Here is a 56,984-nt window from a genome sequence, read left to right as displayed (position 1 = left end):
AACGTCCGTGGATGGGGTGGGGCGTGGGCAGTTTTGCTGCCGTGTTTCTCGAACGCGCGGGGCCATTGGGGCTGGGCAGCATTTCGCATCCGCACAACGAACTGGTGCTGTGGTTGGTGGAGGGCGGTCTGGTTGGGCTGGCAGGGGCGCTCTGTTTTATAGCGGATGGTTTATGGCTCTGGCTGCACGGTAATTGCTGGCGTCGCGCCTGCCTGGTGGCGGCACTGCCGGTGGTTATTCATATGTTGACGGAATACCCCGTTAGGCAGTCAACGCCACACTGGCTGCTGTTGATCCTGTTGCTTCGATGTGCAGACAGCGCGCGAACGGGAATACGCCTGGCGCTTACGTCGACGTCGCTGATTCGCGCGGCAGGGTTTATCTCGTTACTGACCGTCGCGCCATTGCTGCTTCTCACGCTGCACACGCAACAGCAATTGACGCTGGCGGAGAGGCAGTCAACGCAGTGGCATCTTGCCGAACCGCTCCCTGTAGGAGGCTGGCTTCTTACAAGTCGCTATCGGTTTGATGTCCAGATGGGATATCTACAACGGTATCAGCGTACCCGGGACGCACGTTGGCTGGAAGCGGTTCGCCGCTGGGCACCTGATTATGTGCGCGTTCACCCAGACCCTAATGTCTCCTTCACGCAAATCTTACTGGCGTTGCAACAGCGCGACCTGGTCGAGGCGCATCGTCTGGCGACGCGCTTTTGCCTGATATACCCAAACGATCGCCGTATCCCGTGGCTGCAGGATGCACGACGTCCTTTTAATAAAATAATGGAATGATATGAACAGTTTCAGCGAACAGGCCCGTTATGTGCCAGAACTTCCCCGCAACGCCGAGCTGCTGCGGATCACCGGGATCCGTTTGCAGCGCATTCATTTTTTTGATGACGCATCGCTGGATGTCTGTGAGGTGTTAAGTCAGGTACGCACACCGCTCCCACTGGATTTGTTTTTCAAGCACCTTTCCATCACGGCAAAACAGCAGCTTTTTCTATGGCAAATGCAGCGGGTGCTGGCCCTCTCTGGAAGCTATTCGCTGAATTTATCCGTCAGGATGCTGACCAGTCTGTCATGGATCACACGTCTCACAAAGCAGGTGCATCAGGGGAGGATTGTTATTGAAATTCAGGATCCGGGCTCCATGATGCGCCTGGATAAGGCAGAGCAGCAGGCCGTATGCATTGCCGTAAAAACGCTGGTGCGTCACGGGTTTCGCGTGTGGCTGGATGATGTTTCGCCTGAGCTATTTTTTGTCTGGCGGCTGTCGGGCATCCGTTTCGATGCCATCAAAATTGAAAGTGGAATGTTTCATCAGTTCAGAACATCGGAGTGGCAGTTGAGGGTTCTGGTCAATCAATTTCGTGGGCTGGGTGAGCGGGTTGTCATTGAGGGAGTAGAAACGCCACAGGATTATGCCATTTGCCGTATGAGCGGCGCAGATGCTGTACAGGGCTTTCTGTTTGAGCAGGAAATTTTACCGAAAAGCCTGAATCATTGCTGACTCAGGCTCTGACAATTACTCGCTCAGCGTCTGTGCGATATCTTTTTGCACCTGCTGGCGCTGTTCTGGGGTCAGCACTTTGTTCAGGTCAAAATAGTATTTTACGCGATAATAACGCGCCTGCTGTTCGATGTTGCTGAACGCAGAAAGCTGTTTCTGAACGGCAGCTTCATCCCATTTCCCGGACTTGATGACGTCAATCAACGCGCCGTCTTTAACATCTTTCACCGAAATCTGGCTTACGTTGGTTTCAAGCTGCTGGTGCAGTTTTTTAATCTGCGCCACCTGGTCGTTGGTCAGCTTAAGATGCTGAACGACCGGGTCCTGAGCTGGAGCAGGAACATTGGATACGTTTGCTGCAAGCGTACTAAAAGAAGCGCCCGCTAAGGTAGCCGCCAGCAAAGTCATGCGTAAGAAGTTCTTCATTATTGAAATCCTGATAAGGAAATTATCGACATTGTCTGCCACTCGCTGGTTACGAGTGATTATCCTTTGCAGAATACGATGCTCACCGCATGTCGCCACGCGAATTTGTTTTGCGGTTGGTTACGGAGTGAAACAATCCCGCCACAAGAAACGTAGTGCAGCGGGAGTGAAGGCGATAGTTATAGCGTGAACGGGTCGGCGTCCTGCCAGGCGGGAAACTTCTCGCGATACTCGCGCAGCGCTGAGAGTGACAGCTCGGCGTCAATGCGTGTGGCCTGATGCGGCTCGGCGGTGGCAATAATCTCACCCTGCGGATTAATCACCCGGCTGTCACCGCGATAATGATGCCCGTTACCGTCTGTGCCCACGCGGTTACATCCTGCTACATAAGCCTGGTTCTCAATCGCCCGTGCGGCAAGCAGAAGCTGCCAGTGCAGCGAACGCGGCGCAGGCCAATTGGCAACATACAACGCCAGGTCGTAATCGTTGCGATTACGCGACCATACCGGAAAACGCAGGTCATAACAGACCAACGGCAGAATGCGCCAGCCGCGCCATTCAACAATAACGCGCGCGTCACCTGCATGGTAATGCTGATGCTCGTCCGCCATGCGGAACAGATGGCGCTTGTCGTAGAAATGCACATTACCTTCGGGCTCAACCAGAAAAAAGCGGTTTACCGGGCCGCGTTCAGACTGGATAGCAGCGCTGCCCGCGATCAGGGCGTTGGTCTGTTGCGCCTTGGCGCGCATCCAGCTTACGACTTCTTCTTGCGGCAACGATTTATTTGCCGCTTCCATGGCAAATCCGCTGGTAAACATCTCGGGCAACACGATGACATCACGTCCGGCGACGGTTTCCAGTTGTCGGTCAAAATGGCGCAGGTTGGCCGGGCCATCCATCCAGATCAAGGGTTGTTGCAGCAGAGTAATTTTCAAACCAGGCACGATCGAGGCTCCTCGTTGAACAACATTTTGACACTGTAGCATGAGCATTAATGAAAATGTGGCAATAAAAAGCCCCGCATTAAGCGGGGCTAAACGTTGTGCGTATATCGTTATGCGGCTTCGACTTTACGCACTTTCTCTGGCAGCTTTACCGGCTGAGTCGCCAGCTCCTCGGGTTCAAAGTCATCCACGTTGATACTGCGCAGGCGGCTCGCTTCGGCTTTCACCAGAATCGCGGCTTCATCTTTATCAATCAGCCCTTTCGCCAGCGCATTGTGCGCCAGTTCGTCGAGGCGGGTAAATGGCAGGTTTTTACCCAACTCTTTACAGATCCGCTGGTGGATAGGGTCGGCTGCAATGACATCCAGCAGAGCCTCTTCCAGCAAACCAACCGGGTTATGCTCGCTTGGCGTCAGATATTGACCGCGACCAATACGAGAACGAGTAGCACTCGGAACCTGCAAAATCTTCGCGACTTTATGGTCCAGCTTGTCAGAAGGTGCGTCGTAGTGGCGACCGGTCGGGAAGATAACCACGTTCAGCAAGCCCGCGACCAGACGGTTCGGGAAGTTTTTCAGCAGATCGTCCATCGCCTGTTCCGCTTTGTACAGCGCATCCTGAACGCCCCAGTGAACCAACGGCAGGTCCGCTTCATTACGGCCTTCATCGTCATAACGTTTCAGTACCGCAGAGGCCAGATACAGCTGGCTTAACACATCGCCCAGACGCGCGGAGATACGTTCGCGGCGCTTCAGGCTACCGCCCAGTACGGCCATGGACACATCTGAAAGCAGGGCCAGGTTGGCGCTCAAGCGGTTCAGGTGCTGATAGTAACGTTTGGTCGCATCACCGGTTGGCGTGCTGCTGGTTAAGCCACGCGTCAGACCAAGCCAGAAGCTGCGCACTTTGTTACTGCCAACGTGACCGATGTGTTTGAACAGCAGCTTGTCGAACGCATTCACATCGTTACTCTGTGCCGCAGCCATCTCTTCCAGAACATACGGATGGCAGCGAATAGCACCCTGACCGAAGATCATCATGCTACGGGTCAGAATGTTGGCACCTTCAACGGTAATGGCGATTGGCGCACCTTGATAAGCGCGGGCGAGGAAGTTGCTTTCGCCAAGCATAATGCCTTTACCGCCAGTGATATCCATCGCATCGATGATTGACTGCTGCCCGCGGTGGGTACAGTGATATTTCACGATAGCCGACAGCACCGCCGGTTTTTCACCCAGCATAATGCCGTAGGTAATCAGTGATGCCGCAGCGTCCATCACGTAGGCGTTACCGGCAATACGTGCCAACGGCTCTTCAATACCTTCCATCTTGCCGATGGAGATTTTGAACTGGCGACGAATGTGCGCATACGCGCCGGTGGCCATTGCGACCGATTTCACGCCGCCCGTCGAGTTAGACGGCAGGGTAATGCCACGTCCCACAGACAGACATTCCACCAGCATGCGCCAGCCCTGACCGGCCATTTTCGGACCACCGATGATGTAATCAATCGGTACAAACACATCTTTACCGAGGGTCGGACCGTTCTGGAACGGCACGTTCAGCGGGAAGTGACGAAGCCCAATTTGTACACCCGGCGTTGAGGTTGGGATCAGCGCACAGGTAATACCGAGATCTTCTTCACCACCCAGCAATTTTTCCGGATCAGAGAGTTTAAATGCCAGACCCAGTACCGTGGCGATAGGCGCCAGCGTAATATAACGTTTGTTCCAGGTCAGGCGCATACCCAGCACCTGCTGGCCCTGCCAGTCGCCCATACAAACCACACCGGTATCAGGGATCGCCCCTGCGTCGGAGCCTGCTTCCGGGCTGGTCAGAGCAAAGCATGGGATCTCCTGACCGCGAGCCAGACGCGGCAGGTAATGATTTTTCTGCTCTTCGGTGCCGTAATGTTGCAGCAGCTCGCCTGGGCCTAATGAGTTAGGTACGCCAACGGTGATCGCCAGGATCCCGGAAACGCCGGAGAGTTTCTGCAGAACGCGAGCCTGAGCATATGCTGAGAATTCCAGCCCGCCGTACTCTTTCTTAATGATCATCGCGAAGAAGCGGTGTTCTTTCAGATATGCCCACAGTTCCGGCGGCAGATCCGCGAGTTCGTGAGTGATCTGGAAGTCGTTCGCCATGCGGCACGCTTCTTCCACTGGACCATCAATAAACGCTTGTTCTTCAGCGGTCAGATGCGGTTGAGGATAGTTATGCAGTTTTTTCCAGTCAGGCTTGCCCTGGAACAGGTCACCTTCCCACCAGGTTGTACCCGCATCAATCGCTTCTTTCTCAGTACGCGACATCGGTGGCATGACTTTACGGAAGCCGCGGAACACCGGCGCAGAGATCATGGATTTGCGCATCGGCGTAAAGTTAAACGGCACGAGGATAATGGCCAGAGGAACCAGCAGCCAGACTGACCACAGGCCAGCCACGCCAAGCGCAGCCGTCCAGGCGAGCAAAATTAAACTGCTGAGGAATAAGCTCACGCGGTGATAAAACAGAACGCTGAGCAAAACAACCGTAGCGATAATACTCAAAATCATCATAACGAAAAGCTCCCTTGCTTGTAGGAGGTCTGACCACTTGTGATGATATGGTTGTAGTGGATGTAAATTCTTTTAGCAATGTGTTTACAAAATAATTACAACAAAGCTCACATTGTTGCTGTTTTAACCGGCACAAAAAATCAAAAGCCGTAGCCATTCCTGTCTGGCTAATTTTCTGTAGTAGGAAATATCAACATGCGTTGTTAAGGTAATGAACGTGTTAATTCTGAGAAATTGTTCCGTTCACTTTGCGTTTATCGCCACTCTGCAGCACCAATATTTGTGAACGTGTTAAGGGTGCTATCGCTGCACCCTTAACAATCCCGGCTCCTGGCGGGAAAATTGTTGCTGCGCAATACCCTCCGCTTATTCCTTCAGGCTACCGGGCCGGGCGCGAGGTAGCGTCCCTGCAAAACGCGCCCTGAGCCAGCATCCATGCTGGCTCTCCCGGCCTTACGGAAACACGTCGGCAATTTTCAGCCGGACCAGCCCACACCTGATCATCGCCGCCGTTTTTTCAAACAGCGAAACAGAAACACCTGAAATTAAGAGAGTTGAAGCGATACCCTCGGTCCGGCTGAAAATTGATGAGGCGTTGACGGCTGACCGGGGTCGTCCGCAGGGATGCGGACGGAGGGGATGGCCTGCAGGGATGCAGGCTCGGCCCCGACCCGAAAGGCAGACGGAATAAGACGAATGAATCGCATAGCGACGATTTTCCCGCCGGGAGCCCGGGTTGCAAGGGTGGTGGCGGTGAGCCACCCTTGCACGTTCACGTAAATAGCGATATCAGAGTAGCGATGAACATAAGGTGAACGTAACCCTGTTCAAAGATAAAATATTCTCCTTGCATGATTCACTTGCAGTCATTATGACCATTCCTGTGGCTTGTACTTCTCGCTGGTAGCGCTATCCGGTACACTGCATCTTGTCATTTACATTCATGCTGAAGGATATCCTCATGTACCAGGATCTTATTCGTAACGAACTGAGCGAAGCGGCGGAAACGCTGGCTAATTTTCTTAAAGATGACGCCAATATTCACGCCATTCAGCGTGCGGCGGTCCTGTTGGCAGACAGCTTTAAAGCGGGCGGTAAGGTGCTTTCTTGCGGTAACGGCGGTTCCCATTGCGACGCGATGCACTTTGCCGAAGAGCTGACCGGACGCTATCGTGAAAACCGTCCTGGTTACCCTGCTATCGCTATCTCTGACGTTAGCCATATCTCCTGCGTCAGCAACGATTTTGGTTACGATTATGTGTTCTCTCGCTACGTAGAAGCCGTGGGTCGTGAAGGTGATGTCCTGTTAGGTATCTCGACTTCGGGTAATTCCGGTAACGTAATTAAAGCGATTGCCGCAGCGCGTGAGAAAGGGATGAAAGTGATCACCCTGACCGGTAAAGATGGCGGAAAAATGGCGGGCAGCGCGGATATCGAAATTCGTGTGCCGCACTTTGGCTACGCTGACCGTATTCAGGAAATTCATATCAAAGTGATCCATATCCTGATCCAACTGATCGAAAAAGAGATGGTTAAACCATAAGAAGACGATTGCCGGATGGTGGCTGAAGCCTTATCCGGCCTACATGAGCGCCACGTAGGCCTGTTAAGCGCAGCGCCATCAGGCAGTTCAAGGTTTTAAGGTAGGTGATGTATGTGCGAACTGCTCGGGATGAGCGCCAATGTGCCAACCGATATCTGCTTTAGCTTCACCGGGCTGGTTCAGCGCGGCGGAGGGACCGGGCCGCACAAAGACGGCTGGGGTATTACGTTTTATGAAGGTAAGGGCTGCCGTACGTTTAAAGATCCGCAACCCAGCTTTAATTCGCCTATCGCCAAACTGGTACAAGACTACCCCATCAAATCCTGTTCCGTGATTGCCCATATTCGTCAGGCGAACCGTGGCGAAGTGGCGTTGGAAAATACCCATCCCTTTACCCGCGAACTGTGGGGACGCAACTGGACCTATGCTCATAATGGACAGCTCAGTGGCTATAAATCGCTGGAAACCGGAAATTTCCGCCCGGTCGGGGAAACCGACAGCGAAAAAGCTTTCTGCTGGCTGCTCCACAAGCTGACGGAGCGTTATCCGCGCACGCCTGGCAATATGACGGCAGTGTTCAAATATATCGCAATGCTGGCAGGAGAGCTGCGGGAGAAGGGCGTCTTCAACATGCTGTTGTCTGACGGACGCTATGTGATGGCCTTCTGTTCGACCAACCTGTTTTGGATCACGCGTCGTGCGCCGTTTGGCGTGGCAACATTGCTGGATCAGGATGTGGAAATCGATTTTAGCTCAGAGACCACACCCAATGATGTGGTCACCGTGATTGCCACTCAACCGTTAACCGGCAATGAAACCTGGCAAAAGATTATGCCAGGCGAGTGGGCATTATTTTGTCTCGGGGAGCGTGTAGTTTGATGCCAGTTGCGGCTGAACCACTTCGTGACTCAACGGCTTGCTGACGACGTAACGACCATCGACGACGGAAACGGTCGGTGGTTTACGTGTTTGTTCAAAGTAATCGTATCCCGGCTTTAACTGGGCCCAGAAATCTTTGTAATACGAGAACTTATGGCGTTGCATGTTGGCATCGGTCATGCGGAACGGGTAAATGCTAACCTGTACGCTGGACTGCCCGAACACCAGAGCACCGGTCACAAACTGGAAAATCTCATCAATGCCGTTGTCGGTCATTGCGTAGCAGCCGACGGAAACACAGGCACCGTGGATCATCAGGTACTTACCTTCATAACCGTGTGCGCGGTCGTAGGCGTTAGGGAAACCAATGTTAATCGCTTTATAGAAGCGGCTATCCGGTTTCAGCTGTCCACGCTGTACGCTGTAAAATCCTTCCGGACTTTTGAAATCACCCTGACGCTGCTTCGGACCTAAGCCACCGGAATAATTACAGATCTTATAACTGTCGAGCAATTGATACTGTTCGCCCATCTTGACGTACAGATCCAAGGTTCGCTCTTCTTTGAAGATCTGGATATAAACGGGGGAGCCCATTAATTGCTGCTTATATTCTTTGCTGACAGGCGTAGTCGGGCTGCTGCTGCTCAGCAAACCGGCAAATGAAACGCACGGCAATAAAAGCATCGCAAGAAAAAATGCGATTTTACGCATACTGCTTATTCCTTGATAAAACGATCACACACGCCAGGACGGCAAAAAGAATCCCCAAATCGGATAAATCTGGATCTGGAGCGCTCACATTAGCACCAAGAGAGTTTTTCGCAAGTCTCTCGTGCGGCGTTTACACTTTAGTTTTTCTTTATACGGAAAATTGCGCTTAAAGGCAGTCAGACACTGGCGTATTTTGCTGGTTAGCACACTGCATTTTTTCTTATTAGTGAAGAATGTCTAATATATTGAATTTAAAAAATTAATTATTTAATAATCGAATATTAAACAGGAACGATGAGCAATAGCGGTAAACTGCGGCGAACGTGTTTGACCAGGTATTCTTCTTTTCATGTTTTTTGTCTCTGCACCCCGTTGCTTCTTACCGGGCCTGCTGTCTTTGTGTGTTGTGCTGTCTTTACCGTCTGTCGCCAAAGTTCAGACCCACTTATCTGACGCCCATTTAAGCTATGCGGCGCAATTGCGGATGCGTAACCGCGCCCGGCTGCTGAAGCAGTATCACGCACAGGAAAAAAAACAGGCAAGCTACGTGGTGGAAGGCAACGCAGAAAGTAAACGCGCGCTGCGCCAGCAGAACCGGGCGCTGATTAAACAGCACCCGGAGTGGTTCCCTGGCCCACTAAAAGCCAGCGACCATCGCTGGCAGGAACTGGCTGAGAATGATCATTTTCTCAGTAGCGATCATCTGCACAATATCACTGAAGTGGCCATCCACCGACTTGAGCAACAGCTAGGTAAACCCTATTTGTGGGGAGGTACCGATCCGGATGAAGGGTTTGATTGTAGCGGGCTGATTTTTTATGCCTACAACAAAATTCTGGCGGCAAAATTGCCGCGTACGGCGAATGAAATGTATCACTATCGGCGGGCAACCATCGTCTCTAACCGCGATCTTCGCCGTGGTGATTTAGTCTTCTTTCATATTCACAGCCGGGATATTGCCGATCATATGGGCGTCTATTTGGGGCAGGGGCAATTTATTGAATCACCGCGGACGGGAGAAACCATTCGGGTGAGCAATTTATCCGATGACTTCTGGCGGGATCATTATCTTGGCGCCCGTCGTATTCTTACGGAAAATACTATTCTGTAATCAAAAAGGCGGTGTAATGACACCGCCTCGCCAGGCGTTAACTCAACGCCCCCATGATCTTTAATTCCAGCTCGTCCGGAACTTCGTTATAAGACAATACCTGCAAACCCGGAGCGAACAGGCGCGCATAGCGCGCGAGCAGAGGACGTAGCTGCGGTGCGACCAGCAGGACCGGCTCTTTACCCGCCGCTTTCATCTGTTCTTTAATCTGCGGCATATTGGTCTGGAATTGATTGAGCATATTCGGATCGACCGGTACGCTATCGAGCACCACTTTGCCGCTTTGCTGAGCCTGATTCACCACATTTGCCAGCAGATTTTCCAGCTCATTATTCAGGGTGTACACCGCCAGCTCATCTTTGCGTACAAACGGATGGGTAATGCTGCGACGAAGCGCCAGACGCACATCTGCCGTTAACAAAATATGATCTTTGGTGACGGCGCTACTGGCGACCAGTACGGTAGCAATAGTGACGATATCGCGCAGCGGCACACCTTCGACCAGCAGCGCCCGGTAGACCTTCAGGAGCTGGCTGTAATTCAGCGCCGCGCTCAGATCTTCCGCCAGACGGGGTGCCATCGAAGAGAGGCGGTTATGCAGTTGCGTAATATCGTCGTAGTTAAACAGGTCGGGAATATAGTTGCGAATGATCTTATTCACGTGCGTTGCAATGACGCTGGCGCTATCAATGACCTGATATCCCATATTTAGCGCTTTGGCTTTTTGCGCCGGGACAATCCACGTGACCGGCATACCGTAGGCCGGATCGTGGCCTAAAACACCATCGATCTCGCCGTAGGTTTCACTGGAAGGCAGCGCCATCAGCTTATCTGAGGGAATATCGGCCTCATCAGCCTTGATCCCGTTGATAAAAATGGCGTACTGGGTCGGTTTTAGACGGAAGTTTTCGCGAATGCGAATTTCCGGTAGCAACACGCCGTTCGTGTCTGAGATAACCTGCCGCACACCGCGAATACGTTGGGTGAGCGGATTCCCTTTGGATTTGTCCACCAGCGACACCAGCTTGTAGCCCAGGCTCAGGCTGATTGGCTCAATCAAGGGAATCGTTTCCCAACTGACCTGTTGCTCAGTGGTTTCAACGATAGTTTTGGTCAGCGTCTCAAGATTTTTCTCTTCGGTCTCAGCCACCTTCGGGCGCTTGCTCATACGCCAGGCGGTGAACCCCAGCAGGGCGCTGAACACCAGGAATGGGAAATGCGGCATTCCCGGCACCACCGCCAGTACAAACATAATGCTGGTGGCGGTATAGAGCACGGAGGGGCTGGCCAGCAGCTGGCTTCGCACGTCAGTGGCAATATCACCGCTGTCGCTCACGCGAGTAACGATAATCGCCGCCGCCGTTGACAGCAGCAGAGACGGGATCTGGGCGACCAGACCGTCACCGATGGTCATCAGTACGTATTGCTGGAATGCGGCTTCGGCGCTTAAATCGTATTTGAAAATACCGATACAGACGCCGCCGATCAGGTTAATGGCCAGGATCATCATCCCGGCGATGGCATCACCGCGCACGAACTTCGACGCACCGTCCATTGCGCCATAGAAATCCGCTTCGCCCGCCACGTCTTTACGTCGCGCCTGCGCCTGGGCCTGATTAATCAGCCCCGCGTTCAGATCGGCGTCGATCGCCATCTGCTTGCCGGGCATGGCGTCGAGGGTAAAGCGGGCCGAAACTTCGGAGATACGCTCGGCGCCCTTGGTCACCACGATAAAGTTGATGATCATCAGGATGATGAACACCACAAAACCGACGACAAAGTTACCGCCGATCACCACCTGACCGAAGGATTCGATCACTTTACCGGCAGCGCCTGCGCCCATATGACCGTGCAGTAACACCACGCGCGTTGACGCCACGTTCAGCGTCAAGCGCATTAGGGTGGTGATCAGCAAAATGGTCGGGAACAGGCTGAATTCGAGCGGGCGTTTCGCGGAAACGGCCACCAACAGCACCATCACCGCCAGCACGATGTTAAAGGTGAACAGAATATCCAGCAGGGCCGGCGGTAACGGCAGGATCACCATCGCCAGAATACACAGTATTACCAGCGGAATGCCGATGTTACCGTTGCGCAGCAGCGCGAGTAATTGTTTAGTTATTTTCGGCATCCAGTTTAAGAACCTCTTTTGGAATGGAAATATGTCTGTTCAGCGAAGGGCGTGCCTGTGAACCGTCACGCCAGTGTTTCATTTGCAGTACATAGGTCAGGACGTGTGCAATCGCCCGATAAAGTTGAAATGGGATCTGTTGATTGACCTGGGTGGTGTAATAAACCGAGCGCGCCAGCTTAGGAAATTCAACAATCTCAATGTTGCTTTCTGCCGCTACCTGACGGATATACAGCGCAATTTCATCGGTGCCTTTGGCGACAACAAAAGGCGCGGCGGAGCGCGACTGGTCATACTGCAGCGCCACGGCATAGTGGGTTGGGTTGGTGATCACCACATCGGCTTTCGGCACGACCTTGCGGATTTGCCCCATCGCCATTTGCCGTTGCAGACGACGGATCCTGGCCCGTACTTCTGGTTTACCTTCCTGATTTTTATACTCTTCTTTCACTTCCTGTTTGGTCATCTTTAACCCTTTGGTGAACATTTTCTTCGCCAGAGGAACATCGATCACCGCGAAAAAGACAAACAGGATGACAAAGTTGCGCATGATGCTGCTGTACAGCGCCAGGCCATCGCTGACGGCCTGCTTGAAATACAGCTCCTGCAGCCCCAGGAAGGCGGCAACATTATTGCGCACGCTAATCCACAGCATCACCAGCAGCACAATCGCTTTGAGCGTCATCTTGCCGGTGTCCACCAGATGGTCGGTGGAAAACAGACGGCCAATTCCTTTGAGCGGGCTTAATTTGCTAAAGTCCGGCAAAATTTTCTTTGGCAGGAATAACCAGCCTCCGGGAATCAGCGAGGCAAACAGCGCGGCGACCGGCATGGGTAACAGCGTCAGGATGAACTTGGCTAAAATCAGCAGATGGTGCTCGAGGAACTGGCCGATAATGTCCGGGTCATTAATGTTCTGCGCATACTGATGCACGCTAATGAAGCTTTCGCGGACAAAATCCTCATACCAGGGGAAGCTGCTGGAAATCACCATAAACGCGGCAAACAGACTGGCGGCAAGCCCCATATCTTTTGAGCGCGGAATTTGCCCCTCTTGCCTGGCTTTGCGAAGTTTTTGCGCCGAGGGTTTTTCTGTTTTTTCTTCGCTGCTGCTATCCGCCATAGTGCCCCTTGAGCGCGTCAAGCTGCTGCAAGACGAAATTCGCCAGGTGCAGATAGTGGTCGGGCAGGTTGTAAAGCAGAGTCGCAAAGCAGATAAGACCTGCCAGCATGTTGATCGGAAAACCTAACGAGTACAGGTTGAGCGGAGGTGCAATGCGGTTAAGCAAACCAAAGCAGCCCTGGACAATCAGCATGATAAAGGTTGTCGGCAGCGCCAGCAGCGTGGCCGCGGCAAACACCCAGCCCAGCGCCAGGGAAATGGTGCGCAGAGATTGTGGATGCAGCGCATTGCCAATCGGCCAGTAGGTAAAGCCTTTGAATAAAATGCTTACCAGCAACAAGTGTCCATCCATCGCAAAGAACAGTATCACCGCGTAGATGTTGATCATCTCCGCCAGTACCGTCGTTGACGCGCCGCTGCTGGGGTCGTTCATCACCGCCATGCTCATCCCCATATTGAATGAGAGGATCTGGCCCGCCAGCTGCAGCGCCAAAAATAAAAACTGCAGCATCAGGCCAAAAAGCATACCCCACAAAAACTGCTCTGCGGTCAAAATAATGCTGTTGATCGACAGCAGGCTGTCAGGAACCGGATGGGGGATAAGCGGCGTAATGATAAAGGCCAGCGCCAGAGACAAAATAATGCGTATCCGCACCGTGAGCGCCGCGTTGTCCAGCACCGGCGCGTAGTGAATAAACGCCATAATGCGCACGAATGGAAACCACATGCCCAGTATCAGGTTACTTAACTGTGTAACGTCTGTTTCGCGCATGTCAGTGCACCAGAATGGCGGCCTGAGTGAACAGATGCACGCAGAGATCGCTCAGCTGGACGATCATCCATTTTCCGCAAATTCCCAATACGGCGAGAGTGACAATAAGTCTGGGCAAAAAGCTGAGCGTTTGTTCGTTAATTTGCGTCACGGCCTGAAAAATGCTGACCAGCATCCCTACCAGCAGGCTGGGAACGACCAACACGCAGACTAAAATGATCACGACTTTTATGCCGCTGGCGACGATATCTGCGGCTACATCAATGGTTAACATATCCGATCTCCGTTATCCCAGTCCCAGACCGCGAATGCTGGAGGTCAGCGTACCGACGGTTAGCGCCCAACCGTCAATAAGTACAAACAGCATCAGCTTAAAGGGCAGCGAAACGATCAGCGGCGACAGCATCATCATCCCCATCGCCATTAGCACGCTGGCGACGATCAGGTCGATCACCAGGAACGGGATGTAAATCATGAAGCCTATCTGGAAGGCGGTTTTCAGTTCGCTCAGCACGTACGCCGGTACGATAATGGAGAGATCCTGATCGGCTGCATTCCCTTTCGCGTTGGCGATAGTCATTATCTGCGCAATCGCTTTTTTGTTGGTCTGCGCCAGCATAAAGCGTTTCAATGGCGAGGCTGCGGTGCTCAGGGCGTCGGGGAGCGTGATCTGATCGTTTTCAAAAGGTACAACCGCGTAGTCGTAAATGTTGATCCAGACTGGACGCATCACCAGCATGGTTAACGACAGTGCAATGCCTATCAGTATGCGGTTAGGCGGCGTTTGTTGCAGCCCCAACGCCTGGCGCAGCAGGGAAAGCACAATAATAAAACGCGTAAAGCAGGTCATCATCAACACCAGCGTTGGCAGAATGCCCACCAGGGTCATCAGGATCAGGACCTGGATTTTTACGCTGTATTCCTGACTATTACCGTGCGAAATCACATTCAGCAACGGGATATCTCCCCCTTGCGCGCAGGCAAAGGGAGAAAGGATGAGTAACGAGATACCCAGTATGAGCGTGAGTGTTGGTGCGCGTTTCATGGTGCCAGGTCGTTGATTTCATGCGTGTTGAATTCAAGTACGCGCAGGCCATATTTTTCATTGACCACCACCACTTCAGCCTTGCCTAGCAGGATGTTATTGACCTTAATATCCAGCGGTTCACCGGCGAGTTTGTCCATCTCAATGACGGTGTCGTCATCAATGTTCAGTAGATCGGACAGCATCACTTCCACGGATGACACTTCCAGCGTTAGCGTGACCGGAATACGTTTCAGCAATGACATCGACTCGGAAAAACGGTCTTCTAAACGCGCTACCAGCGTCTCTGTTACCGACGGTGCGGCCGGCGTGGTTGTTTCGGGCGCTAACTCGAAACCTTGCTCTAAAATATCTTCTGGCTTACTCATAGGATTTCTCCGTCTTGCTCGTTAATTCGGACAAAAACAGTTTGTCTTTGTCCTCTACGATCAGGGCATTAAATAATTCGGATTTCCCGATATAAACAGGGAAAGTATCAGGCATGGCGATAGGTAAAATATCCCCTGGCTTAATTGTCGTTAGGTCGGCGACATTAAGGGGGATTTCTGCAATTTTGACGTTCATGGTCAGTGGCAGCGTATGAATAATTTCTTTGATCAGCGTTTTTTTACGCGTCTCAATGCTGGCTTTATCAACCTGCTTTTTCTTCTCGCCGTGTTCGCTGCGGCGGATTAAATTCAGAATGTAATCAGTATGGGAATCGTCCAGTAAGATGCGGAAACTGCAATTTTCATCATCACCTAAAACGAATGTAAGCTGATACGCCCAATGTGTTTGTACGGTACTGCTGTCTGGTTTTAGCGTCAGCGGAATACCCGATATATTTTTATTAAAAATAATATTGCTAATATCCAGCGCCAACCTGCTTCGCAGTCGGGTTTCTGTTTTGGTCGGTAAATCATCTTCTGACTTTTCGTCTGCAAGCGATGACGTCAGACCATAAAAGTTGCCCAGCAACATTAACAATAGCGCGCGATCGATATCAAAAGCCAAATGCCCAACCTGCGAGACTAATAACTCGGCACTTTTATTGATAACATCCATCTCGCATTGTATTTTTCTGAGTGTTATATTTGTGCGATGTTTTTTCAGGAAATAGTTTCCGAGATGTGATTCAATTGTATCAAAATTCCCCGTAAACATAGTCGGCAGACGATGATAAGGACGCCCAAGCCGGTTTCCTTCAAGTTTAAAGATTCCGGGCGTTTGACTATATTTCAGCATGGTACGCTTTCTCAGCTGTAATTTCTGGGGCGGATGAGTTGATATCAAATCCCGCGGTTATCAAAGAAAAAACAAATCCATTTAATTTATGGTTCATCCTTGACGCTATTCTCATATTGTTGAAATCCATTAGATATGAAATGCAGTACCTACTCTCGTCTCTGATGTAGGGCTGGATATTAGATATTTTACCTCTCTCCTCTGCAAGTTATTAATGATGTTAGGCTATAATTAAAAAATAATTAATTACGTATACGTGATGCTCACCGCTAATCATCTTACCTCCTTAAGGCATATCTGTGTGGCTGGTTTTTGTGCTAAAATTAATATAAGTTATTGTTTTTAAATGAATAATATTTTTATTATCTTTTAATTTAAGATTGTTAATGGCTTCGGTGTTAGTATTTTTTTAGGAAAAACCCTATTTGAAAATAGTCTTCGATAGGGCTGCCCTTTGAAGGGGCGGTAAAACATGAGCAAGGATGGGATTAAGACATGGCACGGGCGATATATATTATTCGATGATTGTGCTTTGGAATGATTTGTATATTTCTCGTAACGGATGTTAACTTTACTTCTAAGTGTAAAATAATCATGTTTGAACTTATTGCCGAAGCAGCCTCCAGTATCAATGTGTTTTCAATGGCAAGGCGTATTGCTGTGTTTAATGTTCCAGTCCTTATCCATGGTGAAACCGGTACTGGTAAAGAATGTGTCGCCAAATTTATCCATTCAATTGCGTTTGCGCAGGAGCCTCAGGCACCTTATATCGGGGTGAACTGTGCCGCTATCCCTGAAAATATGCTCGAAGCCACGTTGTTTGGATATGATAAAGGTGCATTCACCGGGGCAGTGGCTACCGTGCCGGGGAAAATGGAATTAGCCAATAACGGCACATTACTGTTGGATGAGATTGGCGATATGCCTTTAGCGCTACAGGCTAAAATATTGCGTGTATTGCAGGAGCAACAGGTTGAGCGCTTAGGTAGTAACCGTTTAATCAAACTGAACTTCCGTTTAATTGCCTGTACCAATAAGAATCTTGAAGAAGAGGTGGCTGCTGGACGCTTCAGAGAAGATCTCTATTATCGGTTATCAGTTATTCCGTTGACCATGCCGCCGCTTCGCGAGCGCATGGAAGACATTATTCCGCTGGCGGAGTCCTTTATCAAAAAATACTCCACGGTGCTGGTTAAAAATATCAAGCTTTCTGAATCATCGCGCCGGGCATTACTGAGCTACGAATGGCCTGGTAACGTGCGTCAACTGGAGAACGCTATACAACGGGGAATGATCCTGAATCGTGATGGCGTCATTTACCCCGATACTTTAGGTCTGCCATCCATTGAGTCTGATTCCTGGAGCGAGCCGCAATGGCAGCCAAAGCCCAGTATGCCAATAACGACCAGCGATAATCTGGGTCAGCATGGCCGTAGCGCGCAGTATCAATATATCGCTGACCTGATGCGTAAATATCAGGGCAATAAAACCAAAATTGCTGATTTATTAGGCATTACCCCACGTGCGCTTCGTTATCGTCTGGCGTCAATGCGAAAACAGGGAATTGAGATCTTTTCCTGAATCAGTCTGTGGTACCGAGAACGCTTTTTTAATTTTAAGAGTAGGTCATGAGCATAAATACGATAGCCCCAGCCAGTACCATGCAGACGCAAATGATGCAGGACATGCAGCAGATGAAAGCGGTCGCGCAGGCGCCTGTCCTTTCGCCGATGCAGATTAACGCCGTGGGCACCCAACTGGCATCTTCTCCGGTTTCGTTCGACCGCGTCATGCAGGGCGCGCTGAATCATGTTGATCAATTCCAGCAGGTCGCGGAGCAAAAACAAACGGCCATTGAGATGGGAAAAAGTGACGATCTGGCGGGGGCCATGATTGCCAGTCAGCAGGCATCGTTATCGTTTTCTGCGCTGGTACAGGTCAGAAATAAAGTCGCTTCCGGATTCAATGACCTGATGAGCATGTCAGTCTAACGCTATGAATGAATTAATAAAAAAACTCACTCAGTTTTCACCCTCGTTCTCTTTCAGACTGGATGGTAATAAACGCCTGATGCTGGTGGCGGCTGCGGCGCTTGCGGCTACCGCCATAATTGTCAGCGTGCTGTGGAACGGTAACCATGGCTATGTTTCGTTGTACGGTAGCCAGGAAAATCTCCCGGTTTCACAGATAGTCACCGTGCTGGATGGCGAAAAACTGGAATACCGTATTGACCCGCAGAGCGGGCAAATTCTGGTTCCGGAAGACGCGCTGTCGAAAACGCGGATGACGCTGGCGGCGAAAGGCGTGCAGGCCATGCTGCCCAGCGGCTACGAGCTGATGGATAAAGACGAAGTGCTGGGCGCCAGTCAGTTTGTGCAAAACGTCCGTTACAAGCGGAGTCTGGAAGGCGAACTGGCGCAGAGCATTATGACGCTGGACGCCGTCGAGAGCGCCCGCGTGCATCTGGCGCTGAATGAAGAGAGCTCATTTGTCGTCAGCGATGAGCCGCAAAACAGCGCCTCGGTCGTGGTGCGTCTGCATTACGGCAGCAAGCTGGATATGGACCAGGTCAATGCCATTGTGCATCTGGTGTCCGGCAGCGTGCCCAATCTGAATGCGTCGAAGGTTAGCGTTGTCGATCAGGCGGGGAATTTACTGTCCGACGGCATTGGTGCGGGAGAAGCCGTTTCTGCGGCGACGCGTAAACGCGACCAGATCCTCAAGGATATTCAGGATAAGACCCGTGCCAGTCTTGCAAATGTCCTCGACTCTCTGGTCGGCACTGGCAACTACCGAGTGAGCGTGATGCCGGATCTCGATCTGAGCAATATCGACGAAACCCAGGAGCATTACGGCGATACGCCGAAGGTAAATCGTGAAGAAACGGTACTCGATAGCGATACCAACCAAATCGCCATGGGGATCCCTGGCTCGCTAAGTAACCGTCCTCCGTTGGCGGCAAACCAGGTAGGAAACGGCGCCGCCGGGACAACGCCAGAAGAATCTCGCCAGCCAGCCGCGCTGTCAAAACATAGCGAGAACAAACGCGACTACTCCTGGGACCGTAGCGTTGAGCATATCCAGCATCCAGGATTCGACATCAAACGTTTAAATGTGGCCGTAGTGCTCAATCAGAGCGCGCCTGCATTAAAGAACTGGAAACCGGAACAAACCACCCAGTTGACGGCGCTGTTGAATAACGCTGCCGGAATTGATGCCAGGCGTGGCGACAACCTGTCTTTGTCGCTGCTCAACTTTGTGCCGCAGTCGATCCCTGTCGAGCCGAAACTGCCTTTATGGAAGGATGACAGCATTCTGGCCTGGGTTCGCTTAATTGGCTGCGGCCTGCTGGCTTTACTGCTGCTGCTGTTTGTCGTGCGCCCGGTGATGAAACGTTTGACCGCCGAGCGCCGCAGGACCTCTTCGCCTGAACTGGCGCTGGACGCTGTACCAATCGCAATTCCTGCGGACAAACCCCATTTTGCGGCCGCAGAAGATGAACGCAAAAATATCGAACTGCCTTCTTTCCCTGGTGACGACAGCCTGCCTTCGCAGAGCTCCGGTCTGGAAGTGAAGCTGGAGTTCCTGCAAAAACTGGCGATGAGCGACACCGATCGCGTAGCTGAAGTTCTCAGACAATGGATTACCAGCAATGAGCGAATTGACAATAAATAACGGCAGTAACAACAGCTACCTTGAGCAGGCCGCAATTTTATTGCTGTGTCTGGGCGAGGAGGCGGCAGCCACGGTGATGCAAAAGCTCAGCCGCGAAGAGGTGGTTCGTCTCAGTGAAAACATGGCGCGTCTGTCTGGCGTAAAAACCAGCATGGCGAAAAAAGTGATCAATAACTTTTTTGATGAGTTTCGCGAGCAGAGCGGCATTAACGGCGCCTCGCGTTCCATGCTGCAAGGGATCCTCAATAAAGCGCTGGGAACGGAAATCGCCAGCAGCGTGATCAACGGCATTTACGGTGATGAGATCCGCTCACGGATGGCGCGTTTGCAATGGGTGGAACCGCGCCAGCTGGCGATACTGATCTCAGAAGAGCATTTGCAATTGCAGGCCGTCTTCCTTGCCTTCCTGACGCCGGAGATCTCAGCCACGGTATTGTCTTACATGAGTGAGTCGGTGCAAAACGAGATCCTCTATCGGGTTGCCAAGCTCAACGATGTGAATCGCGACGTGGTGGATGAGCTGGATCGGTTGATCGAACGTGGGCTGTCGGTGCTGTCCGAACATGGTTCGAAAGTGAAAGGGATCAAGCAGGCCGCAGATATCGTGAACCGCTTCCAGGGTAACCAACAGGTGATCCTCGATCAGCTGCGTGAACGCGATGAAGATGTCCTCGAACAGTTGCAGGACGAAATGTACGACTTCTTCATTTTGAGCCGCCAAAGCGACGAAGTGCGCCGTCGCCTGCTCGACGAAGTACCGATGGAAGACTGGGCGGTCGCGCTGAAAGGTACCGAAGCGCTGTTGCGTCGCTCGATTTATGCCGTGATGCCTAAGCGTCAGGTACAACAGCTGGAGGCGATAACGTCGCGCCTGGGTCCGGTTCCGGTGAGCCGTATTGAGCAGATCCGCCGTGAGATCATGGGGATTGCCCGCGAGCTTGAGGAAGCGGGTGAAATTCAGCTTCAGCTGTTTGCTGAACAGACGGCGGAGTAACACATGGCGATTGAAACCATTCGTGGTCGTTACCGACTGCACCGCTTTCCTCCTCATCAGCGCCATTTGCAGGCTGAACAGCTCACGCCGGGGATCACGCCGGCGGATTATCAGCGCCAACTGATGGACGGCTTCCAGGAAGGTCTGCAAAAAGGCTTTGAACAAGGGATGACCGAAGGCCAGGAGCAGGGCTTTCAGGAAGGCCATCAGAAAGGACACGATGAAGGCCGTCGTCAGGGATACACTGAAGGCAGCCTGGCCGGGCAGCAGGAAGGGCGTAAACAGTTTGAGCGGGCAGCGCAGCCGCTGGAAGCTATCTCGGGCAAAGTGAACGATTACCTGGCGCACATTCAGCGTAAACAGCGGGAAGACCTGCTGCAACTGGTTGAAAAGGTTACGCGTCAGGTGATTCGTTGCGAGCTGGCACTGCAACCGACGCAGTTGCTATCGCTGGTTGAAGAGGCGATTTCGGCCTTTCCGGCCATGCCTGAGTCGCTACAGGTCCTGCTGAGTAATGAAGAATTTAACCGTATCAAAGATGCTGCGCCGGAGAAGGTCGCTGAATGGGGGTTGACCCCATCTCCCGAGCTACAGGCGGGCGAGTGTCGGGTGATTACCGATAAATCCGAGCTGGATATTGGCTGCGAGCATCGTCTCGACCAATGCATGTCGGCGCTGAAAGAGTCGCTGCTGCCGGAGCCGACGGGTGAGTGATCTATCCTGCTTTGACGACGCGCTGCGCTCCATTGAGTCAATCCCTTTAGCCCGGGTTGCCGGGCGACTGGTACGCGTAAACGGCATTTTGCTGGAGAGCGTGGGTTGTCCGCTGGCGACCGGCCAGTTGTGCCGCGTTGAAAGCGCCAACCATACGTTGATCGACGCGCAAGCGGTGGGGTTTAACCGCGATATCACCTACCTGATGCCCTTCAAGCACCCCGTCGGATTGATGGCGGGCGGGCGCGTATTCCCCGAAGAAAAAGCTCAGGAGATCCTGATTAGCGAAAGCTGGCTGGGGCGGGTGGTCAATGGCCTGGGCGAACCGCTGGATGCCAAAGGTCGTCTGACCGGCAATGACGTGTTGCCACCTCAGGCACCGTCTATCAACCCCCTCACGCGTCGGTCGGTGAACCAACCGCTGGATGTTGGCGTAAAAGCAATCAACGGTCTGCTCACTATCGGTAAAGGCCAGCGCGTGGGATTAATGGCCGGCAGCGGCGTGGGAAAAAGCGTGCTGTTGGGGATGATCACCCGCCAGACCAAGGCCGACATCGTGGTGGTGGGGTTAATTGGTGAGCGTGGCCGCGAGGTGAAAGAGTTTATCGATAATTCACTGGGCGCGGAAGGGTTGGCAAAATCTATTATTGTGGCGGCTCCGGCGGATGAGTCGCCGTTGATGCGTTTGAAAGCCACCGAGCTGTGCCACTCTATCGCGGCCTGGTTTCGCGATCGCGGACATCACGTTTTACTGCTGGTGGATTCGTTAACCCGTTATGCCATGGCGCAGCGTGAAATTGCGCTGTCCCTGGGGGAACCTCCGGCGACGAAAGGCTACCCGCCGTCGGCGTTCGGCATGATCCCAAAGCTTGTGGAAAGCGCGGGCAACAGTGAAAGCGAAGGGTCGATGACCGCCATTTACACGGTGCTGGCTGAAGGGGACGATCAGCAGGATCCGATCGTCGACTGCGCGCGTGCGGTGCTGGACGGGCATATCGTGCTGACGCGTAAGCTGGCGGAGGCCGGACACTATCCAGCCATTGATATTGGGCAATCGATCAGTCGATGTATGACCCAGGTAATGCCCCACGCTCACCAACAGTCGGCCCGACTACTGAAACAAAACTATGCCGCCTATATGGAAATTAAGCCGCTGATCCCGCTGGGCGGATATGTTGCAGGGGCCGATCCCAGCGTGGATAAGGCCGTCAAAGTGTTCCCCGCCATCGAGCGTTTTCTGCGCCAGGAAGTCAGTGAACCGGCCTCTCTGGAGCTGGTGCAAAGCCGCTTACAGGCCCTGTTTCCACTGGCGAAGAAAACAGAAGGTAAATAATCATGCGGCAAATTATCGATACCCTGGCGCAACTGCAGCGCCTGCGGGATAAATCGGTCAAAGACATGACGGTACAGCTGGCTAAACAGCAGCAGGTTTGTACTGGTTTTGACAATAACATCAAAGCGCTGGGCTATCTGATCCAAAAAACAGGCACCGGCGTTGAGGCACCTTCCGTTGAATCGCTCAAAAACGTGACCGGATACAAGGGCACGCTGCGCACGGTTATTGCCTGACAAGAGCAGGAGAAAACGCTGGCTAAAATCAAAGAGCAGCGTATTCAGAAAAACCTCGTCGCGGCGGCCTGCGAAGAGAAAATCGTCGCCATGACGCTCGATGATAAGCGCTACGAGTTGAGCAATGAGGCGCAGGTAAAAGAGCAAAAAGCCATAGATGAAATTGCCACGCAATGCTGGCTTAGACAGAAGACGCTGGGGCTGGTATGAAAACGATCATTACTTTCGGCACGTTTGATGTTTTTCATATCGGGCATCTGCGTATTCTGCAACGCGCCGGGCAGTTGGGTGGACGACTGATCGTCGGTATATCTTCCGATGCGCTAAATATGCAGAAAAAAGGCCGGATGCCGGTTTACAGCCAAAACGATCGCATGGGGATTGTTGCCGGCTTGAAATGTGTGGACAGCGTGTTTCTCGAAGAGTCGCTGGAGAAAAAAGCGGACTATATTCGCCAGTTTAACGCCGATACGCTGGTGATGGGCGATGACTGGGCAGGGCGCTTTGATAGTTTGTCATACCTGTGTGAAGTGGTCTATTTTCCCAGAACGCCATCAATCTCCACCACCTCGATTATTGAGGTGGTGAAGAAATTTAAATAAGAAATTATAAGCGATAGTATTTCCTGACTGAATTTTTATGAAGTAAGGAGTAGACCGTTAATCACGGTGTTTATAAGCCAAGTGATATAGTTCTGAAATGTGTTTTACTTTCATTCCAAATTTAGCGAAGAGGACATCAAGAGATTTGTTTGAATGAATGGTAATATGACCATTTCGTGGGGCTATATACCAAAAGTTCATTAGCTCAGCCAGGTGTAAGTCATTTGTGAGAGTTGAAAAGAAGTATTTCCCATTCTCTTGATCCAGAAGAGAGTCTATAATCTCCATTGTTTTGACTGGCGTTGGCGTATGCTCCATGACTTCAAATGAAGTCATAAACTCGAATCTTTCCTCTGGCATTGGTGCTGAATTATTAAATGGATCCCAGCCAACAGCATCAGTACCATATTCTCTTAGCAACTTGACCAGTTGACCGTCGCCGCAGCCAAAATCAATCATGCGAAAACTTTTGAGGTTTTTGAAAGCATTGTGCAGCAAATTGAAGTTATGGGTAGACCTTTTAGAGATAAAATTGGGATCATGTTTAGTATACTCTGCATTGTATATATGCTGGGAATAATCATCATCAGACCATGTATCAAAAGCGTGGGTATATATTAAACCGCAGTTTTTGCATTTATAATAATAGATAGCATGGCCGCTCAGAGGATAGTTGTATCTATGCACATTGTTGCCATAGCAAGATACATTAAAGTCAGTCACTCCATAGAGTTCTGGTGATGAATCGCAAATTTTGCATTGGGGGGATGGTGTCGAATGTAATTTCATGAATCGTCTCAATAATCTCAATGTATTTTTAGGGCAGGAAGTGACTTTTCTTCATTTATGGCTTTTTTTACTATCGATCCATGAATCCAGTTGTTGCTGTAGATGATGAAAGTTATCAGCTAATACCTGCGCCATATCCGCTGAGAAAAAATGCGTGATATGAGGATGGGCCCCACCCATACGCTGTCGGTCCACCTTTTTGAGATCGAGGTATGGAGTACCTGACTTACTATCTTTTAATAATGTTAAAATATCTAACTGGTTTGCCGGATCGGTTTTCCATAGAAACATCTTGAATTTACTATCTACTTTCATCAAATGAAAATATTCATTGGTGATAGCATAACCTTTTTTTAAGGGGCTTCCCTGGTGTTGGTTTTTTTGTTGTGCAAATAGATTTCGGCTAAAGCAGACTTTACGTTGCGGGGTTAATGCAAAAAACTTATTGTCACAACTCGTTGAAGGTACATTTGCTAATGTCAAAACCGTATTATAGATATCAACCATGCTAACCATATGATTTAAATCAGCCGATTTCATTCCAGGACAAAAAATAAACGCTGGGGTATGTACTAATGATGTATACGGTTCAATACCATGGGCATAGCCGCCATAAAAGTCATGTCCCCAAAAGTCATCACCATGATCGCCAAAGGCGACGATAATTGTATTATCGAGTTTTTGGGATTCCAGTAGCATTTTAATGGTCTGGCCGACCATAAAATCCATGCTTTGATAACCGCGCTGCCAGCGTTCGAGGCTGTTAGCGCCTCCTTTTTTGATGTCGTCGTAATAACAAAGATGGCTACTGAGATTCCATAAGTAGAGCGCAAAGGGTTCCGGCCGCGACACGACCTGCTGCATTTCTGCCAGCATTATTTTCGATGTGTCATACCAGTTAAAGGTATCTGTTTCACTCCAGATTGCATCGACATTTGCCCAGTTTTTTGGGTATCCCATACCTGCTGTGGTGTATCCGTGCTGCTTTAAAGTATCGAAAAGCGCGGGACAGTGTCGATGAATGGAGATGTTTTCCTCAAGATGGGTATTATGCTCTAACGTATTGTCATCCCCGTGTAAGAGGTCGCTTAACGCCATCAGTGAGGAGGTTGCCGTCGAGATAAAGTTATTAAATCGCAGCGACTGGTTATAGATTTTATTAGTAAAAGGAAACCACTGTCGATTATTAAAAATCGTGTGATTAAGACTTTCAAGATGCAAAAATATAATGTTTTTTTTCATGTTATTCACATATTAATAGTTCGAGCATGCTGATGTCGAAGACAGGAATGCCGGTGACAGAGGAAACTTCCTGCCGCTCGCGAAAACTGTCATCGATAAATATGGCGTCGGGTTCGTGAATATAATCACTTTTTTTATCGTGTTTACCCAAGTGGGTGACGGTGTCAAATAAAGCGTTAATCCGCCGTTGCGCCAGTTCAGCGTAAATATCACCGGCATGACGCGTGATGAGATGAATTTTTATTCCGCGATTCAGACACTGGCAGAGAAAGGTGAAGACAGGCACGCAGAGTTTATCTTTTAGCACTACCGTATCATCGTAGTCGATGTACACATGCCGGTAGGTAAAATCATACGTATAGTGATTGGCTAAGCTGCGGGTAATTTGCAGGTTTTCAGCGAGCGGGCGCAGCGAGACGTTAACGCGCATACTTTCGTACAATGTCAGCATGGCGAAATTGATGCCATTGGCGCGGTTGAGCGCCATTGTTCCAGCAATTCGCGGAGCAACTTCCAGTAATGTCAGCATACCCGAGGCAGAACGCTTCAACTGAAAAAACCATGCACCGTATAGCTGTAATCGCTGTGATATAGCACGTGCGTAAGTTTCAACTTCCGGCAGGCTGACTAACGCGGAAGTCATCGCAATACCGGCTCGTATCCGCGAGCGTACGCGTGGTTGGCAAAACAATAACCCTTGCACGCGATCGGAAAAACAGTCCACGGTGAATTCTTCACCGTTTAAATATTCACATATGATCAGGTCATTTCTCTCTGCGAGGAGCGATGCCAGCCTCTCTGGAGAATCAACCCGCAAAGCTCCCTGCGCACCTTGCCCGCGGTCGGGTTTGACAAATACGGGCCAGTGCGCGATCTCTTTGGGATCATTGAATACGGCAGGAAGAGGGACCGTATCCTTAAGCGCCTGGTAGGTTTTACTTTTAAACCGCGTGATGCGGCATGTTTCCTGCGATGGGCAGAGTACCGTAGCGGAAAGCACCTCCCGGTTTTCAGAAAGAAAAAGAAGGGCGTCATCATGAGCCGGAAAAATATAATCAATACTTTCTTGCACAAGTAATGCCTGCAAGACGGGTAACCCATCCTGATGCGTAACATCCGGCACGACATGGTACTCGCAAGCGTAGTGGCGGGCATGGCTATCGTAGTCGGCACCAGCCAAAACCAGATTAATGTTTTTCTCGTTGCGCAGAGACAGGTAAATCTCACGCCCAATCTCGGTTCCCGCGGGGAAGATAAGGACATTGATCATGCGGTAATCAGCTCGATAATGGTGCTAAGTTCAGCGGATGTCATATCTGGATAAATCGGCAGGCACAGCACCTGTTCGGCGATTTGGTTTGCTACTGGCAGCATCTCTTTATTGGCGCCAGACATGTTTTTGTACATGTTGAGATTAGACAGCAGGGGGTAGAAATACCGCCGCGTTAAGATGTTATGGCTTTTGAGATGATCGTATAACGCATCCCGCGACATTTTATAATCAGGACGCACGAGGATCGGGAAATAGCTGTAGTTACTCTTGTGATTAGCGTTGCCTGCAGGAATGAAAATGCCTTGTGTATTGGCCAACTGCTCACGATAACATTTATCGATTTGTTGGCGTTTCGCGATCGCCTCATCTACATACTGTAATTGCAAGAGACCAAAAGCGGACTGGACCTCATTCATTTTTCCATTAATGCCAGGCGCGACAACGGTTAACTCGTCAGCAATACCAAAGTTCTTCAGATAATCGATGCGTTGTTTGGTTTTTTTATCGTAGCTAACGATGGCACCACCTTCAAAGGTGTTGAACACTTTGGTGGCATGGAAGCTCAGTACGGAAAGATCGCCATGGCGTAGAATGCTTCCGCCACAATCTTCTACAGCAAAGGCATGCGCCGCATCGTAAATAACAGGAATACCGTAATTATTGGATATTTTTTCAATTTCTGCGGTGTTGCAGCTTTGCCCGTAGACATGTACCGGCATGATCAATCCCGTTTTGGCGGTAATTGCAGATTCAATCAGCTGTGGGTTGATGTTAAAGCTGTGTGGATCAATATCAACAAATACCGGCGTTAACTGGTTCCAGAGAATACTGTGCGTGGTGGCAACAAAAGAATAGGGCGTAGTAATGACCTCACCCTTAATTCGCAGCGTTTGCATCGCGGCGATTAAGGCGATGGTGGCATTACAAAACAGCGAGATATAGGGTACGTTCAAATAAGAGGCTAACTTTTCCTCAAGTAGTTGATGCATCACGCCGTTATTTGTTAATTGCTTACTTGACCAGATCTCTTGCAGATAAGGCATAAACTCCTCAAGCGGAGGCAAGAAGGGTTTGGTGACGGTGATAAGGTTTGGTTCTGCTTGTTTCATTACTGAAGATCCTGAGAGAATTTTGCGCTGATTTGTTGGTATTGGTCGGGCAGTCTGCTTTTGAGGCTGGAGAGGATCGTGTTTTTTATTTTATTATCAGTAATGCTCTTTAAGGCCGCGAAATATAATTGCGGTAAAATCTCCAGACGAACGTCACAATAAATGATGGCTTGCACAATATGATATTGCGCTTTGATAACATCTTTATTGTGAACGGCAACGATAAAACCCTGGAAATGCAACAAAGGGTCCGTTGGTCGCTCAATCAACAGTTCATCAATATCTTCCTTGACCAGCGTATGATCGGGGTGAGCATATTGTTTCCAGCGACTGTTCATCGCTTCTACCCAGGCGTCTTCATGTTTCCATTGATTCAGGATCATCATCCTGTTTCGGTACATTAATTTGCTGTTATCTTTTCTGTACCAGGTGTTATTGTCATGTCGACGGTAGTAGGCCACTAAACGCTGCGTTGAAATAAAATGACCCTGGCGAGAAAGTTTCAGAAACATGTCCCAGTCTTCCTGGACCAGTTGTGGATCGGAACGCTCTATCTTCAGGTACGCCTCACGGCGGATTAACGATCCGATATAAAGACTTAGATTTCCGGAAACCAACAGATGATGAAAAACGTCGCCATCAAGAAAAATGTCGCTGTAAGGAAAACGCGAGCCGTCAGGCATGATGACCTGAATGGCGCTATAGCACATTACACAGTGCGGGTTTTTCTCTAACACATTAACCTGGTGAGAGATTTTAGTGGGAACAATAAGATCGTCTGAGTCGACCACGGCAATATATTTTCCCGTGGCCATGTTCATGGCTTCGATGATCGGTTTATCGCCAGTTTTATCCTTCTGCGAATAATAGTTGGTCTCCCGCAGTATCGTTTTGCAGTTATATTTCTGCTGGTATTTTTTTATGATCTCGACGGACCGATCGGTAGAGGCATCATCGACGATAATGACTTCGGTGTTTTTCCACGTCTGGTTAAAGACGCTATCCAGCGCCTCTTCAAGGAAAGCGTCGTGGTTATAACTGGTAACGATAATACTCACTAAAGGCGTTGGCATAGCGTAATCTCTGGCGAAAATTATTGTGTTATCAACTAAATAGCTTCTGTTGCAAACTGAGCAGCAGCGTATTGCTTTGCTGCCGGGGCGAAGCATCGATGAGCTTTACGATTTCCTGCGCCGCCCGTTTCCCCGCCTGACCATCCATAAACGCATCGCAATAGTGGTGGCGAATCTCAGCCAATGGTGCTTCCAGCGCAGCCCAGTCAAACTCGCAAGAGAGTGCATGGCGCAACGTCTGTATATCCTGTGCCACCGGAAGGATGTTACGGATGCGCTGATCTGCGCTGTCGGGGGTCGAGAAACTTTGTTGGCCATCCAGCAGAGAACTCATCTCCGGCCAGCTCAGTAAAATGACGCGTTTATTCATATGAAGGGCGTCAAAAATAAAGCCGCTGCTGTCCGTCAGCACATAATCCGCCTGCGCAATAAGCGCCAGCAGATGCTGCGGATCGTCCAGTTTGTTTTTTAAGTAGCGTTGCGCCAGTGCCAGAGAGGCGGCTTCTTCCGGCCTGTGCTGGGTGCCATGATGCAGTTTGGTAACGACATTATATTCATGGCTTAACCGGCTGAGCTGCTCCGCCCAATGGGGGAGCGAGCTTAGCGCGCCGTAGGTTGGTGCATACAGGATGGTCTGCTTTTTCGCATTCAGCTTCAGGCTGTTGGGCAGCGCGGTATCGTAAGTGCGGTTATGCCATTCATCGAAACGGGGATTACCCACCACTTTAGCGCTACCACCGATGTCAAGCGCACGCTGGCTATAGTGGCTGTAGCACAGGATGCGATGATAAAAGGCGTTCCACCAGGCATGGTTCCACTCTTCTTTCGCCAGGCCATACAGGGTACGAACATGGGTATCCGCCAGCCCATTCAGCAACGGTGTGTAGTAAGGGCTGACCAGGCACCGGAAGCGCTGACGCTTCTCAATGATCGCAGAAAGACGCGTTCCACCGAGCGCAGGATCGTTAATGGTTTTAATCGTCGCGGTCATCTCATCGAGAAACGATTTGGGTATTTTGTCACTGACCAGCAGCGAGCAGGTTTGGCCCATCGCTTGCAGTTCGCTAATGATGGGGCGGTAGACCGCGTAATGCAGTGAGGTTTCCATATAGAAGCCAATGGCATCTATCTGCGTGGATGTCGTAGCAGGCGAGTGGCTTACCAACGTATTGACTGTCTCAGGTTTCATATTGATTTTGTTGAAGTAGTAGCCGATGTTATCGGTTTCTTTTTTCTCGATATCGCTGTATCCCGCTCGCTGATAGCAGATGCTCGGATAACAAGAGAGCCATTTCCCTTCACGCAGCAGCGGTTGCCATTGCCCTTCGAGCGTATCGGAGAGGTCATGTTCCATTTGCTGAGCCAGCGCCGGGTAATAGCTGCTGTTGACCAGATAGGCGCAAACCTTATTGCAGTCACGCGCATGGATCATGCCATTGAGGCTTTTGAGTTCACGGCCTTGTTTAATTTCCCCGCCGAGGATAACCACTTCCCACGGAAAGCCTGGCAGCGCGTGCAGAAGCGAATTGAGTACCCGAATATGCTTTTCCTGCTTCAGGATCACGCTATCGTCTTCAAGTAGCAGGTAGTTTTTCCAGCCGTTACGCTGTGCCAGCTGCAGCGCCTGCATATGAGACTGGCGGCGACCCGTCTGGCCGTTAGTGGCAACTGACGCCGCAAGGCGGGTAACCTTTTGCGCAGGGAAATTGAGAAACGCCAGATCTTGCTGGATGTACGCTAAACGATCCGGACGAGATTCCAGATTCACGATCACCACCTGATCGATGTAATCCCACTGGATCGGCTGATGATGGGTGGCGTTATGCAGACTCTGATACCAGTTTTTTAGCATCGGGTCGGTAATCGCCTGGGCCAGCGAGGTGTTGAGCGGCTCGCTGCTTCCCAGCACAAAGTCTTTATCGAACGTATTTTGGCTGTGCGAGATACAAATAATGGTGCGTTCGCCCGGCAATTGCAGCGGGTTGGCGGTGAATTGGTTGGTGAATCCTTCTTCTTCGCCTAAGTTGCAGTCATCATCGTAACGGTGCTTTTTTAAATAATTGCGGTGGTAGCAAAAGGTACCGTTGAGAATGTTCTGCGGGCCAAAGCTGCGGCTTTTGAACAGGCGGTTGATATGGCTGTACCAGATAGGGATCTGATCGGAACCGGAAATCAACGCCCGATGGCGTTGCATCATATCGATGGCGTAAGAGATCTTATCCGCCGGATAATAATCATCGTCGTCCATGCAGAGAATATATTCGCCTAACGCCAGCGCATTGAGCATATTGCGCTTTTTGCCCAGCGTCAGTTTTTCCGCATGGTAGATATAACGAATATTAAATTTCTCCGGATGATTCTGCGTCAGTCTGTCAATGATCGACTGATTGCTTTGCGGAGAATCATCCAGGATCACCAGCTCCCGGCGGTCGGCAGGGTAGTCCTGATAACGGAACATATACAGCAAATAGGGTAAGAAAGCGGCGCGGTTCCACGTTGGTGTAACGACGCTGACAAACGGTTTTTCGCGGCCAGTGTCGAGCGTTTTAACGATGCCGGTCAGGGCGGAACGTGCTTTGGAGGATTCAGACATGGTGATGTGTATTCGCGATTCGAAAAAGGGCCGGGTATTCACCCGGCCAACAGGCGCTAACGTGTAAGCAGGGAGAACGCCGAGAGTAGATGATCTCCCGGCAGTAAATTCTGAATTTGTTGACGTACTGCGGCGGCATCGCTGCGGTTTCGCCAGTCTTCAACTACCGCGAAAAGTGCATAAATTTCGTCATGGCTCAGCGTAGAATCATCCATCGTCCACAGGCTAAACAGTGTGCGCAGCATAAAGACGTCAGCCACCAGCCAGAAGAAACGCTGCAGCACGCTTTCACTCTCGTGCTGTGGGAATGTGTCGTGATACAGGCGATAAATCAGATAGTTACTGAATATCCATGCGTCCTGGGCAAAGTAGCGCTCATAGGTATGTAACCATTGCTCCTGCAACTGCTGCTGGAGCATAGCTTCACTGTTTGCATCCTGGAGCATCAGCAGGCTGACCTGCAGAGGTAAGCTCAGCTTGCGCGTGCTATCCGGCAACAGATCCCAATTGAACTCACAGTTGCCCATTTGGGTGATCAGTTCCCGCTGCAACTGGGGCAGGCTGGGCAACTGAGCGAACTGCTCCTGCAGTTTTCCGCTTTGTGCATGGTCAGCCAGAACCTGCGGCAGCGAGGCCAGCTTCTCAAGCGTAGGGTCGCTGTCGCCTGGGCATTTCTCGGAAAAAGAGAGCATGATGCCCAGCGCATACAGGCGCAGCTCCGGTGACAAACCGGGGAGCGTGATGGTATGCAGAGCAGATTGGTTAAGTACCTGATCGCGTTGGGATAACGCCGGGCTGTCTGCATCGGCTGCACATTGCGAGGTATGCAGTACAAAGGCGTTGGGATCGCCTAATGCCGCCTGGCAGCAGGCCGGATTGGTTAATACCAGACTCTGACGTACTTCCGTTTTCCAGCGTATGTTGGCCAGTAAAACGGAATCCGGATGGTGGGATAAAAACACCCGGACAAAGTCGGGTTCATAGCAATCAATCATACTCATAACGTGTTCTCAGCAATCCCAATATTCAGACTGGTTATATCAATGCAATATCCATGCCTGAATTTTTATTCTATTTATATCAATTGGTTAGGTTGAGCACGGAAAGCGGGTTTCCGCGTCAGGGAAGGAAGTTTTAGCGCTGGTAAATAAAATCCGGCTCGGTGCCTAAAAAAGCCTGAATAAATTCATACTGGCGGATCAGCAGATCGCCGTTTTTTTCGTTGTACGCTTTGCAGCGTTTGGCTTTTTGCTCAAGGCTCTGCCACCAGCCCTCTGCGGCACTTTTCTGTACGCCGGGTAACCAGCTAAATACCTGTTCCATCCCTGCACGATCGACGCTTACGCCCAGTAATTGCAAGATTGATCGGCGCTGCTGGCTGCTGTTTTGCAACTGCTCATAATGCTGTTGGATTGTGTCATTGACCGCCAGCAGCTCTTCACTGGCGCGACGGATCATGCACAGACGTTGTTGTTCCAACTGGTGTCTGAGCGCGTCATATCGCGTCCCGTCTTCCCGGATGCCCTGAAGCAGAGTTTTCACCTTCTGTAGCCTGCTACTCACAATTTTGGCCTCTTATTTCTGGAAAAAGCTGAGCATGTCGCCAGCCAACTGCTGGGTATCAACCTGCATATCGCCTGCGGCCAGCATGGCCTGCATTTGCGCCACTTTGTCGTAATCAACGTCGCTTTGCGGATCGCTGTTCAGCGTTTGCTGCGCCGTTTGTAATCCCGCCTGAGTAATATCGTCGGCGGAAAGCGTCGTAGTGTTGGACGTACTCGTCTGCACGCTGCTCTTGTCTGAACGCGCCTGATCGGCTGTTGATGCAGGGCGATTGCCTGGCAGAGTCGGGGTAATTTTCATAGCAACCTCGTACATATTTCGTTGGGTTGGTTATCCGTTATTGGCTAAAAGCGACGGCAATAGAGGAAAACTTTAATCCCATCACAAAAAATCCCTTCACTGCTCAGCAGTGAGCGTAGTGACCACGCCGGTATCGTCCACCATACCGCTAATGATTCGCTGGCTGCTGCTGTTGCGAATTTTTATCACATCGCCTTTACGACCGTTCTTCAACGCCACGCCCGGCATCGAGGCGGTAATCCCGGCCGTATGGGAGACGATCATCACCGGCTGGTCGCGTTTAACCAATATGGGCTGAACCAGCTCGCTACGGGTAATCGGTTTACCCGGCTGCAGGGCTCGTTTGCTGGTAAGGCCAATCGCCTCATCCATATTTGTCATCAACCCTTCCCGCTGGTTGCTGATATTGAATTTTTTAAGCTGCAGGTCGTCGGCCGTAATCACCGTATCTCGGGCAATCAACGACTTTGGCATCACTACCGGCACCGACACGTCGGGGCGCACTGCAACGTTATATTGCCAGCCCGCGCTGCCAGGGCAGCTCACCACAAAGTTCATTCGCGTCAGAGCCATCTCCGGGGAGGTGCTGGAGGTGACTTGGGGGGCTATTGCGCATAGTGCGCTGGTGCTGACGGCGGAGGGAATATAGATATTGAACGTGTAGCGATAGTCCTGCCACTGCCGTTTGTTCGCCAGCGCGTCAATTTCATGACCTGCCGCTGTCAGGACCAGCGCGTTGATCTGTTCCCGGGCGCTGTGCTGAATGGGATGGACAGCGGCATGTACGGGTAAGACGCAGCATAAAGCTAGCAATATTTCCGCGGTAAAGGGGAAAGAAGGCTTCCTTACATAGAAGGGGAGTTTCATAAAGTCATTTCTCATCAATCACTTAAAAGTTGGCATATATATTGCTAATAACAGCGATATCTACGCAGGAGTGATGCAAGAAATGGGAATCAGTTTTCAGCAGGCATTGGGTGTACATCCGCAGGCAGTGAAGTTACGTCTTGAGAGGACCGAGCTACTGACCGCGAATCTGGCAAACGTCGATACACCAAATTTCAAAGCTAAAGATATTGATTTTGCCGCTGAGATGCAACGGGCAAGTCGCACAAATGTGCAGCCCGAGGTCGACGTGAAATACCGTGTGCCGATGCAGCCCTCAGAGGATGGCAATACCGTAGAGCTGAACACCGAGCAGGCCCGGTTTTCACAAAATAGTATGGATTATCAAAGCAGTCTGACCTTTTTGAACCTGCAGCTTAGCGGTATCAAAGAGGCCATCGAAGGGAAATAACCATGTCGTTTACTGATATTTACCAGATTTCCGGCTCGGCGATGACGGCGCAAACCATCCGTCTGAATACCGTCGCCAGCAACATGGCGAATGCGGAATCTCCCGCCAGCAGTGAGGCGCAGGCCTACAAGGCGCGTAGCCCGGTTTTTGCCGCGGTTTACAACAATAGCCTGATAGGTGGGCACAACCGCCATGCCATTGATGGCGCCAGCGTACAGGTACAGGACGTCATGCAAAGCGGAGGGGCGGTGAAGCGTTATGAGCCGCACCACCCGATGGCGGACCAGAACGGTTTCGTCTGGTATCCAGACGTCAACGTAGTCGAGCAAATGGCCGACATGATGTCTGCCTCACGTGATTTTGAAACCGACGTTGATGTGCTGAATAACGTCAAAAGTATGCAGCAAAGCTTACTCAAACTGGGAGAAGTGTAATGAATACCCTGGCTCTGTATGCCCAATCTCAGGCGCTGGCTTCTTCTCAGGAGAAGACGGCGACTGTTGCTGAAAATAACGTCGGTGCCACGACGCAAAGCACTAATGTGGGAGACAGCAGTTCTTCAACCACGTCGTCAACCACGGATACCAGCAGCACCCCAACGACCACAACGTCCACCGAAACCTCGGCGGTCGACACGTTTCTGACGCTGTTTGTGGCTGAAATTGAAAACCAGGACCCGACCGATCCCACCGATCCTACGGCCTATATCGACCAGCTTTCTTCCATGGCGCAGGTTGCCATGATGGAAGAGATGAGCGTCCAGGCCAACACCAACGCCGTGCTTATGAGCAACATTCAGGTGATGGCACTGGGGAATATGGTCGGCGACGACATCATGGTGCAAACCACCTCGCTGGATATCGAAGACAACAGCCAGGAGATCCAGGGGCGCGTCACGCTGGATGGCAGTTGTACCGATGTGGATCTGCACTTTACCGATGAAGCGGGTGACGACTACACCGTGTCGCTGATTCCGGAAGGTGAAACCTCCGTTGGACCAGGCCAGGTGGATTTCGATATTAATCCTGCCGATTACGGCATCCCGCCGGGTGATTACAGCGTATCTGTGGTGACCAATACCGGAGAAGAGGAAGTGCCGATTGAGGTGACGGGTAAGGTGGAAGATGTGCGTATTCCGCTCGATGGCAGCACGCCGGTACTCAACGTTGACGGCGTTGGCGAAGTGCCATTCACCATGATCACCCAGTTTGGCGTACCGGACAGCACTGATGACACCACGCCGCCTGATACTGATGACGGCAGCGACAACGCCGACAGCAATACGGTGCTCTGATTTAGTTTACATTACAGGAAGAAACAATGAGTTATGAAATTGCAGCGACGGGCCTGAACGCCGTCAACGAACAGCTTGATGGCATCAGTAACAACATCGCGAACTCCGGTACGGTCGGATATAAATCGATGACCACTCAGTTCTCCGCCATGTACGCCGGAACGCAGGCGATGGGCGTGAGCGTGGCGGGTTCGGCACAAAGCATCTCCACCGGCGGCTCAATGGTTTCAACCGGTAATGCGCTGGATTTGGCTATCAATGATGATGGTTTTTTTGTTATGTGCGACAGCGCCGGGAACATCTCCTATACCCGCGCCGGTTCCTTCGTGACGGACAAAAACGGCTATATCGTCAATGCCTCCGGCGATTACCTGCAGGGTTATCCGGTTGATGACAGCGGCACGCTGCAAACCGGTACCGTTACGGATATCCAGATTAAAACCGGCAACATCCCGGCGCAGGCCACGGACAGCATGACCTTCACGGCAAACTTTGACGCCAGCGATGAAGCGATCGATCGCGCCAGCGTACCGTTTGACGCGAATAACAGCGATACCTACACCGACAGCTACACCACCACCGTGTATGACTCGCTGGGTAATGAGCACTCGGTTAGCCAGTACTTTACTAAAACCGGGGATAACACCTGGGAAGTGCAGTACACCTTTGATGGTGAAGCGCAAAGTGGCGTACCGCCGACCACGCTGACCTTCGATCCGAATACCGGTAAGCTGACGGATCCCACCACGCCGCAAACCATTACCTTCACCACCGATGAAGCCGCACCGATTTCGATGACCATTGACTACTCCGACTGTACTCAGTACGGCTCTGATTTCTCGGTCACCACCAACTCCGCCACTGGTTATGCCTCCGCGACGCAGAACGGCGTGCAGGTTGATGACGACGGAAAAGTTTACGCCACCTACAGCAACGGCGAACGCATGCTGCAGGGGCAGGTGGTGCTGGCCACTTTCCCGGATGAGAACGGGCTGGAAGCGGTAAGCGGGACTGCCTGGGTGCAGACGGGCGAATCCGGTACGCCGCTGATTGGCACGCCAGGCTCCGGCTCCTGCGGCACGCTCTCCTCCGGCATGCTCGAAAGCTCCAACGTGGATATTACCAACGAGCTGGTCAATCTCATGACCGCCCAGCGTAACTACCAGGCGAACACCAAGGTGATTTCCACCAGTACGCAGCTGGATCAGGCTCTCTTCCAGGCGATGTAAGGCTAAGAAATGGATCGGTTGATTTATACCGCGTTGAGCGGCGCCACCCAGACGCTACTGGAGCAGCAGATTAGCGCCAATAACCTTGCCAACGTCAATACCAATGGTTTTCGTGCGGATATGGCGATGGCGAGCAATGAAAAAGTGAAGGGTGGTGGCTTCGACACGCGTTTTATGGCGAAGGAAAGTCCCAGCGGCGTCAATGACAGCACCGGCGTGGCGGAAAAAACCGAACGCCCGCTGGACGTCGCCATTCAGGGAACCGGCTATATCGCCGTGCAGGATAAAGCCGGAAACGAGGTCTACACCCGCAACGGCAATATTCAGCAGGACGATCAGGGGCAACTGACCATCGACGGTAACGTGGTGCTCGGGGATAACGGCCCGATTATTTTGCCGCCGAACGCGATTGCCTCTTTCGGCAGCGACGGCACGCTGTCGGTTACGCCCGACGACGGCGATGTTACCGCCACCATGGATATCGATCGTCTGAAGCTGGTGGATATTCCGGTTGCTAATCTGGCGAAAAATAGCGAGGGGATGCTGGTGACAGTGGATGGCGTACCGGTGCAGCGCGATGAAAACATCAAAGTGAGCGGCGGCTTTCTGGAAGGCAGTAACGTGTCTGCGGTGAGCGAAATGATGTCGTCCATTGCGATGAACCGCCAGTTCGAAGCGCAAATCAAAATGATGAAAACGGCTGAAGATCTCAGCGACTCCGGCAACAGGCTGCTACGCGGCTCCTGAGTCGTGGCCTTTAATCAGGAATAAAGTTTTATGAACGCAGCGTTATGGATCAGTAAAACCGGCCTGTCGGCGCAGGATGCTGAGATGAGTGCGATTGCCAACAACATCGCCAACGTTAACACCACGGGCTTCAAGCGTGACCGCGTGATGTTCCAGGATCTGTTTTATCAGACTCAGGAAGCGCCGGGCGCGATGCTCGATCAAAACAACATCATGCCGACCGGAATGCAGTTCGGTAGCGGTGTGCGCATCGTTGGAACGCAAAAAACCTTCACCGAAGGGAATGTGGAAACCACCGACAACGCGATGAATGTCGCCATTATGGGGCAGGGGTTTTGGCAGGTGCAAAAGGCCAACGGGGACATTGCTTATACCCGTGACGGCAACATGCAGATTAACGCTGATGGCGTGTTAACCAACTCCGAAGGCTTACCTCTGCAACCGGAAATCGACGTACCCGCCGGTGCGACTAACGTGGCATTTGGCGAAGACGGTACCGTGACGGCGATCCTTCCCGGCGACAGCGACCCGACCGAACTCGGACAACTGACTCTGGTGAACTTCGCTAACCCGGCGGGGCTTTCAGCCGAAGGCGACAACCTGTATCTCGAAACGGCAGCCAGCGGTCAACCGACGGAAGGTATTCCGGGGGAAGATGGCCTGGGAACGTTGCAGGACAGCGCACTGGAAGGCTCGAACGTCGACATCGTCAATGAAATGGTGGCGATGATCACCGTACAGCGTGCCTATGAGATGAACGCCAAAATGGTCTCAGCGGCAGACGATATGCTGCAGTTTATTAGTCAGACGCTGTAACGCAAGAATGTGACATGCCGGATGGCGCTACGCTTATCCGGCCAATAAGCAACACCCATTTGTAGGCCGGATAAGCGTAGCGCCATCCGGCAGAATATAGGCAGAACGTGAAAAATTATCTCTGGCTGGTGGTCCTGTTTCCCCTGTTAAGCGGGTGCGAATCGCAGGCCCTCCTGGTCAAAAAAAATGACGAATTCTTTGCTCCTCCCAAAACCGAGGCGCCGCCAACGGCGGATGGCCGTGCGGGTGGCGTGTTTGAAACAGGGTATAACTGGTCGCTGACGGCGGACCGCCGTGCCTATCGGGTGGGCGACATCCTGACCGTGATGTTGGAAGAATCTACCCAGTCGAGCAAACAGGCGAAAACCAATTTCGGTAAGAACAATACCGTTGATATCGGCGCACCAACGCTATTTGGGCATACCAAAGATAACCTTTCCGCTTCCGTGGACGCCAATCGCGATTTCAACGGCACGGCGACCTCGCAGCAGCAAAACAGTTTGCGCGGTGAAATTACGGTGTCGGTGCATTCGGTACAGTCGAACGGCATTCTGGAGATTCGCGGTGAAAAATGGCTCACCCTCAATCAGGGAGATGAGTACATACGCCTGAGCGGTCTGGTGCGCGCCGATGACATTCAGAACGACAACTCCGTCTCATCGCAGCGTATTGCCGATGCACGTATTTCCTATGCGGGTCGTGGCGCATTGAGCGATGCCAATGCGGCGGGCTGGCTGACGCGTCTGTTTAACCATCCTCTCTTCCCGATCTAATGCAGGATTTTGATATGCAACACTTAAGCGGGCGCTGGATGAAGGCGTTAAACGGCATCGTTATCGCCCTGAGCCTGGCGCTGCCGGGCACCATGCAGGCGCAATCTCTGGAGTCGCTGGTCAACGTCCAGGGCGTCAGGGAAAACCAACTCGTCGGCTACAGCCTGGTGGTGGGGCTGGACGGAACCGGGGATAAAAACCAGGTCAAATTCACCAACCAAACCATTACCAACATGCTGCGCCAGTTTGGCGTACAGCTGCCGAGCAAAATCGATCCGAAGGTGAAAAACGTCGCGGCGGTGGCGGTCAGCGCGACGCTACCGCCCATGTATTCGCGCGGGCAGACCATTGATGTCACAGTCTCCTCAATTGGCGATGCCAAAAGCCTGCGTGGCGGCACGTTATTGCTCACCCAACTGCACGGCGCAGATGGAGAAGTTTATGCCCTCGCACAAGGGAGCGTGGTGGTCGGCGGGATGAACGCGACCGGGGCAAGTGGCTCAAGTGTGACCGTGAATACGCCAACCGCCGGGCTGATACCGAACGGCGCGTCGGTCGAACGCGAAATTCCCAGCGACTTCCAGATGGGCGATACCATTACGCTTAATCTGAAACGTCCCTCCTTTAAAGATGCCAATAACATTGCGGCGGCAATTAACGCCTCGTTTGGCGGTATTGCCACGGCACAAAGCTCAACCAACGTCAGCGTCCGTGCGCCAACCAGCCCAGGGGCGCGCGTCGCCTTTATGTCGCAGTTAGATGACGTTCAGGTTCAGGCCGAAAAAGTACGCGCCCGCGTGGTGTTTAACTCGCGTACCGGCACGGTGGTGATGGGGGATGGCATTGCCCTACACGCGGCGGCGGTTTCGCATGGCAGCCTGACGGTTTCCATCAGTGAAAGTAGTAACGTCAGCCAGCCGAATGCTTTTGCCGGAGGCCGTACGGCGGTGACGCCGCAGAGCAATATTTCGGTGAATCATGCCCGACCGGGGATGATTACGCTGCCTGAATCCAGCAGCCTGAAAACGTTGGTTAATGCGCTCAATAGCCTGGGAGCCACGCCGGACGACATTATGTCTATTTTACAGGCCCTGCATGAAGCCGGGGCGCTGGATGCCGATCTGGAGGTAATTTAATGGCCGATATCAAAGTGAATCATAGCGGGGGCATTGACGGCAGCGATGCGTTAATGGGTCCGAAAATTAAAGATAACGATTTGCAGAAAGCCGCTCAGCAGTTTGAAGCCATTTTCTTACGCAACATGCTGAAAGAAATGCGTAAAACCAATGAGATCTTCGATTCCAAAGATAACCCGTTTAACAGCGACTCGGTGCGCATGATGCAGGGGTTTTATGACGATCAGCTATGCAACAGCCTGGCCCAGCAGCACGGCATTGGGATTGCGGCGATGATCGTCAAACAGCTCTCCCCGCATCACAAAGGATAAAGGTCGCGCGGCGGCTTAAGAACTGCGGTTTTTTCGCCGCTTTTAATCGGCAAGGTTGTTAACGACAGACCGGGGAACTGACCGGCGAGGACTCTTTGATGGACATGATTAACATTGGCTACAGCGGCGCATCGACTGCGCAGGTGGAGCTTAACGTCACCGCGCAAAACACGGCCAACGCCATGACCGATGGTTACACCCGGCAGGTGGCCATCACCAGCACCATTGGCGCCAGTTCAGGTTCGGCGAACAGCGCGGGTAACGGTGTGCAGGTGGACAGCATTCGCCGGGTATCGAACCAGTATCAGGTGAACCAGGTCTGGTATGCCGCCAGCGATTACGGCTATTACAACACCCAGCAAGAGTATTTAACTCAGCTGGAAACCGTGCTCAGCGACGATAACAGCAGCCTGAGCGGCGGCTTTGACAACTTTTTTGCCGCCCTCAACGAAGCCACCACCAGCCCGGATGATTCTGCTCTGCGCGAGCAGGTGATCAGCGAGTCCGGCGCGCTGGCGCTGCGCGTGGATAACACCCTCGATTATATCGATTCGCAAAGCAGTGAGATTGTCAGTCAGGAACAGGCGATGGTAGCGCAGGTGAACACCCTGACCAGCGGTATTGCCAGCTATAACCAGCAAATTGCTGAAGCTGAAGCCAATGGCGATAACGCCTCTGCGCTGTACGACGCCCGTGACCAGATGGTGGAACAACTGAGCGGCATCATGGACGTTCAGGTCAATATTGATGATGAGGGCAACTATAACGTCACGCTGCAAAACGGACAGCCGTTGGTTAGCGGGCAGGAGAGTTCTACCATCGAACTCGACACCAACGCCGACGGCACGCAGAGTATGTCGCTGACGTTTGCCGGAACCACGTCATCCATGAACACCGATACCGGCGGCTCGCTGGGTGCGCTGTTTGATTATCAGAATGAAATTCTGACGCCGTTGACCGGCACGATTAACAGCATGGCTGAACAGTTTGCCGATGCGGTGAACACCCAACTGGCCCAGGGCTACGATCTGAACGGAAACCCCGGCGAACCGTTGTTTATCTATGACGAAAACTCATCGGATGGCCCGCTGGAGGTGAACCCTGATATCACCGCCGATGAGCTGGCATTTTCCAGTTCGCCGGACGAAAGCGGCAACAGCGATAACCTGCAGGCGCTGATCAATATCTCGACCGAACCGCTGGAGATAGAAGGGCTGGGCAGCGTAACCGTGGGCGAAGCCTGTTCATCGATCATCAGTAACATCGGTATTTACAGCCAGCAAAACCAGACGGAAGCGGAAGCGGCGGCAAACGTGTACTCCGAAGCACAGAACCAGCAGAGCAGCGTCAGCGGCGTCAGCATGGATGAAGAAGCGGTGAACCTCATTACCTATCAGCAAATTTACGAGGCCAACCTCAAAGTTATCTCAACGGGCGCAGACATTTTCGACTCTGTGCTGGAAATGTGTAGCTAACCGGAAGAGGAATCAATATGCGAGTCACTACACAACAGTCTTATGTGTCCATGACGCAGAGTTTTAACGACCTTTCCAGCGATCTTTCTCACGTCGTCACGCAGATGGCGACGGGGAAAAGTATTCTGCTGCCGTCTGACGATCCGATTGCGGCGACCAGAATCACCCAGCTTAACCGCCAGCAATCGGCTCTCGACCAATATCAAACTAATATTGATTCCGCCTCAGCGGGGATGAGCCAGCAGGAGTCTATTCTGGATGGCGTCAATAACGATCTGTTAGCGATTCGCGACGATCTGCTGGAGGCCGCCAACGGCACCAATACCGCTGAGTCGTTGTCCAGCCTAGGGCAGGATATTCAGTCGATGACCGAAGCGATGGTCTCAGCGCTGAATTATCAGGATGAAGACGGTCACTATGTGTTTGGCGGGACGGTGAACGATCAACCGCCAATTGTCGCGGTGGATGAGGACGGCGACGGGGTGATCGACAGCTATACCTATCAGGGTAACGACGATCATCGCCAGACCACGGTGTCTAATGGCGTTGAGGTTGATACCAATGTTGCGGTCAGCGATTTCTTCGGCGACAGCCTCGACGTGCTGAACACCCTGACATCGCTGTCGAAAGAGTTGCAGGATCCGTCGGTGGACCCTGCCGATCCGCAGGTACAAAGCGATATTCAGAATGCCATCGATACGGTGGATGTGGCTTCTGACGCGCTCAACGCCTCTATCGCCACCATTGGTGAAACGCAGAATACGATGACCATGCTGAGCGGCGCTCAGACGGATATCACCACCTCCAACGATCAGTTGATCAGTCAACTTAGCGATCTGGATTATGGCCCGGCCTCCATTACCTTTACCGGTCTGGAAATGGCGATGGAAGCCACCTTAAAAACTTACTCCAAAGTGAGTGAGTTGAACCTTTTCAGTGTGATTTAACAGTTAGCAGTAGCTCAGGAATAGTATGCAGGTCGGTTTAAATACAACATCACTCTCCGGTAGCGGAGCGCTTAATCCTTCTGTGCAGCAGCATACCGTTGCGCAGAATGCCCCTGTCCGTCAAAAGTTACCCGCAACGGCGAGTGATTATCCGGCCTCACCACTCATTACCACCCGGCCTCAGCGCTACAGCGTGCAGCTTAACGATCAGCTCACCACGCTGCAGCAGGCTGACCACTACCTGGGTCAACTGGAACAGCATTTGCTTGACTATCGCCACGCATCGCGCCGCGGCCCACAGGCGCAGCAGCAAAAAGGGACCGAGCTGTCACAGTGGCTGGAAAAAAGGCCCACGTTGTCCGGTGGCGCGGTCGACAGGCAGCTGCGTCCGGTTTTACAGGGCGAGGCGCGAGTGACTTTTCACTCACCTGAACTGGCGCAAATGCTGCAAAAAAACGCCATAAGTTCACGTATGTTCAGCGTCTCTGACGGGCGGCAAACGCAGCATTCTGCGGTGGTGGTCGGTGAAGATCTGGATCCCGGCCAGTACAAAATGATGATGAGCAACGCGCTGCGTCGTGTCGGGGTACAGGTGCACGATCAGCAGGGGGCGCTGAGCTTTTCCACTGCGGAAAAGCAGTGGCCACAGATCCAACAAACCCTGAGCGTACGCGATGTTGATGCGAATTCATCGGCGTTTACCCTACTCAAAACGTTTGCCGATCCGTCCCGTTCAGAAGACCTTCTGAAACATATCGGGCAGGGCGGTTCCCGTTCTCAGGATGGCTTACAGCAGACGCTGGATGTTATTGGCGATCAGCGTGCGCAAATGGCCGCGCAGCAGGAGAAGGCCCGACAGCTGATTGACGGTATGGCGCGTTTTCCGCAGGCAGAAAGCGCGGTTAAAGCCTCTGAATCATTGGGAGGGGTATTGGATCATGCTAATCACAATTATCAGGTATTAGCACAGGCGGTAAACGGACAAGCCCGGCTTTCCAGTCAGACGGTCCGTAGTTTATTAAGCTAATCCTGATGGCATGCTTTTGTTGAGAAAGTAAAAGTAGAGGGGTCTGTGATTAACAGACCTCCTACATCCTGTGTAAAAAGCAAATTTTGCTGCGCGTCTAAATGAATCCACCACGTATGCAGGTTGTGTTCTGTCACAAACGACCCGAAATTTGCCAGCCGAGAATCGTTTTGATCGGTTTTGGTCGTACTAAAATGAAACTCCCCCTGTTTCGACGTGCCAGTATAATGGTTAATACAGGCGGCGATCTTAAACGTTGATGGCGTTTTGTTACTTTGCTCCAATGGGACGAGAGTAACGGTCGTGTTTTTATTCAGTGGACTCGTAATGAGTTCATAATGTACGCTTTTTCCAGAATTAAGATCGTAATTAACAATAACCGTATTTTCAATGCGGGCTTGGGCCATAAAGGTACAAAATAACGTTAAAGCGGACAGGCGGGGGAAAAAGTAATTATTTGCATTTTGGTATTTCATTTAACATTTTCTCCACTTCTTTAATTAAAATACCATTCATTTCATTATCTTTATTAAGCCAGTTATCAAAGCTCAGCGCTAACTGCCAGTTGTCATTGCATTGATTGCTTAGCACAATATCAAGGGCAAGCTTGTTGAGAGAAACCCGATAATAAAGGGTCATCGAGGCGCTATGCATGACCAATAGTTGATTGATCTGCTCTACACCAGGAAGAATATGTTGTGAAACCAGTGATAATGATTTCTTATTCTCACCTGGATCATAAAGTTGATAAGCCGTAATACGGTCGGTGTTTTTCAGTATCTTTTTAACCAACCGCGGGGCTTCTTGCGTTTTAGTGGCCGACGGTGCTTTAAAATAAGAGATTAATATAAACAATAACAGTGCGATAACAATAACGGGTAAGGTTATCAGAACGGCCCGGTAAGGATAACGTCTGTTAGTTGTTTTTCTCTGATTTTTTAATGATAGTTGACTGTTTAGTAAGGGTATTTTTTCTTGGTTTGCTGATGGTAATGTTTCAATAGGCGTAAGTGTCTCAACAACCTCGGTAGACCTTTCGACTTCATCAATAGTGCTGTCATCAGCAATAACTTCATTACTATCAATAGTTTCAGTCAGGTAATTTTTATTAAATAAATACCCTTTTTTAGGTATGGTTTTAATAATTTTCTGTTGTTTACCATCATCATCGATAGCGACCCGCAGGGCGTGAACGGCTGTCGGTAGGCTATTTCCACCGACGATGCGATTCTTCCAGACAGCGGTCATTAAAAATGAACGAGATAAAACAATATCGGCATTTTTAGCTAATGTTTCTAACAGAATAAAATGGTATTCGCCCAGGCGACGTATCTCGCCTGTTTCACAATGGATTAACGCATTAAGTGAAGAATCCATCCGCCAGTTGTTGACTACAATACTCATGGTTTTATATACCCGCGCAAGATTTTTATATCCCTGGTGTCACACCGTTAAAAATCAGTGCATTAAAATTCTGGAGAAATTGAAATGTCTTCTGGCTGTGAAACAGCAGCCGAATCGGTATTGTGTGTTTTTTATGCTGTCCAAAAAAGGATTTGAAATGTAGCGAAAGTGTCTGAGACTCACAATATAAAAATACAGGCCATTTGCAACCAAATGTAAAATAAGGTTAAAGAGTGGGTGATTAAGAAGTTTTTAATTAAGTATAATCTCATTGATTTCATGATGTTAACCTTGTTGGTGTGTAAACCTTCAACCAATTATTAGATATCTCTAATAATCTTTTAATTAAATCTTGATTGAGATCTTACTTGTGTAGTGATGTTTGTGTGAGGGGCACGGAAAGCTAAAATAGAGTGGCGGTTTATCTCTCAGGTTAATGATGTGGTGAGGAGCGTAAAAATTTTTTTTGCAGTGCTTTAAGTTTTCCAAACGGGCGGTCGTTTTTACAGGGTATCGAAACGAAAACGATTATTCCCAAGGAGCTGTACCATGTTATCGATTAATACTAATACCGCATCAATGTCTGCTGTTAATGCTATCAACAAAAGCAGCGCATCACTGTCTACTTCTATGGAACGTCTGGCGACAGGTAACCGTATTAACTCTTCTGCAGATGACGCTGCGGGCAAACAGATTGCCAGCCGTCTGACTGCGCAGTCCAGCGGTATGGGCGTTGCGCTTAGCAACATCAACGATGCGACTGCGATGCTGCAGACTGCAGACAGCATGTTTGATGAAATGACTGACGTACTGGGCCGTATGAAAGACCTGTCCACTCAGGCAGCGAACGGAACCTACAACGACGAAGATTTGCAGGCGATGCAGGACGAATACGACGAACTGGGTCAGCAGATGTCCGATATGCTGCAGAACACCACTTACGGTGGCACCAACCTGTTCGGTGTTTCCGGTACCAGCAACACCGGTAAAGATGGTCTGTTCCAGAGCGGTGTAACCTTCCAGGTTGGTGCTGAATCCTCTGACACCATGACCGTTAACATCTCCAGCCAACTGGACGATCTGGTCGGTGCGCTGGATCAGGTTAGTGCTTCTTTCAAAGGTGACCAGGCAGATAAGACCGGTAGCGCAGGTATCTCTGGCGGCTCCGAACTGACCACTTCTGGCTCTGCAAACGCGATGATTGGAACTATCCAGACTGCAATGGATGACGTGTCTAAGATCCAGTCCAAACTGGGCGCATCTATCAACCGTCTGAACGATACCGCAGCTAACCTGACCAGCATGCAGGACAACACTGAAGTGGCGATCGGTAACATTATGGATACCGACTACGCGACGGAAGCGTCCAACATGACCCAGCAACAGGTGCTGATGCAAACTGGCATCACCATGCTGAAGCAGTCCAACAGCATGTCCAGCATGGTTTCCAGCCTGCTGCAGTAATTCCTGACTTAACGTCATTCACAACACCGCCACCCGGCGGTGTTGTGCTTTCAGCGACCTGGTTTTTAGCTGAAAACTTTCCTGGGGAAGGGAAAACGCATTTCCGCCACTAAGTTAACTAACTGAATCTGAATAATAAAAAATGTTGGCATGTGTTTTGCTATTACATAAATAACGTTGCACGGAGTCATCGATTATGAGTTTTACGAGTCCGATCCAAAAATTAGCACAAGAGTTTGCCTACGCCGATATTGCTACCCAGGCGACGAATTTGCAGAACGAACAGAACGAATTGAATGCAGAGAGCAGCGGTCTGGACTCGCTCAGTACCGCGCTGACGAACTTTCAGACGGCCATCGATGCGCTGAACAGCGACACCGACGGTCCGCTGACGTTTTCTGCTACCTCTAGTAATGACGCGAATACCGTATCGGCGAACTCGGAAGCTCAGGCCGGAACATACTCATTCTATGTTTCACAACTGGCGCAGGCGCAACAAACCACGTTCAGCATGAGCGACGATACCTACGCCGCGACCGGAACATTCGAGCTCACCATGGACGATGGCACAACCATGGATATTGACCTGTCCACGGTCGACGAGGATGGCGATAACAGCGTTGATGCCAGTGAACTGGTTGATGCGATTAATAACTCGGACGACAACCCGGGCGTTTCGGCGGCGCTGGTTAAAACCGATGGCACCACCACCATTATGTTGACTTCTGATACCACCGGCGAACAAAGCGGTTTTTCGGTGAGCGTTTCGGGCAATGACGATCTTGCTACGGCGGAGTCATCGAGTGAGCAGCAGTTAACGGATGCGCAGGACGCGAAAATTCATCTGGGAAATGAAAATGGTCCTGAAATCACCAATAGCTCCAATACTTTTGATGATGTTATCCCCGGCGTGACGATGACCTTTTCTGAGGTCAGCGACCCTACCGATCCTGACGATGTGACCACGTTTACCGTTGCGGAAGACTCCAGCGGATCGCAGGCCAAAGTGCAGACCTTTGTGGATGCCTACAACACGTTAATCGACACCATCGATTCGTTGACCAGCTATGGCGATGACGACACGGCTGCTGGGGTTTTTGCCGGTGACGCCGGGATGAATTCGCTGGCAAATCAGATGGATGATATTGCTCATGCCTCCTACGGCGGTGTTTCGATTGTCGACTATGGCATCACGCTGGATGACGACGGTCACTTACAAATTGACTCCACCCAGTTCAGCGAAGAAATGGAAGAAAATCCGGACGGTTTGACCTCTATTTTCGTCGGGGAAGACAGCATGGTCGCGCAGATGGACGACCTGATGGAAAGCTATCTGGATTCCAGCAACGGCATCATCGCCATGCGTCAGGAAAACATTGATGACCAGCAGAGCAAAATTCAGGACGAAAGCGATCAACTGACTGAAACCTATAACACCAACTACGAGCGCTACGTGGAAGAGTACACCAATACGCTGGTTCAAACGTATACCATGAAAGTGAGTATGGCCGCGTTTATGTAACCGGCTGGTTTAAGAGAAGGACTGAGAATCAACATGTACGACACGCAGGATGGTTATTCGCAATACAAAGAGATGGATCTTGCTGCGCGTACCGCAGCAGCATCGCCGTTAGAGCTGGTGCTGGTGCTGTTTTCGGGGCTGATGGACGAGCTGGAACGCGCCAAAAGCCACATTGAGAACAAACGCTACGAGCGTAAGGCGCAAAGCATCAACAAATGCATCGATATTCTCAACGCCTTAACCAGTTCGCTGGAGTTTGAAACGGGCGGCGAGCTGGTGGTGAATTTGTCCCGGCTGTATGACCACTGTGTCTACCGCCTGTACGAAGCCAGCGGCGAATTGTCGCTGGAAAAAATTGATGAAGTGATCCTCATCCTGACGAATCTGCGCACGGGCTGGGAAGGTCTGTCGGCAAAACTGGGATAAGGCGATGCAAAGAGAGCGTCTGCAACAGCAACAGCAGCTTTATGCCCTGGTACAAGAGATGAACGACGCGCTGGATAACAAGCGTTGGCGACGATTACCCGGCCTGCATCAGCAGGTGATGCGCGTTTTTCATGACTATGCCGCCTGGGAAACTGATGCCGGGGCGCTGAGGGAAGTGAAAAGCAAAATGCATGCGGCGTTTGAGGCGCTAATAACCCGGCGAACGCAGCGTGCGGAAGAACTTAAAGCGCGCATGGATCAACATCAGCAAAACCAGGAAGGAATGTTGGCGTACTCAATGGTTAATTTAATTTCGGAGAAGGCATGAATCCTGTATTACTGGCCTCGGCCAGTGCGTTGGCAGAGGCCACACCGGAAAAGGCGGCTATCTCAGCCGCAACAACGTCAACGAGCGGCAGCACGTTTTCTTTGCCGCAGGCTGGGCTTAACGCGGTGGCTGAACGTTTGATTGGTGCAAAAGTCAACCAACAGCAGGCGTCGGCGGCCGGGCATCAGCGCGATGACGCAGATCCTGCGGCTATGCAGGCATTGCTGGCGATGCTGCTGGCGCAACCGGCTCAGGCGTCAGCGTCTGCACCAACCCAGAAGCAGCCGGACGGTGAGATGCTGAAAATGCTGGCGCAGGTGCAAACCTCCCAATCAGGTTCATCGCTTCTGCGTCAACTGGCGGGCGCGATGGCTCAACAAGGAAAAACGTCCTCGCCGTCGGCTGAGCAGCATGCCACGGATTTATCGTCACTGCCGCCTAAGCTGCAAACGTTGCTGGCGTCGATCGGCGAGGATTTGCCTCAGGCAACGCCGGATCAGCAGGCCAAACTGGCGACATTCTCCGCTCAGGATCTGCGCGCGATCGCGCCTGAACCTGCTTCGCTTTCAACGTCACAGCAAATATCCGCCCGCGTGAAGTCTGAGGATCATAGCGTTCCTCGCCCGATGGCGGTGAGAAAAACGGATGGCGTGGCGGTTAACCCAACGCTTGCGACGCAAAGTTTGCTCAATACGGCGGCACAGGGAAATCAGCCGGTGAATGCCCTGAGCGATCATAGTGTGGTGTCGACGCAAGTTTCGACGCCGACCACGCTGTCAACAGAGGAACTCGGAGAGAAGCTTACCGCGCTGCTCAAAGACAGAATTCAATTCCAGTTGGGCCAGCAACAGCAGGTGTCGACTATTCGTCTTGATCCTCCTTCGCTTGGCAAACTGGAAATTGCCGTGCAGCTGGATGCCGGAAAGCTGATGGTTCACATCGGCGCAAATCAGAGTGATGTCTGCCGCTCGTTGCAGCAATTTAGCGAAAACTTACGCCAGCACCTCACGGCGCAAAACTTCATGGAAGTGAACGTTCAGGTCTCTTCCGAGGGGCAATCGCAACAGCAGCAACAGCAGTCAGATCATCAACAGGACGAGGTTACGTCGGCGCTAACGCTTAACGATGAGCCTCAATTTCAACAGAACGAATCCGTTCTGATCAAAGTGTAAAAGCAAGATGAAGAAAATTGTTATCGCGTGTCTGATTAGCTCCGTCGTGGCGCTGGGTATTGCAGGGGGCGCAGGATGGGGCATTTATCATTCTATGACTAAAGGAACCGCAACAGCAGCAGATAAGCCTGCGCATGAAGCGGAAGATAGCCAGGATGAGTCCAGCAGTATTTTTGTCTCCCTGCCGGAAACGGTGGTTACGCTTCATGATAATGAAGGGGAAGACAGATACATGGTGGCAGAGCTGGTAATGGTCGTTGATTCAGAGAAAGACGCTGAAAAAATTAAGAAAGACGAACCGCTCTATCAAAGTATTACGGTAGATGAACTCTCGAACATGAAATATGAGGATATTCGGGCGCTGAAGATCTCCGATATCAGAAAGAAAATATTTGAAAATCTGAAAATTGAATTAGCGAAACGCAAAATGGCGACACCTTATAAGGACATTTTGGTGAAAAAAGTCGTGTTTCAATAAACGACAAGCCAGGAAATAACATGATCCAGGATGCTTACGAGTCAGAAGACTTTAATGCGACGCCCGTGCTAACGCCAAAGCAAGAGAGCCATTATTTACAGGCCTATCTTCCTTTGGTGCGAAAAATAGTGCGTCAACTTGCGCCGCAATGTACCTGCGTTATGGACAGGCAGGATATGGAGCAAACGGCGCTGATGGGATTGCTGAATGCGATTCGCCGCTATGGTCAACCGGATGAGGGCTTTGCCGGTTATGCCGTCCATCGTATCCGTGGCGCCATACTCGATGAGCTGCGCAGCCTCGACTGGCGGCCGCGTCAGCTACGACAAAAATACCATCAGATTAAAGATTTGATTCGTGATGCGCGTACCCGGCTCGGGCATGAACCCTCATGGGAGGAGCTTTCCCGGTTGGGGTTGTCGTCTGAAGATTATCAGGAATACCAACAACTGGAAGGCGCCGAATCGCTGGCCAGTCTGGATGAATTACTGAATGGCGATATACCGATTGCGCCGCTCGAAGGGCGGGGGCTTGAGGAACAATTCGTCACGCAGGAAATGCTGGGTTATGCCCTGAGCCAACTCAGCGAAAAAGAGGGACTGGTGCTCTCAATGTATTACCAGCACGATATGAATTTAAAAGAGATTGCGCTGGTATTAGGGCTGACTGAAGCCCGTATTTGTCAAATGAATAAAAAAATCACGCACAAGATTCGTGATTGTTTATATCCAGATTAACAATTCCGAATCAACATGCGGAGGACGTAATGCAAAAGATTTTTGGTTTATTGGTGGTTTTAGGCTGCGTATTTGGTGGCTATTTTGAGGCTGGCGGACAATTAATTGCCATCTGGCAGCCGGCAGAAATTATTATTATCTTTGGTGCGGGGCTGGGGGCAATGATTATTGGTAACCCGGTGCACGTACTCAAAGAGATCGTCCACCAGATCAAAGGGGTGATCAGTAAAAAGAAAATGGGCCCGGAGTTTCAGCGTCAGCTGCTGATGTGTCTGTATGAGCTGCTGGAAATGGTGCAGAACGGTGGTCTGCGTATGCTGGATCAGCATATCGAACAGCCGGAAGAAAGTACCATTTTCCAGAAATACCCGCTGGTACTGACTCAAAAACGCCTGGTGACCTTTATCGCCGATAACTTCCGTCTGATGGCGATGGGCAAAATTGATGCCCACGAGCTGGAAGGGATCCTCGATCAGGAACTGGATACCGCGGAAGAATCTTTGTTAACACCGTCGCGCTCATTGCAGCGTACCGCCGAGGCAATGCCTGGATTCGGCATTTGTGCCGCGGTACTGGGCATTATCATCACCATGCAATCTATCGATGGTTCCATTGCGCTTATCGGATTGAAAGTAGCGGCGGCACTGGTAGGGACTTTCTTAGGGGTATTCATCTGTTATTGCCTGATGGACCCATTGGCAAACGCCATGGAACAGCAGGCACGGGCAGAACATTCGCTGCTTGAATGCGTACGTACCGTGCTGGTGGCGCAGGCGGGCGGTAAGCCGACGCTGCTGGCGGTTGATGCCGGGCGTAAACTTCTTCATCTGGCTTCCAAACCCACATTCGCCAATCTGGATGCGTGGGTGAACGCGATGCTGGAGCAAGAATAAGCATGAGGAAGGGGCCAAATCGTCGCGATCGCGGCGCGAAAACCACCATTATCCGCCGACAAATTAAAAAGAACCATGCAGGTCATCATGGGGGAGCGTGGAAGGTGGCATTTGCTGACTTTACGCTGGCGATGATGGCGCTGTTTATGACGCTGTGGATTGTGAACAGCGTCAGTAAAGCTGACCGCGAAAACATCGTGGCAGCGCTGCATGGTCAGTCAATCTTTAACGGTGGCGGTATGGCGCCGTTAAACAAGCTGGGCAAGCAGCCGATAGCGCCGGGGGCGCAGAAGAAAAACGTCACGCGCAACAAACTCGATAAAACCGTCAACCCGCAGGAGACGGCGAAGATCACCGAAGATAATGCGAAAAAGGCGTTGGACGTGAACGAGAAAACGACGTTACTGAAGCAAAAGTCAGCCCGCGAATTGGGCGAGCTGGCGACCGACATTAACGTTATCGCCCGCAACGCGCACATGGAAACTAACCTCGAGATGGAGATTGTTCCTCAGGGGCTGCGTGTACTGATTAAAGATGACCAGAACCGCAATATGTTTGAACGCGGTAGCGCCAAAATTATGCCGTTCTTTAAATCTCTGTTGGTTGAGCTGGCTCCCGTGTTTGACTCGCTGGATAACAAGATAATCATCACCGGGCATACCGACGCGATGAGCTATAAGAGCAATATTTATAATAACTGGAACCTCTCCGGCGACCGCGCATTGTCGGCACGACGCGTGTTGGAAGATGCAGGAATGCCGCAGGATAAAGTCATGCAGGTCAGTGCGATGGCGGACCAAATGCTGCTGGACGCGAAAAACCCGGAAAGCGCCGGTAACCGTCGCATTGAGATCATGGTATTGACGCAAAGCGCTTCCGATACGCTGTATCAATATTTCGGCCAACAGGGAGAGAAGATTGTGCAACCGCTGGTTGATAAGCTGGACAAGCAAAAGCAGGTGACGTCTTTACGTCAACAATCTGCTCCCGTCACGCATTAATTCTGTTCCCGTCCCCCACGCAACGTGGGGGAAAATTATCCCGCAGGAAGGCAATGTGATAGATGTAACCCATATTATTCCATTGGATATTCATACTGATGACGTCACTGATGTAGCCTGTCAGGGTGCGCATTTCGACAAGGTTTCAGGGATCTGGTACGCCGAACCCCATGAGCTAAACGGGGCGCTGCGTGAGTATGTCTACGACACCGATAGTTTCAATATTGTCGCGCCGTACTATCTGGTGATTACCTCGAAGATGCACTGCTGGAGCTGCCACCAAATTACCCGCATTCATGGCGTGATGTTTACCCGCTTTATGAAGAAAAATCAGGATGGTCAGGGTTGGCAGTCGGTCAGGCGTAACAGCTTTTTGTTCCACATTAATTCCCTGCCTGAAGAGATAAAAAGGAACATCAAAGCCAGTAATTATTACCTCGATAAAAGTAAAACCACCGGGCTACGTTACTGGATGAATCACTGTGAAATTTGTGGCGAACGTCTGGGAGATTACGAACTTTTCTGCGTTGAAAATGACGCCTTTCGCCTGATGACAATCGAAAAACTGCTGCGGGCAAATATTCGCAAAGTAAATAAACTGTTTGTCAGTACGGCGGGCAATCCTGCGGAGCATACGAAAACGGACATCGTGCGTTATCTGTGCGATGCGCGCTTCGTCATGAATGCTCCGGCGTAAGGAATAATCATACTTCTCACACCATAAAAATACTGTATACTTAAACAGTGTTGTGGGAGGCGAGTGATGCGCAAAATCATACATGTTGATATGGACTGCTTTTTTGCGGCGGTGGAAATGCGCGATAACCCCGCCCTGCGCGATATTCCCATTGCCATCGGCGGCAGCCGCGAGCGCCGGGGAGTTATCAGCACAGCCAATTACCCGGCGCGCAAATTTGGCGTGCGTAGCGCAATGCCAACTGGAATGGCATTAAAGCTGTGTCCGCATCTCACTTTATTACCTGGTCGTTACGAGGCCTATAAAGAAGCCTCCCGCCAGATTCAGGCTATTTTCTCCCGCTATACCTCACTGATAGAACCACTTTCGCTGGATGAAGCCTATCTGGATGTGACCGACAGCACCCACTGCCACGGCTCAGCTACGCTGATCGCTCAGGAAATCCGCCAGACAATTTTTAACGAGTTACAGTTAACCGCCTCTGCCGGAATTGCGCCGGTAAAATTTCTGGCAAAAATAGCTTCCGATCTCAACAAACCCAATGGGCAATATGTGATTACCCCTGCCGATGTTCCTGCATTTCTCAAAACGTTACCGTTAGGCAAAATACCAGGCGTCGGTAAAGTCTCCGCCGCTAAGCTGGAATCAATGGGATTACGTACCTGCGAGGATGTTCAAAAATACGACCTGGCAATGCTGCTCAAACGCTTCGGCAAGTTTGGTCGCGTGCTGTGGGAGCGCAGTCAGGGGATTGACGAGCGGGACGTCAACAACGACAGGCTGCGTAAATCCGTCGGCGTGGAGCGTACGCTGGCGGAAGATATTCACGAGTGGTCGGAGTGTGAGGCGATAATTGAACGGCTCTATCCTGAACTGGAACGGCGTCTGGCAAAGGTAAAGCCGGATCTGCTGATCGCTCGCCAGGGGATAAAACTTAAGTTTAATGATTTTCAGCAGACTACGCAGGAGCACGTCTGGCCGCGCTTAAATAAAGATGACTTAATTACGACAGCGCGCAAGACCTGGGACGAGCGTAGGGGAGGGCGAGGTGTCAGGCTGGTGGGATTACACGTCACGCTGCTGGATCCACAAATGGAAAGACAACTGCTATTGGGGCTGTGATTCAGAACAATTGCCGGATGTCGGCGTAAACGCCTTATCCGGCCTACAAACCAGCGTGCAGGCCAGATAAACGTAGCGTCATCCGGCATTTAGCGCAGAATCTTACTTCGCCGGAATAGACTTCAGCAGTTCAGTCAGCAGCGTCCAGTAATGGCCGACGCTTTCGATGTGAACCTGCTCATCCGGGGAGTGCGGACCGGTGATAGTTGGCCCGATGGAAACCATGTCCATATCTGGATACGGTTTCTTGAACAGACCACATTCCAGACCAGCGTGGATGATCTGGATATTCGGCGTTTTGTTGAACAGACGCTGATAGGTTTCACGAACCAGGTGCATAACCGGAGAGTTAGCATCCGGCTGCCAGCCTGGGTATCCGCCTTTTGCCTGGGTTTTCGCGCCAGCCAGTTTACCCAGTGAATCCAGCATGCTCACCACGTAGTCTTTACCGCTGTCGATCAGGGAACGGATCAGGCAGTGAATTTCAACGTTGTCGTCAGTCATGGTGACAACGCCGACGTTCAGAGAGGTCTCTACCACGCCTTTGGCGACGTCAGAGTTGCGGATTACACCGTTCGGGGTGGCGTTCAGCAGACGCACAAAGCTGTCGCGAGACTGAGCGGTCAGCGCGGCTTTGTCTTGAGTTACGGCATCCAGCAGCAGAGCCAGGTTCTTCTCTTTGGCTTCCAGTTCGTTTTTCAGGATTTCCTGATAGGTGTTGACCAGCGCTTTTAACGCATCAACTTTATCTGCAGCCACGGCCAGGGTAGCAAAGGCTTCACGCGGAATCGCGTTACGCAGCGTACCGCCGTTGAAATCAACCAGACGCAGATCCAGCTCTTCAGCGTGGCCCGCCAGGAAGCGTACCAGCAGTTTGTTCGCGTTACCGAGACCCACGTGGATTTCGCCGCCGGAGTGACCGCCTTTCAGGCCTTTTAACGTCAGCTTAAAGCTCTGGAATCCAGCCGGGATTGCTTCACGGGACAGCGGCAGGTTAGAGGTAAAGTCGATACCGCCTGCGCAACCCATGTAGATCTCACCTTCTTCTTCTGAGTCGGTGTTGATCAGGATATCTGCCTGCAGCCAGTTAGCCTGCAGACCAAACGCGCCATCCATACCCGCTTCTTCGGTCATGGTCAGCAGCACTTCCAGCGGACCGTGTACTACGCTGTCATCAGCCAGAACGGCCAGCGCAGACGCCATACCGATGCCG

Annotated in this window: 59 protein-coding genes and 1 pseudogene (2 of these 60 cut by a window edge); 36 read left to right on the top strand and 24 right to left on the bottom strand. The window is 51.3% G+C overall.

All coding sequences use genetic code 11. The features are described from left to right. Together SK38_RS12995 and SK38_RS12990 are read left to right on the top strand one after the other, a co-directional pair. Positions 1-791, top strand: the 3' end of a protein-coding gene (locus tag SK38_RS12995) for an O-antigen ligase family protein (RefSeq protein WP_048236085.1). The gene continues 877 nt to the left of window position 1, outside the view; only the last 791 of its 1,668 coding nucleotides appear in the window; its start codon lies off the left edge, out of view; its stop codon occupies positions 789-791. 1 nt (position 792) lies between these two features. Then, positions 793-1,512, top strand: coding sequence for an EAL domain-containing protein (locus tag SK38_RS12990; protein ID WP_048236084.1), 720 nt, complete (start codon positions 793-795; stop codon positions 1,510-1,512). Positions 1,513-1,527: 15 nt separating this feature from the next. Here SK38_RS12990 and SK38_RS12985 read toward each other — a convergent pair whose 3' ends face one another. The 3 genes from SK38_RS12985 to fadE form a co-directional block, all read right to left on the bottom strand. Then, complete coding sequence (locus SK38_RS12985) at positions 1,528-1,938, bottom strand: Spy/CpxP family protein refolding chaperone (RefSeq protein ID WP_003830819.1); 411 nt, start codon at positions 1,936-1,938, stop codon at positions 1,528-1,530. A gap of 179 nt (positions 1,939-2,117) precedes the next feature. Next, positions 2,118-2,885 carry an amidohydrolase gene (locus SK38_RS12980; protein ID WP_048236083.1) on the bottom strand — a complete coding sequence of 256 codons (768 nt, stop codon included), beginning with the start codon at positions 2,883-2,885 and terminating at the stop codon, positions 2,118-2,120. 110 nt (positions 2,886-2,995) lie between these two features. After that, on the bottom strand, positions 2,996-5,440 hold the full coding sequence (gene fadE, locus SK38_RS12975; RefSeq protein ID WP_048236082.1) for an acyl-CoA dehydrogenase FadE: 2,445 nt from the start codon (positions 5,438-5,440) through the stop codon (positions 2,996-2,998). A gap of 961 nt (positions 5,441-6,401) precedes the next feature. Between fadE and lpcA the strand changes: the two genes are divergently transcribed. Continuing rightward, complete coding sequence (gene lpcA, locus SK38_RS12970; protein ID WP_003031390.1) at positions 6,402-6,983, top strand: D-sedoheptulose 7-phosphate isomerase; 582 nt, start codon at positions 6,402-6,404, stop codon at positions 6,981-6,983. A 111-nt stretch (positions 6,984-7,094) separates the two neighbouring features. After that, positions 7,095-7,862 (top strand): class II glutamine amidotransferase, encoded by a 768-nt coding sequence (locus SK38_RS12965; RefSeq protein ID WP_003031388.1) that lies wholly within the window; start codon positions 7,095-7,097, stop codon positions 7,860-7,862. Here SK38_RS12965 and dpaA read toward each other — a convergent pair. Beyond that, positions 7,833-8,573: a peptidoglycan meso-diaminopimelic acid protein amidase gene (dpaA, locus tag SK38_RS12960; protein ID WP_003830823.1), complete on the bottom strand. Its 741-nt coding sequence runs from the start codon at positions 8,571-8,573 to the stop codon at positions 7,833-7,835. The genes SK38_RS12965 and dpaA overlap by 30 nt on opposite strands. Positions 8,574-8,922: 349 nt before the next feature. Between dpaA and SK38_RS12955 the strand changes: the two genes are divergently transcribed. Next, complete coding sequence (locus SK38_RS12955) at positions 8,923-9,684, top strand: C40 family peptidase (RefSeq protein WP_048236081.1); 762 nt, start codon at positions 8,923-8,925, stop codon at positions 9,682-9,684. 37 nt (positions 9,685-9,721) lie between these two features. Here SK38_RS12955 and SK38_RS12950 read toward each other — a convergent pair whose 3' ends face one another. From SK38_RS12950 to SK38_RS12920, 7 genes are read right to left on the bottom strand one after another with little or no spacing between them, the layout of a single operon-like run. Next, positions 9,722-11,815: a flagellar biosynthesis protein FlhA gene (locus SK38_RS12950; protein WP_043015243.1), complete on the bottom strand. Its 2,094-nt coding sequence runs from the start codon at positions 11,813-11,815 to the stop codon at positions 9,722-9,724. Then, positions 11,799-12,938 (bottom strand): flagellar biosynthesis protein FlhB, encoded by a 1,140-nt coding sequence (gene flhB / locus SK38_RS12945; RefSeq protein ID WP_048236080.1) that lies wholly within the window; start codon positions 12,936-12,938, stop codon positions 11,799-11,801. Before flhB ends, SK38_RS12950 begins: the two co-directional genes overlap by 17 nt. Beyond that, positions 12,928-13,710 carry a flagellar biosynthetic protein FliR gene (fliR, locus tag SK38_RS12940; protein ID WP_043015245.1) on the bottom strand — a complete coding sequence of 261 codons (783 nt, stop codon included), beginning with the start codon at positions 13,708-13,710 and terminating at the stop codon, positions 12,928-12,930. The genes flhB and fliR overlap by 11 nt, the downstream gene beginning before the upstream one ends. Before the next feature lies 1 nt (position 13,711). Continuing rightward, the gene (locus SK38_RS12935; RefSeq protein ID WP_003838859.1) at positions 13,712-13,984 is read right to left on the bottom strand and encodes a flagellar biosynthetic protein FliQ; all 273 of its coding nucleotides are present in this window, start codon (positions 13,982-13,984) and stop codon (positions 13,712-13,714) included. A gap of 12 nt (positions 13,985-13,996) precedes the next feature. Then, positions 13,997-14,755, bottom strand: a complete 759-nt coding sequence (fliP, locus tag SK38_RS12930; protein WP_048236079.1) for a flagellar type III secretion system pore protein FliP — start codon at positions 14,753-14,755, stop codon at positions 13,997-13,999. Continuing rightward, positions 14,752-15,123, bottom strand: a complete 372-nt coding sequence (locus tag SK38_RS12925; protein WP_043015247.1) for a FliM/FliN family flagellar motor switch protein — start codon at positions 15,121-15,123, stop codon at positions 14,752-14,754. The genes fliP and SK38_RS12925 overlap by 4 nt, the downstream gene beginning before the upstream one ends. Continuing rightward, entirely contained in the window at positions 15,116-15,979 is an 864-nt protein-coding gene (locus tag SK38_RS12920; RefSeq protein ID WP_048236078.1) for a FliM/FliN family flagellar motor switch protein, read from the bottom strand. The genes SK38_RS12925 and SK38_RS12920 overlap by 8 nt, the downstream gene beginning before the upstream one ends. Positions 15,980-16,573: 594 nt before the next feature. Between SK38_RS12920 and SK38_RS12915 the strand changes: the two genes are divergently transcribed. From SK38_RS12915 to SK38_RS12880, 8 genes and pseudogenes are all read left to right on the top strand, one after another. Continuing rightward, a complete protein-coding gene (locus tag SK38_RS12915) occupies positions 16,574-17,560 on the top strand; it encodes a sigma-54 interaction domain-containing protein (protein ID WP_048236077.1) in 987 nt (328 codons plus the stop codon). 47 nt (positions 17,561-17,607) lie between these two features. Then, positions 17,608-17,970 (top strand): flagellar hook-basal body complex protein FliE, encoded by a 363-nt coding sequence (locus tag SK38_RS12910; RefSeq protein ID WP_047406025.1) that lies wholly within the window; start codon positions 17,608-17,610, stop codon positions 17,968-17,970. A gap of 4 nt (positions 17,971-17,974) precedes the next feature. Further along, positions 17,975-19,654: a flagellar basal-body MS-ring/collar protein FliF gene (gene fliF, locus SK38_RS12905; RefSeq protein ID WP_048236076.1), complete on the top strand. Its 1,680-nt coding sequence runs from the start codon at positions 17,975-17,977 to the stop codon at positions 19,652-19,654. Continuing rightward, a complete protein-coding gene (locus SK38_RS12900) occupies positions 19,632-20,648 on the top strand; it encodes a flagellar motor switch protein FliG (RefSeq protein ID WP_043015252.1) in 1,017 nt (338 codons plus the stop codon). The genes fliF and SK38_RS12900 overlap by 23 nt, the downstream gene beginning before the upstream one ends. Before the next feature lie 3 nt (positions 20,649-20,651). Beyond that, positions 20,652-21,362, top strand: coding sequence for a flagellar assembly protein FliH (gene fliH, locus SK38_RS12895; protein WP_048236075.1), 711 nt, complete (start codon positions 20,652-20,654; stop codon positions 21,360-21,362). Beyond that, positions 21,355-22,695 (top strand): flagellar protein export ATPase FliI, encoded by a 1,341-nt coding sequence (fliI, locus tag SK38_RS12890; protein ID WP_048236074.1) that lies wholly within the window; start codon positions 21,355-21,357, stop codon positions 22,693-22,695. The genes fliH and fliI overlap by 8 nt, the downstream gene beginning before the upstream one ends. Before the next feature lie 2 nt (positions 22,696-22,697). Beyond that, positions 22,698-23,141 (top strand): annotated as a pseudogene (gene fliJ / locus SK38_RS12885) (flagellar export protein FliJ). Then, on the top strand, positions 23,138-23,533 hold the full coding sequence (locus SK38_RS12880) for an FAD synthase family protein (RefSeq protein ID WP_048236073.1): 396 nt from the start codon (positions 23,138-23,140) through the stop codon (positions 23,531-23,533). Before fliJ ends, SK38_RS12880 begins: the two are co-directional and overlap by 4 nt. A 57-nt stretch (positions 23,534-23,590) precedes the next feature. Here the strand turns inward: SK38_RS12880 and SK38_RS12875 are convergent, their stop codons facing one another. The 10 genes from SK38_RS12875 to flgA all read right to left on the bottom strand — a co-directional run bounded on the left by SK38_RS12875 (position 23,591) and on the right by flgA (position 34,342). Continuing rightward, the gene (locus tag SK38_RS12875; RefSeq protein WP_048236072.1) at positions 23,591-24,322 is read right to left on the bottom strand and encodes a class I SAM-dependent methyltransferase; all 732 of its coding nucleotides are present in this window, start codon (positions 24,320-24,322) and stop codon (positions 23,591-23,593) included. 51 nt (positions 24,323-24,373) lie between these two features. Next, complete coding sequence (locus SK38_RS12870) at positions 24,374-25,564, bottom strand: sulfatase-like hydrolase/transferase (RefSeq protein WP_048236071.1); 1,191 nt, start codon at positions 25,562-25,564, stop codon at positions 24,374-24,376. Between the two features lies 1 nt (position 25,565). Beyond that, positions 25,566-26,834 carry an ATP-grasp domain-containing protein gene (locus SK38_RS12865; RefSeq protein WP_048236070.1) on the bottom strand — a complete coding sequence of 423 codons (1,269 nt, stop codon included), beginning with the start codon at positions 26,832-26,834 and terminating at the stop codon, positions 25,566-25,568. After that, positions 26,831-27,946 carry a DegT/DnrJ/EryC1/StrS family aminotransferase gene (locus SK38_RS12860; RefSeq protein ID WP_048236069.1) on the bottom strand — a complete coding sequence of 372 codons (1,116 nt, stop codon included), beginning with the start codon at positions 27,944-27,946 and terminating at the stop codon, positions 26,831-26,833. The genes SK38_RS12865 and SK38_RS12860 overlap by 4 nt, the downstream gene beginning before the upstream one ends. Beyond that, a complete protein-coding gene (locus tag SK38_RS12855) occupies positions 27,946-29,019 on the bottom strand; it encodes a glycosyltransferase family 2 protein (protein ID WP_048236068.1) in 1,074 nt (357 codons plus the stop codon). The genes SK38_RS12860 and SK38_RS12855 overlap by 1 nt, the downstream gene beginning before the upstream one ends. 31 nt (positions 29,020-29,050) lie before the next feature. Next, complete coding sequence (locus SK38_RS12850) at positions 29,051-31,612, bottom strand: glycosyltransferase (protein WP_048236067.1); 2,562 nt, start codon at positions 31,610-31,612, stop codon at positions 29,051-29,053. A gap of 56 nt (positions 31,613-31,668) precedes the next feature. Further along, the gene (locus SK38_RS12845) at positions 31,669-32,613 is read right to left on the bottom strand and encodes a lysine-N-methylase (protein ID WP_048236066.1); all 945 of its coding nucleotides are present in this window, start codon (positions 32,611-32,613) and stop codon (positions 31,669-31,671) included. A gap of 133 nt (positions 32,614-32,746) precedes the next feature. Next, complete coding sequence (gene flgN, locus SK38_RS12840) at positions 32,747-33,175, bottom strand: flagellar protein FlgN (RefSeq protein ID WP_048236065.1); 429 nt, start codon at positions 33,173-33,175, stop codon at positions 32,747-32,749. 12 nt (positions 33,176-33,187) lie between these two features. Continuing rightward, positions 33,188-33,475 carry a flagellar biosynthesis anti-sigma factor FlgM gene (gene flgM, locus SK38_RS12835; protein ID WP_048236484.1) on the bottom strand — a complete coding sequence of 96 codons (288 nt, stop codon included), beginning with the start codon at positions 33,473-33,475 and terminating at the stop codon, positions 33,188-33,190. A 96-nt stretch (positions 33,476-33,571) separates the two neighbouring features. Continuing rightward, the gene (flgA, locus tag SK38_RS12830; RefSeq protein WP_048236064.1) at positions 33,572-34,342 is read right to left on the bottom strand and encodes a flagellar basal body P-ring formation chaperone FlgA; all 771 of its coding nucleotides are present in this window, start codon (positions 34,340-34,342) and stop codon (positions 33,572-33,574) included. 82 nt (positions 34,343-34,424) lie between these two features. On the opposite strand from flgA, the gene SK38_RS12825 reads away from it, so the two are divergent. The 12 genes from SK38_RS12825 to SK38_RS12770 all read left to right on the top strand — a co-directional run bounded on the left by SK38_RS12825 (position 34,425) and on the right by SK38_RS12770 (position 44,527). Further along, complete coding sequence (locus tag SK38_RS12825; protein ID WP_048236483.1) at positions 34,425-34,772, top strand: flagellar basal body protein; 348 nt, start codon at positions 34,425-34,427, stop codon at positions 34,770-34,772. A gap of 2 nt (positions 34,773-34,774) precedes the next feature. Beyond that, positions 34,775-35,206 (top strand): flagellar basal body rod protein FlgC, encoded by a 432-nt coding sequence (flgC, locus tag SK38_RS12820; RefSeq protein ID WP_006685942.1) that lies wholly within the window; start codon positions 34,775-34,777, stop codon positions 35,204-35,206. Continuing rightward, positions 35,206-36,066 (top strand): flagellar hook capping FlgD N-terminal domain-containing protein, encoded by an 861-nt coding sequence (locus tag SK38_RS12815; protein ID WP_048236063.1) that lies wholly within the window; start codon positions 35,206-35,208, stop codon positions 36,064-36,066. Before flgC ends, SK38_RS12815 begins: the two co-directional genes overlap by 1 nt. 26 nt (positions 36,067-36,092) lie before the next feature. Further along, positions 36,093-37,295, top strand: a complete 1,203-nt coding sequence (gene flgE, locus SK38_RS12810) for a flagellar hook protein FlgE (RefSeq protein ID WP_043015266.1) — start codon at positions 36,093-36,095, stop codon at positions 37,293-37,295. Positions 37,296-37,304: 9 nt separating this feature from the next. Continuing rightward, entirely contained in the window at positions 37,305-38,042 is a 738-nt protein-coding gene (locus SK38_RS12805; RefSeq protein ID WP_048236062.1) for a flagellar basal body rod protein FlgF, read from the top strand. A 30-nt stretch (positions 38,043-38,072) separates the two neighbouring features. Beyond that, on the top strand, positions 38,073-38,858 hold the full coding sequence (gene flgG, locus SK38_RS12800; RefSeq protein WP_048236061.1) for a flagellar basal-body rod protein FlgG: 786 nt from the start codon (positions 38,073-38,075) through the stop codon (positions 38,856-38,858). A 107-nt stretch (positions 38,859-38,965) separates the two neighbouring features. Beyond that, entirely contained in the window at positions 38,966-39,631 is a 666-nt protein-coding gene (gene flgH, locus SK38_RS12795; RefSeq protein WP_048236060.1) for a flagellar basal body L-ring protein FlgH, read from the top strand. 14 nt (positions 39,632-39,645) lie between these two features. After that, positions 39,646-40,767 carry a flagellar basal body P-ring protein FlgI gene (locus SK38_RS12790; protein WP_048236059.1) on the top strand — a complete coding sequence of 374 codons (1,122 nt, stop codon included), beginning with the start codon at positions 39,646-39,648 and terminating at the stop codon, positions 40,765-40,767. Between the two features lie 8 nt (positions 40,768-40,775). Further along, complete coding sequence (locus SK38_RS12785; protein WP_029139422.1) at positions 40,776-41,078, top strand: rod-binding protein; 303 nt, start codon at positions 40,776-40,778, stop codon at positions 41,076-41,078. A 98-nt stretch (positions 41,079-41,176) separates the two neighbouring features. Continuing rightward, positions 41,177-42,553 carry a flagellar hook-associated protein FlgK gene (gene flgK, locus SK38_RS12780; RefSeq protein ID WP_048236058.1) on the top strand — a complete coding sequence of 459 codons (1,377 nt, stop codon included), beginning with the start codon at positions 41,177-41,179 and terminating at the stop codon, positions 42,551-42,553. Between the two features lie 17 nt (positions 42,554-42,570). After that, on the top strand, positions 42,571-43,500 hold the full coding sequence (gene flgL / locus SK38_RS12775; protein ID WP_048236057.1) for a flagellar hook-associated protein FlgL: 930 nt from the start codon (positions 42,571-42,573) through the stop codon (positions 43,498-43,500). Positions 43,501-43,525: 25 nt separating this feature from the next. Further along, a complete protein-coding gene (locus SK38_RS12770) occupies positions 43,526-44,527 on the top strand; it encodes a hypothetical protein (RefSeq protein ID WP_048236056.1) in 1,002 nt (333 codons plus the stop codon). On the opposite strand, the gene SK38_RS12765 is transcribed toward SK38_RS12770, so the two are convergent. Together SK38_RS12765 and SK38_RS12760 are read right to left on the bottom strand one after the other, a co-directional pair. After that, positions 44,524-45,003: a hypothetical protein gene (locus SK38_RS12765; RefSeq protein WP_048236055.1), complete on the bottom strand. Its 480-nt coding sequence runs from the start codon at positions 45,001-45,003 to the stop codon at positions 44,524-44,526. The two genes, SK38_RS12770 and SK38_RS12765, sit on opposite strands and share 4 nt — an antisense overlap. Beyond that, complete coding sequence (locus SK38_RS12760; RefSeq protein ID WP_048236054.1) at positions 44,981-45,931, bottom strand: transcriptional regulator; 951 nt, start codon at positions 45,929-45,931, stop codon at positions 44,981-44,983. Before SK38_RS12760 ends, SK38_RS12765 begins: the two co-directional genes overlap by 23 nt. 549 nt (positions 45,932-46,480) lie before the next feature. On the opposite strand from SK38_RS12760, the gene lafA reads away from it, so the two are divergent. From lafA to dinB, 11 genes are all read left to right on the top strand, one after another. Beyond that, a complete protein-coding gene (lafA, locus tag SK38_RS12755; RefSeq protein ID WP_048236053.1) occupies positions 46,481-47,395 on the top strand; it encodes a lateral flagellin LafA in 915 nt (304 codons plus the stop codon). Between the two features lie 196 nt (positions 47,396-47,591). Beyond that, entirely contained in the window at positions 47,592-48,917 is a 1,326-nt protein-coding gene (fliD, locus tag SK38_RS12750; protein WP_048236052.1) for a flagellar filament capping protein FliD, read from the top strand. Between the two features lie 33 nt (positions 48,918-48,950). Beyond that, positions 48,951-49,343, top strand: a complete 393-nt coding sequence (gene fliS, locus SK38_RS12745; RefSeq protein ID WP_003843794.1) for a flagellar export chaperone FliS — start codon at positions 48,951-48,953, stop codon at positions 49,341-49,343. 4 nt (positions 49,344-49,347) lie between these two features. Continuing rightward, positions 49,348-49,671: a hypothetical protein gene (locus SK38_RS12740; protein ID WP_043015277.1), complete on the top strand. Its 324-nt coding sequence runs from the start codon at positions 49,348-49,350 to the stop codon at positions 49,669-49,671. Then, positions 49,668-50,843, top strand: a complete 1,176-nt coding sequence (locus SK38_RS12735; RefSeq protein WP_048236051.1) for a flagellar hook-length control protein FliK — start codon at positions 49,668-49,670, stop codon at positions 50,841-50,843. The genes SK38_RS12740 and SK38_RS12735 overlap by 4 nt, the downstream gene beginning before the upstream one ends. 7 nt (positions 50,844-50,850) lie before the next feature. Beyond that, positions 50,851-51,321 carry a flagellar basal body-associated FliL family protein gene (locus SK38_RS12730; RefSeq protein ID WP_048236050.1) on the top strand — a complete coding sequence of 157 codons (471 nt, stop codon included), beginning with the start codon at positions 50,851-50,853 and terminating at the stop codon, positions 51,319-51,321. 20 nt (positions 51,322-51,341) lie between these two features. Continuing rightward, positions 51,342-52,058, top strand: coding sequence for a FliA/WhiG family RNA polymerase sigma factor (locus SK38_RS12725; protein WP_048236049.1), 717 nt, complete (start codon positions 51,342-51,344; stop codon positions 52,056-52,058). Between the two features lie 29 nt (positions 52,059-52,087). Beyond that, positions 52,088-52,951, top strand: a complete 864-nt coding sequence (gene motA, locus SK38_RS12720) for a flagellar motor stator protein MotA (RefSeq protein ID WP_043015281.1) — start codon at positions 52,088-52,090, stop codon at positions 52,949-52,951. Between the two features lie 2 nt (positions 52,952-52,953). Beyond that, a complete protein-coding gene (gene lafU / locus SK38_RS12715) occupies positions 52,954-53,952 on the top strand; it encodes a putative lateral flagellar export/assembly protein LafU (protein ID WP_048236048.1) in 999 nt (332 codons plus the stop codon). Between the two features lie 55 nt (positions 53,953-54,007). Further along, positions 54,008-54,649, top strand: coding sequence for a hypothetical protein (locus tag SK38_RS12710; protein WP_048236047.1), 642 nt, complete (start codon positions 54,008-54,010; stop codon positions 54,647-54,649). 66 nt (positions 54,650-54,715) lie between these two features. After that, the gene (gene dinB, locus SK38_RS12705) at positions 54,716-55,771 is read left to right on the top strand and encodes a DNA polymerase IV (RefSeq protein WP_048236046.1); all 1,056 of its coding nucleotides are present in this window, start codon (positions 54,716-54,718) and stop codon (positions 55,769-55,771) included. A 102-nt stretch (positions 55,772-55,873) separates the two neighbouring features. Here the strand turns inward: dinB and pepD are convergent, their stop codons facing one another. Further along, positions 55,874-56,984, bottom strand: partial view of a cytosol nonspecific dipeptidase gene (pepD, locus tag SK38_RS12700; RefSeq protein WP_008783788.1) — the 3' portion only. It continues 347 nt past the right edge of the window; only the last 1,111 of its 1,458 coding nucleotides appear in the window; its start codon lies off the right edge, out of view; it ends in the stop codon at positions 55,874-55,876.

It is taken from the genome of Citrobacter sp. MGH110 (genome assembly GCF_001037515.1).
In the GTDB taxonomy this organism is placed as follows: Bacteria; Pseudomonadota; Gammaproteobacteria; order Enterobacterales; family Enterobacteriaceae; genus Citrobacter; species Citrobacter portucalensis.
This window is presented reverse-complemented; position numbering and strand designations above follow the sequence as displayed.

What these genes read in the sequence shown, in the direction of transcription:
- SK38_RS12990 (WP_048236084.1), top strand. Translation starts at nt 793, where the DNA reads ATGAACAGTTTCAGCGAACAGGCCCGTTATGTGCCAGAACTTCCCCGC.
- SK38_RS12985 (WP_003830819.1), bottom strand. Translation starts at nt 1,938, where the DNA reads ATGAAGAACTTCTTACGCATGACTTTGCTGGCGGCTACCTTAGCGGGC.
- fadE (WP_048236082.1), bottom strand. Translation starts at nt 5,440, where the DNA reads ATGATGATTTTGAGTATTATCGCTACGGTTGTTTTGCTCAGCGTTCTG.
- lpcA (WP_003031390.1), top strand. Translation starts at nt 6,402, where the DNA reads ATGTACCAGGATCTTATTCGTAACGAACTGAGCGAAGCGGCGGAAACG.
- SK38_RS12965 (WP_003031388.1), top strand. Translation starts at nt 7,095, where the DNA reads ATGTGCGAACTGCTCGGGATGAGCGCCAATGTGCCAACCGATATCTGC.
- dpaA (WP_003830823.1), bottom strand. Translation starts at nt 8,573, where the DNA reads ATGCGTAAAATCGCATTTTTTCTTGCGATGCTTTTATTGCCGTGCGTT.
- SK38_RS12955 (WP_048236081.1), top strand. Translation starts at nt 8,923, where the DNA reads ATGTTTTTTGTCTCTGCACCCCGTTGCTTCTTACCGGGCCTGCTGTCT.
- SK38_RS12950 (WP_043015243.1), bottom strand. Translation starts at nt 11,815, where the DNA reads ATGCCGAAAATAACTAAACAATTACTCGCGCTGCTGCGCAACGGTAAC.
- flhB (WP_048236080.1), bottom strand. Translation starts at nt 12,938, where the DNA reads ATGGCGGATAGCAGCAGCGAAGAAAAAACAGAAAAACCCTCGGCGCAA.
- fliR (WP_043015245.1), bottom strand. Translation starts at nt 13,710, where the DNA reads ATGCGCGAAACAGACGTTACACAGTTAAGTAACCTGATACTGGGCATG.
- SK38_RS12935 (WP_003838859.1), bottom strand. Translation starts at nt 13,984, where the DNA reads ATGTTAACCATTGATGTAGCCGCAGATATCGTCGCCAGCGGCATAAAA.
- fliP (WP_048236079.1), bottom strand. Translation starts at nt 14,755, where the DNA reads ATGAAACGCGCACCAACACTCACGCTCATACTGGGTATCTCGTTACTC.
- SK38_RS12925 (WP_043015247.1), bottom strand. Translation starts at nt 15,123, where the DNA reads ATGAGTAAGCCAGAAGATATTTTAGAGCAAGGTTTCGAGTTAGCGCCC.
- SK38_RS12920 (WP_048236078.1), bottom strand. Translation starts at nt 15,979, where the DNA reads ATGCTGAAATATAGTCAAACGCCCGGAATCTTTAAACTTGAAGGAAAC.
- SK38_RS12915 (WP_048236077.1), top strand. Translation starts at nt 16,574, where the DNA reads ATGTTTGAACTTATTGCCGAAGCAGCCTCCAGTATCAATGTGTTTTCA.
- SK38_RS12910 (WP_047406025.1), top strand. Translation starts at nt 17,608, where the DNA reads ATGAGCATAAATACGATAGCCCCAGCCAGTACCATGCAGACGCAAATG.
- fliF (WP_048236076.1), top strand. Translation starts at nt 17,975, where the DNA reads ATGAATGAATTAATAAAAAAACTCACTCAGTTTTCACCCTCGTTCTCT.
- SK38_RS12900 (WP_043015252.1), top strand. Translation starts at nt 19,632, where the DNA reads ATGAGCGAATTGACAATAAATAACGGCAGTAACAACAGCTACCTTGAG.
- fliH (WP_048236075.1), top strand. Translation starts at nt 20,652, where the DNA reads ATGGCGATTGAAACCATTCGTGGTCGTTACCGACTGCACCGCTTTCCT.
- SK38_RS12880 (WP_048236073.1), top strand. Translation starts at nt 23,138, where the DNA reads ATGAAAACGATCATTACTTTCGGCACGTTTGATGTTTTTCATATCGGG.
- SK38_RS12875 (WP_048236072.1), bottom strand. Translation starts at nt 24,322, where the DNA reads ATGAAATTACATTCGACACCATCCCCCCAATGCAAAATTTGCGATTCA.
- SK38_RS12870 (WP_048236071.1), bottom strand. Translation starts at nt 25,564, where the DNA reads ATGAAAAAAAACATTATATTTTTGCATCTTGAAAGTCTTAATCACACG.
- SK38_RS12865 (WP_048236070.1), bottom strand. Translation starts at nt 26,834, where the DNA reads ATGATCAATGTCCTTATCTTCCCCGCGGGAACCGAGATTGGGCGTGAG.
- SK38_RS12860 (WP_048236069.1), bottom strand. Translation starts at nt 27,946, where the DNA reads ATGAAACAAGCAGAACCAAACCTTATCACCGTCACCAAACCCTTCTTG.
- SK38_RS12855 (WP_048236068.1), bottom strand. Translation starts at nt 29,019, where the DNA reads ATGCCAACGCCTTTAGTGAGTATTATCGTTACCAGTTATAACCACGAC.
- SK38_RS12850 (WP_048236067.1), bottom strand. Translation starts at nt 31,612, where the DNA reads ATGTCTGAATCCTCCAAAGCACGTTCCGCCCTGACCGGCATCGTTAAA.
- SK38_RS12845 (WP_048236066.1), bottom strand. Translation starts at nt 32,613, where the DNA reads ATGAGTATGATTGATTGCTATGAACCCGACTTTGTCCGGGTGTTTTTA.
- flgM (WP_048236484.1), bottom strand. Translation starts at nt 33,475, where the DNA reads ATGAAAATTACCCCGACTCTGCCAGGCAATCGCCCTGCATCAACAGCC.
- flgA (WP_048236064.1), bottom strand. Translation starts at nt 34,342, where the DNA reads ATGAAACTCCCCTTCTATGTAAGGAAGCCTTCTTTCCCCTTTACCGCG.
- SK38_RS12825 (WP_048236483.1), top strand. Translation starts at nt 34,425, where the DNA reads ATGGGAATCAGTTTTCAGCAGGCATTGGGTGTACATCCGCAGGCAGTG.
- flgC (WP_006685942.1), top strand. Translation starts at nt 34,775, where the DNA reads ATGTCGTTTACTGATATTTACCAGATTTCCGGCTCGGCGATGACGGCG.
- SK38_RS12815 (WP_048236063.1), top strand. Translation starts at nt 35,206, where the DNA reads ATGAATACCCTGGCTCTGTATGCCCAATCTCAGGCGCTGGCTTCTTCT.
- flgE (WP_043015266.1), top strand. Translation starts at nt 36,093, where the DNA reads ATGAGTTATGAAATTGCAGCGACGGGCCTGAACGCCGTCAACGAACAG.
- SK38_RS12805 (WP_048236062.1), top strand. Translation starts at nt 37,305, where the DNA reads ATGGATCGGTTGATTTATACCGCGTTGAGCGGCGCCACCCAGACGCTA.
- flgG (WP_048236061.1), top strand. Translation starts at nt 38,073, where the DNA reads ATGAACGCAGCGTTATGGATCAGTAAAACCGGCCTGTCGGCGCAGGAT.
- SK38_RS12790 (WP_048236059.1), top strand. Translation starts at nt 39,646, where the DNA reads ATGCAACACTTAAGCGGGCGCTGGATGAAGGCGTTAAACGGCATCGTT.
- flgK (WP_048236058.1), top strand. Translation starts at nt 41,177, where the DNA reads ATGGACATGATTAACATTGGCTACAGCGGCGCATCGACTGCGCAGGTG.
- flgL (WP_048236057.1), top strand. Translation starts at nt 42,571, where the DNA reads ATGCGAGTCACTACACAACAGTCTTATGTGTCCATGACGCAGAGTTTT.
- SK38_RS12770 (WP_048236056.1), top strand. Translation starts at nt 43,526, where the DNA reads ATGCAGGTCGGTTTAAATACAACATCACTCTCCGGTAGCGGAGCGCTT.
- SK38_RS12765 (WP_048236055.1), bottom strand. Translation starts at nt 45,003, where the DNA reads ATGAAATACCAAAATGCAAATAATTACTTTTTCCCCCGCCTGTCCGCT.
- SK38_RS12760 (WP_048236054.1), bottom strand. Translation starts at nt 45,931, where the DNA reads ATGAGTATTGTAGTCAACAACTGGCGGATGGATTCTTCACTTAATGCG.
- lafA (WP_048236053.1), top strand. Translation starts at nt 46,481, where the DNA reads ATGTTATCGATTAATACTAATACCGCATCAATGTCTGCTGTTAATGCT.
- fliD (WP_048236052.1), top strand. Translation starts at nt 47,592, where the DNA reads ATGAGTTTTACGAGTCCGATCCAAAAATTAGCACAAGAGTTTGCCTAC.
- fliS (WP_003843794.1), top strand. Translation starts at nt 48,951, where the DNA reads ATGTACGACACGCAGGATGGTTATTCGCAATACAAAGAGATGGATCTT.
- SK38_RS12740 (WP_043015277.1), top strand. Translation starts at nt 49,348, where the DNA reads ATGCAAAGAGAGCGTCTGCAACAGCAACAGCAGCTTTATGCCCTGGTA.
- SK38_RS12735 (WP_048236051.1), top strand. Translation starts at nt 49,668, where the DNA reads ATGAATCCTGTATTACTGGCCTCGGCCAGTGCGTTGGCAGAGGCCACA.
- SK38_RS12730 (WP_048236050.1), top strand. Translation starts at nt 50,851, where the DNA reads ATGAAGAAAATTGTTATCGCGTGTCTGATTAGCTCCGTCGTGGCGCTG.
- SK38_RS12725 (WP_048236049.1), top strand. Translation starts at nt 51,342, where the DNA reads ATGATCCAGGATGCTTACGAGTCAGAAGACTTTAATGCGACGCCCGTG.
- motA (WP_043015281.1), top strand. Translation starts at nt 52,088, where the DNA reads ATGCAAAAGATTTTTGGTTTATTGGTGGTTTTAGGCTGCGTATTTGGT.
- lafU (WP_048236048.1), top strand. Translation starts at nt 52,954, where the DNA reads ATGAGGAAGGGGCCAAATCGTCGCGATCGCGGCGCGAAAACCACCATT.
- dinB (WP_048236046.1), top strand. Translation starts at nt 54,716, where the DNA reads ATGCGCAAAATCATACATGTTGATATGGACTGCTTTTTTGCGGCGGTG.